The following is a 42,815-nucleotide window of genomic DNA, read 5'->3' on the forward strand; positions in this document are numbered from 1 at the left end:
GAGTTGCGGGAGGGCGAGTATCACTTCGAGACGCTGGTGGCCGCCCAGCCCGCCGAGCTCGACCCGGTGCCCCTCGCCCCCGGCGACGTCGCCATCTGGCGGTTCACCACCGGCAGCACCGGCGCGCCCAAAGCCTGCCTGATCCCGGCGCGCGCCCCGCTGCTCAGCTTCGAGTGGTTCGCCCGAGGGGTGATGGACATGGGCCCCGACGATCTGGTGCTGCCGGTGCCGAAGCTCTTCTTCGGCTACGCGAACAACATGACCGCCCTGTTTCCGCTCAGGGCCGGCGCGGCCGGGATCGTGTTCCCCGAGCGCAGCACGGCGGATCGGATCTTCGAGCTGATCGCGCGGCACCGGCCCACGATCCTGGTCAACGTGCCGACGATGATGGCGGCCATGGTCGCCCACCCGGCGGCGGCCGAACAGGACCTCAGCTCGATCCGGGTGTGCATCTCCTCGGGCGAGGCCCTCCCGCTGGAGCTGCACCGCCGGTGGCTGGACACCTTCGGCGTCGAGTTGATCGACGGGATCGGCTCCTCGGAGATGTTCCACGGCTACGTCTGCAACCGTCCTGGCCGGGTGCGCATGGGCAGCCTCGGCGAGGCGGTGCCGGGCTACCGGGTCCGGGTGGTGGACCGCGACGGGAACGAGGTGCCGGACGGCGAGGTCGGCCGTCTGGAGATCACCGGGGAGACCGCGGCGCTCGGATACTGGCGCGAGCCGGACAAGAGCGCCGCCACGTTCGTCGCCGAGCACACCGTCAGGTCGAGCGACCTGTTCAGCCGGGACGCCGACGGCTACTTCCACTACAAGGGCCGCGCCGACGACATGCTCAGGATCGGCGGCAGGTGGGTGGCGCCGGCGGAGGTCGAGAACTGCCTGCTGGCGCACCCGCGGGTGGTCGAGTGCGCCGTCTCCGGCCACGAGGACGGCGGCCTCACCGTCCTGCGCGCCTTCGTGGTGATCGGCGGCGAGGCGACCGGCGGCGAGGTGACGGCCGAGGAGTTGCGGGAGTTCGTCAAGGAGCGGCTCGCGCCGTACAAGTGCCCGCGGGAGTTCCGCTTCGTGACCGCGCTGCCGCAGACCTCGAACGGCAAGCTCGACCGCACGACCCTGCGGAATCTGTCCTGACGGCGCGCCGCCCGGCCGGCGGCTTCCCGCCGCCGGCCGGGCGGTCGTGTGCCCGGATGGTGCCCCGGATGGCGTCCCGGCCCGCGCCGGGACGGACGCCGGTCAGCCGCGCGGCTCCGCCAGGGACGACGCCTGCGCCTCGTCGCCGGACACGCCCTGCTGCGCGCCCTGGTCGCGGCCGCCCCGCGCGAGTACGGCGAGGGCGAGGACGGCGAGCGCTACGAAGATCACGGCGCCGGCGGCGGCGACCGTGTCAGGCCCGCGTCGAAGGCCGATCGGGCGGCGGCGAGAAGCTCGGCGGCGGCCTGTCCGGGCAGCCGGCCGGCCTCGACCACGGCGGCGGCGATGCCCTCCCGCGCCGCGCCGGCGGAGCCCCCGGGCAGGCCGGGCAGGTCGTCGGGCAGCCGCAGCCGGTAGACGAAGGCGCCGAGGCTGCCCATGATGGCGACGCCGAGCGCGACGCCGAGCTCGCCGCTGGTCTCCATGATCCCCGCGGCGGACCCGGCCTTCTCCGGCGGGGCGGAGCCCATGATCAGGTTGCCGGACAGCGTCATCGGGAGGGCGAGCCCGCCGGAGGTGAGCACGAGCCCGCAGGCCAGCACGTACGGCTCGCCGGACGTGCCCACCTGGGTGATCACGAGGAGCCCCGCCGCGGAGAGCAGCAGGCCCGCGGCCATCACGTACACGATGGGGAAGCGGCGGGTGAGCATGGGTGCGACGATGGAGCCGGCGACCATCGCCAGGTTGAAGGGGAGCAGCCACAGCCCGGCGGTGAACGGCTGGAGCCCGGCCACCATCTGCAGGTGCATCGAGGACAGCAGGGTGATGCCCGCCATGACGATGCCGCTGATCAGCATGATCGACAGCGAGACGCCGAACCTGCGGTCGCGGAACAGGAGCAGGTCGAGGAGCGGTTCCGCGAGGCCGCGCTGCCGGCGCGCGAAGAGCACGCCGACCACCACGCCGGCCAGGACGGCGACGGCGGGGACCGCGCCCCAGCCGCTCCTGGCCAGCTCCTTGACTCCGTAGGTGAACAGCAGGATCGCGCCGAGCGAGAGCGCGACGCTGGTGAGGTCCAGCCGGCCCGTGCCCGGGCTGTGGTGCTCGGGCAGCAGCAGGGGGCCGGCGACGAGGACCACGACCATGACGGGGACGCCCAGCAGGAAGACCGAGCCCCACCAGAACGAGTGCAGCAGGAGTCCGCCGATGAGCGGCCCGATCGCCATGCCGCCCATGAAGCAGCCGAACCAGATGCCCATGGCCCGACCCATCTCGTGGGGGTCGCGGAACATGGTGCGCAGCAGGGCCAGGGCCGAGGGCAGCAGCGTGGCCGCCGAGACCCCGATCAGCGCCCGGGCCGCGATGAGCGTGCCGGGATTCTGGGCGAACGCCGCGAACAGCGAGGCCACCCCGAACACGGCGGCGCCGACGAGCAGCAGGCGCCTGCGGCCGACGCGGTCCCCGAGGCCGCCCATCGTCACGAGGAAGCCGGCGGTCATGAACGAGTAGATGTCCATGATCCACAATTGCTGGGAGGCGCTCGCCCCGAGATCGGCGGTCAGCTCCGGCAGCGCGAGATAGAGCACGCTGATGTCGAGTGACAGCAGCAGGGTGGCCAGGGCCAGGACGGCGAGCCCGATCCACTCTCTCCGTCCGGCCCGGCTGCCGGCGCTGCCTTCGGCGGTCGTGTCCATGGGAACGCCCTTCCGCTAGCGGTATTCCGGGAGTGTTTTTCCGCCGCAGCATAGTGCCGAATGCGCCGGGACGTTTCTCGCAGAATGCCGAAATGTGGAAGGGGAGGTTTCGCTCCTCCTTATCGACGGTAGTGTGTTGTCCCTTTCAGACCGACATTTCCTGATTTGTTTCTTCGGCTCGCGCAGGTGAAACGGGCAGGGGCGGCAGCTCGTCGAGTTCGATGCCGAACCAGGCGCGGTAGGCCTGGCGCAGTTCCTCCTCCCCGTCGAGCACCGTCCGCACCCGCCGCCCGTTCTCCCGCAGGGTGAGGGTGTCCCCGCTCAGCGTGACCCTGCCGCCGGGGGTGGGCAGGGTGCAGTAGAGGTGGGTCATGTGCGGGGAGTCGGGGGCGTTGTAGTGCCACCAGCACATGGGGTGGAAGTCCTCCGCCGCCCGGGGCCGCGTCTCAAACCGGTACTGCAGGACGTCGTCGCGGAACAGGTCGAGGTCGCCGTACGGCGCCTCGGCGAGCCGGAACACGCCCTGCGGGTCCTGCTGCGTCCCGCGGGAGCCGAACCGCAGCGGGTGCCGGGCCCCCCGGCCGTAGCCGACGTCCGCCAGCCACTGACCGGGGGAGTCCGCGGTCGTCACCAAGAGCAGCATGTGGCCGAACACCGGGCCGAGCACGCCGCCGTCGGACACCCGGCCGGCGAGCATGGTGACCTCGTACCCCAGGGCCCGCAGCAGCGCGGCGAAGGCGCCGTTGAGCTCGTAGCAGATGCCGCCCCGCCGCCTGTGCACGATCTTGTCGATCGCCCGCCGGCCGGTGGCGTGCGGGCGGCGCAGGTGGACGTCGACGGTCTCGAACGGCACCGTCATCACGTGCCGTTCGTGCAGCTCGCGCAGGGCGGCGGCGGTCGGCCGCGCGGGGCGCGCCGCGCCGATACGCTGCAGGTACGCCGCCACGGTCGCGTCGTCGAGCTCGGGCTCCGGGAAGTCGGTCATGCCATGGCCTCCTTCGGTCGGCTGCGGGTCAGTTGCGCGCGGGCAGGTCGGCGGGCACGGCGGGGGGCGCCGGGCGGCGGCGCGGCGAGGCGAAGCGCCGCATGAGAGGCTGTTCCACCAGCGTGAACAGCGCCCAGGACAGCGCGAGCACGACGCCGAACAGCAGGACGAGCACGCCTGCCGCGACCGGGGTGGACCAGCTCTTGCCGGGGCCGAGCCACAGGTGGCCGTAGGTCAGCACCATCTGCTGCCACAGGTAGAAGGCGAACGAGATCTCCCCGAGGCGGATCCAGAGCCGACCGGACAGCCCCGTACGCCGGCCCGCCACGTCGGCGGCGGCGCCCGCGGCGACGAGGAGGCCGAGCGGCACCACCATGACGGCCGTCAGCGTGTAGGTCGTCGGGAACAGCGGCGCGACGGCGTACGCCGCGACCGCGAGAACGGCCGCGCCGCCGAGGCCGAGCGGAAGCCGCCGGCCGGTCATGACGATGCGGGCCAGGATGATCCCGAACACGAAGTCCAGCATCCGCACGGGCGGGAACTGGTAGATGATCCAGAAGTCGTACGCCGGGATCTCGACCATGGGCAGCACCGGTTGGCGGGGCAGCAGGCTCGACGCGACCGGGACCAGGAAGATCGCCACGGCCACCCCGGCGGCCCACGCCCACAGCCGCTCCGGCCTTATCCGGCTCAGCGGCCGCATCAGCAGCGGGAAGGCGAGGTAGAACAGCAGCTCGCACGACAGCGACCAGGTGACGCCGTTGAGGCTGCCGCGGATCTCGAGCTGCGGGAACCACGACTGCACCAGGAGCAGGTTGTACAGCGCGTGCCAGTGGTCGACCGCGACCTTCGACACCAGGGTCAGCAGGACGAACGCGACGACCATGGTGACCAGGTGGTTGGGGTAGATCTTGACGAGCCTGCGCCGCCAGAAGCGCCGCGCCGGCTGCCCGGGCCGGTACGACCAGGCGAGCACGAAGCCGCTGAGCACGAAGAAGAATCCGACCCCGGCCCAGCCGCCCTGGGTGAAGACGGCGCTGAACGTCTTCTGGGCCCCGGGCTCCGCGAAGAGCTGCTGCACGGTGGCATGGAAGAGGAAGACCAGCGCCGCGGCGATGAAGCGCATCCCCGTGAGCGTGGGCAGCCGGGAGGGCGGGGGCGCGGGCGCGGCGGGAGGACTGTTCGCGGGCTGAGCTGAGGATGTCATCGACAGGCTCCTTTACGTCATCGCGTCATCCCTGTAAGAATTCATCGAAAGCGGTGATGCCGCGCCCGTAATCGGCGACGGGCCGGATACGCATGCGTCATCCGCCGGATCGATGCCCGTACCGTGCCACCTTCCGGCGGGCGCGGCTTCTTTTCTCTTGCTGATTTTCCTCCGGCCGCCATATATCCGACGGCAATACAGGAGATGCGTCGCGTTCCGGCCGCGGGTGACCATACGACAAGTGATCGACACCATTCGTCAAACGTGTCGATAAACAACCCGGAAAAGCCAAGGCCGGAGGCCAGCCAAATGACGAGTAACAACTCCGCGGAGACCGGGGCCGGCGGGATCACGATCGAGGTGCCGACGTCCGACGACTGGGACGGCATCTACCGGATGTTCTCCGCGGCCATCAACATCGACGGGGACCCCATGTCCTCGGCGGCGGAGCGTGAGCTGTTCGAACCCGACCGCTCGCTCGTCGCCCGCCGCGACGGTGAGATCGTCGGCACACTGGGCTGCACCACCCGGAACATCGCGGTGCCAGGCGGTGTCGTCCCCGCCGCCCACGGCTGCCGCGGCGCGGTCTCGCCCACGGCCCGGCGGCAGGGCGTGCTGACCCGGATGATGCGCAGGCACTTCGAGGACGCCCGGGCCCTGGGCGAGCCGATCGCCCTGTGCTGGGCGAGCGAGGGGCGCATCTACCACCGCTACGGCTACGGCCTGGCCATCCGCAGGCTCGGGCTGAACATCGAGACCCGCGAGGTCGCCATCCCCCGCGGCGCCGCCAGGGGCAGACTGGTCGAGGCTTCCCCCGCGGACGTCAGGGACGACCTGGTGAAGCTGTACGACCAGGTCCAGGCCCAGCGTCCCGGGTGGTCGGAGCGCTCCGCCAAGCACTGGGACTACCTGCTGGCCGAACTGCCCGCCTTCCGCGCCGGGGCCACCGCATTGCGGGCCATCGTGCACGAGGGCGACCACGGCTTCGACGGCTACGCGCTGTGGCGGGCGACCGGCGCGTGGACCGAGTCCGGGCCGTGCGGCGAGGTGCGCGTCGTGGAGGTCGTGGCGACGACGCCGCAGGCATACACCGACCTGTGGACCTTCCTGCTCACCGTCGACCTCACCCGGTCGGCGCAGGTGTGGTCGTGCTCGGTGGACGAGCCGCTGTTCTACTGGGTCGGCGAGCCCCGCCGGATGTCCGCCCGGATGAACGACGGCATGTTCATCCGGATCGTGGACCTGCCCGCCGCGCTCGCGGCCCGCCGTTACGCGGCACCCGTCGACGTCGTGATCGAGGTCGAGGACGCGTTCATGCCGGTCAACGCCGGCCGCTGGCGCCTGACCGGATCGCCCGACTCGGCGTCCTGCGTCGCCACCACCGACGAACCCGACCTCGTCTGCGACATCCGGGCACTGGGCGCGGCCTACCTCGGCGGCGCGTCGCTGACGTCCCTCGCGGGAGCGGAGCTGGTCCGGGAGACGCGGCCCGGCGCCCTGGCGGCCGCGGACGTCGCCTTCCGGTGGCCGCAGGCTCCCTCCGCGTTCGAAATCTTCTGACCTCGTCCCAGCGCCACGGCCTCCGCCGTACCGGATCGGGGCGGAGGCCTTTCTCACAGCGGGGAACCGGAACCTGGAGGAAGAATTGACCGAGGCGAGTATCGCAGTGCGCGGTGCCTACACCAGCGTTCCCTCGCGCATCGCGTGGTGGGCGCAGGTGCAGCCGCAGCGGCCGGCCATCGTGCACGCCGGCACCGTCGTCACCTATGCCGAGCTCTACGACCGCGCTCGTCGCCTCGCGGCGGTCCTGCGCACCCGGGGGGTCACGCCCGGCACGTTCGTGGCCCTGGCCCTGGAACGCTCGCCCGACCTTGTCGTGGCCGCCCTGGGCGTGCTGCTCGCCGGCGGGGCCTACGTCGGGACCGACGTGGACGAGCCGGAGCCCCGGCTGAACGCCATCCTCGCCGACTCCGGCGCGTCCCTGGTGCTGACGCGGGCGGCCAGGGCGGACCGCTTCGCCGGCGGCCCGGTGCCCGCGCTCCCGGTGGAGGAGGCCCTCGCGGAGGAGGCGGTCGCCGACGAGGTCGCCGAGGCGCTGCCCTCCGACGCGTTCTACGTCGTCTACACCTCCGGTTCCACGGGCAGGCCGAAGGGCGTGGTGGTCGCGCACGAGGGCGTCTCCAACCTGGTCGCCTGGTACCACCAGGCGTTCGAGGTGCGCCCCAGCGACCGGATGACGCAGCTCGCCCGGCCCTCCTTCGACGCCTGGGCGCTGGAGGTGTGGCCGTGCCTGAGCGGCGGCGCCACGCTCTGCCTCGTCGAGACCAGGCTGCCGGAGTCGCCCCTGGACTTCGTCCGCTGGCTGGCCGCCGAGCAGATCACCGTCTGCTTCCTCACCACCGCGCTCGCCGTCGAGATGCTGGACCAGCCGTGGGCGAGCCACGGCGCCGCACTGCGGGTGATGCTCACGGGCGGCGAGAAGCTGCACCGTCACCCCCCGAGGGGGCTGCCGTTCCGGCTCTACAACCTCTACGGGCCGACCGAGACGACCGTCGTGGCCACCTGGACCGAGGTGCCGCCCCGCGCGTCCGGCGACGACCAGGCCCCGCCGATCGGCCGTCCGCTGCCGGGGCTGCACGCGTACGTCCTGGACGCCGAGCGCCGTCCCGTGCCGCCGGGCACGGTCGGCGAACTGTATGTCGGCGGGGTCGGCGTGGCGCGGGGCTACCTGAACCGCCCCGAGCTCACGGCCGAGCGCTTCCTGCCCGACCCGTTCGTCCCCGAGGCCGACGCGCGCATGTACGCCACCGGCGACCTGGTGCGCGAGCTGCCCGACGGCGCGCTCGACTTCGTCGGCCGCGCCGACGACCAGGTGAAGCTGCGCGGCTTCCGCATCGAGCTGGGCGAGGTCGAGACGGCGCTGAACCGGCTCGCGGGGGTGCGCGAGGCCGTCGTCGTCCTGCACGAGCGGGGCGACCGGCTCGTCGGGTACGTCGTGCCCGAGGATCCGGGCAACCCGCCGGAAGCCGGGGAGCTGCGCCGCGAGCTGGGCCTGCAGGTGCCGGACTACATGGTGCCGCACACCGTGACGCTGCTGGAGGCGCTGCCGCTGACGCCGCACGGCAAGGCGGACCGCAAGGCGCTGGCCGGGCGCCCGCTGCCGGTCGGCCGGGGCACCGACGGCGACCAGCAGTTCCGGACCGACACCGAGCGGGTGCTCGCCGAGCTGTGGTGCGAGGTGCTGGAGGTCAGCTCGGTGGGCCGCGAGGACAGCTTCTTCGAGCTGGGCGGCGACTCGCTGCACGCCATGCGCCTGGCCAACCGGGCCAGGGAACGCGGGATCCGCCTGGGCGCCGACGACCTGTTCGAGTTCGATGTGCTGCACGAGCTGGCCGCGTCGATGAACGCGGCGGCGGACGGGTGAGGGGGCGGCGGCGATGAAAGTGGTGCTGCTGGAGCTGTCGGCCTACCCCAACACCCTGCCGCTGGCCTCGGGCTACCTGCAGGCGTACGCGCAGCAGGACGAGCGCGTGGCGGAGAACTGGGACTTCACGATCCACGCGGTCGCGGCGAACACCCCGACGCGGGAGATCGTGGCCGCGCTCGCCGGCATGGAAGCCGACGCGTACGGGCTGAGCTGCTACCTGTGGAACATGCGCCGGATGAAGGAGGTGCTCGACGAGCTGGTCCGCCTCCGCCCCGGCGCCCACTTCATCCTCGGCGGGCCGCAGGTGATGAACCATGCCACCGAGTACGTGCCCCGCGAGTGGGAGCACGTGCTGGTGTGCAACAGCGAGGGCGAGCAGCCGTTCACCGCGTTCCTGCGGGAGCTGAGCGACCACGGCGGCGACGGGCCGGACTTCCGCCGCGTCCCCGGCGTGAGCTTCTGGTCCGCGGGCGAGCTGGTGACGACGGACAAGCCGCCCCGCATCAAGGACCTGGACGAGATCCCCTCGCCGTTCGCCGCCGGGATCTTCGACGGCGGCGAGTACACCTTCGCCGTCGTCGAGACCAACCGGGGCTGCCCCTTCCGCTGCTCGTACTGCTACTGGGGTGCGGCGACCAACGACAAGGTGCACCGCTGGGAGCTGGACCGGGTCAAGGCGGACCTGACCTGGATCAGCGAGCACGGCATCGAGAGCATCTTCCTCGCCGACGCCAACTGGGGCGCGCTGCCCCGGGACGTGGAGCTGACCCGGCACATCGTCGAGTGCAAGGAGCGCAACGGCTACCCGCTGATGGTCGCCATCCAGGCGGCGAAGAACCGGCCGGACCGGGTCACCGAGATCACCGAGATCCTGGTCGAGGGCGGCATGCTGACCAGCCAGCCGGTGTCGCTGCAGACGACCAGCCCTCAGGCGCTCGAGATGGTCCAGCGGTCCAACATCAAGGAGTCCACCTATGTGGAGCTCCAGCTCAAGCTGAAGGACAAGCAGATCAGCTCCTACACCGAGCTCATCTGGCCGCTGCCCGGCGAGACGCTGCAGTCGTTCCGGGAGGGCATCGGCAAGCTGTGCGCCACCGGCGCCGACGCGATCGTCGCCTACCCGCAGCTGCTCCTGCGCAACACCCCGATGTACGAGCGGCGCGAGGAGCTGGGCGTGGTCACCGTCCGGGTGGACGACCCGGTGGCCGAGGCGGACGTCGTGGTGGGCACCAACTGGGTCACCCGGGAGGAGTTCCAGGAGGGCGTCTGGTTCTACTACGCGGTGATCAGCCTCTACAACGCGCGCTCCGCCTTCTACGTCGCGCGTGAGCTGCACCGGTCCGGGGCCTGCTCCTACACCGAGTTCCTGACCAGGGCCGCGGATTACTACAAGCGTCGCACCGACACCGAGATCTGCCGCTTCTTCGCGGATTCGGTCGCCACCCTCGGCAACTACGACATCAACAACATCGGCAAGGTGCTGCACTACGTGTTGCACTCGCATCGGGGCGAGATGGACCGGCTGCTGGAGGGGTTCCTCGACGAGCAGGGCTGGCTGGCCGACCCCCGGGTGCGGCTGGCCTTCGAGCTCGACCTGCTGGCCCGCCCGTACGTCTACCGCGAGGCGGTGGCCGAGCCCGTCGTGGAGCTGCGGCACCTGCGCCTGCTGTCGCGCGAGCGCTTCCGCCTCACGGCGGAGCTGCCCGCGGAGGCGGCCGAGCTGCTCGCGTCGTACGAGAACGTCGCCGGCCTGGACGGCGCGGGGGCCGGCATCGGGCCGGTACGCATGCGGATCGACCACCTGGGCCGGCGCAAGATGCCCTATCCCAAGCAGCGCAGCATCGACCACAACGCCGCCTACTGCCAGGCGATGATGAACCGGCTGAAGGACATCCTTCCGTCGTGGACGCCGGTGGTGCCCGACGCGGTCGCCGGAGTCCCCTGATGCGGCGCGAGGTGTTCACCGCCGAGCACGACGCCTTCCGCGACCTCGTCCGGACGTTCGTGAGCAAGGAGATCCTCCCCTCGTACGCCCGATGGGAGGAGCAGGGAAGCGTCGACCGGTCGGTGTGGCGCAGGGCCGGGGAGCACGGCCTGCTCGGCATGGACGTCGACGCCGAGTACGGCGGCGGCGGCGACCCGGACTACCGCCACCACGTCATCGTGGCGGAGGAGCTGGCCCGCGCCGGGGTGTACGCCCCGGCGCTGTCGCTGCACAACGAGATCGGGGGCCTCTACCTGCGCACCCTCGCCACCGAGGAGCAGCGGCGGCGCTGGCTGCCCGGGTTCTGCTCGGGGGAGCTGGTGACGGCCATCGCGATCACCGAGCCCGACGCGGGCAGCGACGTGCAGCGCATGCGCACCAGGGCGGAGCGCCGCGGCGACCGGTATGTGCTCAACGGCCAGAAGACCTTCATCTCCAACGGGGCGACCGCCGATCTCGTCCTGGTGGTGGCCAGGACCCCGGGCGGGCGGGGCGCGCCGGGCGCCAGCGTGCTCGTCGTGGAGCCCGGCATGGCCGGTTTCTCCCGCGGCCGCAAGCTTGACAAGATCGGCATGCGGGCGATGGACACGGTCGAGCTGTTCTTCGACGACGTGGAGGTCCCCGCCGAGAACCTGCTCGGCCGTGAGGGCAGGGCGTTCGCGTACATGATGCGCACGCTCCGCCAGGAGCGAATGATGATCGCGGTGGGGGCGCTGGCCGCCGCGGAGCGGATCTTCGAGGAGACGCTGGACTACTGCCGCCGGCGCGAGGTGTTCGGCCGGCCCGTCGGGCGTCACCAGTACAACCGCTTCGTGCTGGCGGAGCTGGCCACCGCGCTGGCCGTCGCCCGCGCCTTCACCGATCGGTGCGTTGCCGGGCATGCCGCCGGCGAACTGGGCGCCGAGGAGGCGGCGATGGCCAAGTGGTGGAACACCGAGCTGTGCCAGAAGGTGGTGGACCGCTGCCTCCAGATGCACGGGGGCTACGGGGTGATCAGGGAGTTCCCGGTGGCCAGGGCGTTCGTCGACACCCGGGTGCAGACCATCTACGGCGGCACCACCGAGGTCATGAAGGAGATGATCGGCCACTCGCTGATCTGAGCAGCCGAAGGCGGCGATGGTGAACCGTTCCTCGTGGTATCTGGCATTCGAACCCCGGCCGCGGGCGCGGGCGCGCCTGTACTGCCTGCCCTGCGCGGGCGGCGGCGCGTCCATGTTCCGCCTGTGGCCCAGGCACCTGCCGCCCTGGGTGGAGGTGCGGGCGGTGACCCTGCCCGGCCGCCAGGCCCGTCGCCGCAGCCGGCGTTCACCGACTGCGACGAGGCCGCCCGGTGGCTGGCGGAATCGCTGGCCGAGACCCTGGCCGAGGAGGCCGCGCAGACGCCGGGCGGGCCGCTGCCGTACGCCCTGTTCGGGCACAGCATGGGCGGGATGCTCGGCTACCGCCTGACCCGGCTGCTTCTGGCGGAGGGCGGGGCGCCGCCGCCCGCCCTGCTCGCCGTCGCCTCCTGGCCGGTCCGCGGCGCGACGGCGGCGGGTCTGCCCGACCCGGACGACTCCGACGACGGCTTCCTCGCCGCGCTCGGGGCTCTCGGCGGGCTGCCGCCCGAGGTGGCGGACGACCCGGCGATGCTGGCGCTGACCCTCCCCGTCGCCCGGGCCGACTTCACCCTGTGCCGGTCGTACGCGTACCGGGACGAGCCGCCCCTGCCGGTGCCCGTCGCCGTCTTCGGCGGCACGGAGGACCTGGTGGCGCCGCCCGTGAGCCTGGAGGAGTGGCGCGACCACACCGAGGACTTCCTCGGCACCCGGCTGTACGAGGGCGGCCACTTCTTCCTGCGCGAGCATCTGGCGCCGCTGGCCGCGTCCCTGACGGCCGCCCTGACCGGAGTCCTCGGCCGCGGCGTCCCCGCGGGCTCCGCACGGTGGGAGATGCCGTGGACGGCGTCGCGGTCGCAGGCTTGTGTGGCCGATTGACCGTATTGACCGTGACGACCGAGCGGTGCCCGTACGGCCACCGCTCCTGGAGGTGCGACCGTGACCGATGCGATGGAAGGCCTGGCGGGCCTGACGGCCGCCGACCTCTTCGGCGGGGCCCGCGCCGGCCGCCTGCCGGCGACCGTCATCACCCCCGAGGACCCGCGTTATGAGAGCATGCTGCGGGGCATGAACCACCGCTTCGTCGCACGGCCCGACTACGTACGGGTGACGAGCACGACCGAGCAGGTCGTGGCGGCGGTGGGCGAGGCCGTCGCGGCGGGCAAGCGCGTCACGGTACGCAGCGGCGGGCACTGCTTCGAGGACTTCACCGCCTCGCCGGACGTCGAGGTCCTGCTGGACATGTCCGAGATGACCGACGTCTACTTCGACGAGGAGCGGCGCGCGTTCGCGATCGAGCCGGGCGCCACGCTGGGTCACGTCTACCGGGCGCTCTTCAAGGGCTGGGGGGTCACCATCCCGGCCGGGGAGTGCACCGAGGTCGGCGTCGGCGGTCACCTCGCCGGCGGCGGGTACGGACCGCTGTCGCGCAGGTACGGCTCCATCGTCGACTACCTCCACGCCGTCGAGGTCGTGGTCGTCGATGAGGACGGCACCGCGCGGGCCGTGGTCGCGACCGGCGATCCCGGCGACCCGAACCGGGACCTGTGGTGGGCGCACACCGGCGGCGGGGGCGGCAACTTCGGCGTGGTCACCCGCTACTGGCTGCGCACGCCGGGCGTCACGTCGGACGACCCCGCGCTGCTGCTGCCCCGGGCGCCCGGCCGCTGGCGGGTCGGCTTCATGATGTGGACCTGGGACGGGATGACCGAGGAGGCGTTCGCGAAGATCCTGCGCAACTTCGGCACCTGGTACGAGCGCAACAGCGCCCCCGGCTCCGCGGAGGCGAACCTGTTCGGGTTCTTCGAGGGACTGGGCCGCACCGGGCACGTGATGGTGGGCGCGTCGGTGGACGACGACGTGCCGGGCGCCGAGGAACTGGTGACCGGCTACCTCGACGCCATCGCCGAGGGGGTGGGCCTGGAGCCTGCGCACCGCGGCCAGCAGGTGCAGCCGTGGCTGTACTCCGCCTCCTATCCGGGCCACGGCGACCCCGGCAACGAGCACACCCGGCGTCTCAAGATCAAGGCCGGCTATCTGCGCAAGGGGTACACCGACCGGCAGATCTCGGTCATCTACCGCTACCTCAGCACCCAGGACTACGTGCCCGCCGTCATCGTGGTCGGGTACGGCGGCCAGGTGAACACCGTCGCGCCGCACGAGACGGCCGTCGCCCAGCGCGACTCCATCCTCAAGGCCGTCTACCTGTCGGTGTGGGGCAACGAGGCCGAGGACGAGGCGCAGATCGCCCGCCTCCGCGAGTTCTACCGCGAGGTCTACGCCGACACCGGCGGCGTGCCGGTGCCCGGAGAGGTCAGCGACGGCTCCTACATCAACTACCCGGACGCCGACCTGGCCGACCCCGAGTGGAACACCTCCGGCGTGCCCTGGCACACCCTGTACTACAAGGACAACTATCCCCGGCTGCAGGCCGTCAAGAAGCGCTACGACCCGCTGAACGTCTTCCGCCACGCCCTGTCGGTGCGACCGGCCGACTGAGCCGTACGGAACCGGCCCCGAAGACCCGCCCCGGCGGGAAAGCGCGACCGGCGTTTTTCCCCTTCCGCGCCTGATTCCCGCTTTCCGCGTGGGCGTTTTTCGGCAATCGAGAAGATGCGGGGGGTCGGGGCCGGGATCAAGCTGGGTGAAGTCGTTCATACCAGAAGGAAGGGCCATGGCAACAGATATCGCCAGCGGATCCAGTGCGGACGCGCGGGGTTCCGCGCCCGCGCCTTCCCGAGTCAAGCGCCAATACTTCGCCGAGCTCCAGGGAATTCGCGCGCTCGCCGTGCTCGCGGTCATCACCATTCACAGCGCTTTCACCGCGGGCCAGATCGGTTTCATGGGCAAGCCCGGCAACGGCTTTTTCGCCATCATCCTGGAGAGGGTCACCCGGGAGTCCCTGCCGATCCTCTTCGCGCTGTCCGGGTTCCTGCTCTACCGCCCGTTCGTCCTGGCGTCCATGGCGGGGGCCCCCAAGCCCGACCTGAAGTCGTACGCCTGGCGGCGCGTGCTGCGCATCGGCCCCGCCTACTGGCTGCTGGCCGTCGTCATGCTGCTGACCCTCGGCCGCGAGCAGGTCACCGGCGTGTGGTACGTCGTGCGGGTGCTGGTCATGCAGCACGTCTACCAGGCCGGCGCGATCCCGACCGGCATGGAGTCGACGTGGAGCATGGCCACGGAGACCTTGTTCTACGCGCTCCTGCCGATCTTCGCCTGGCTGTTCGCCCGCTTCGCGCGCGGCGCGTCCGGCCCGGCCGGGCAGGCCCGCCGCCTCCTCGTGGGGGTCGCCCTCATCGCGCTCGTCGCGTACGCCTTCAGCGCCTACAGCCACCTGCCGTCCCTCGGTCCCTGGCCGGTCCAGGGCAACTGGCCCATCGGCTGGTTCGGCTACCTGGCGGTCGGCATGGCGCTGGCGGTGCTGTCCGCCGCGGCGGAGACGTCGCCGGACGGGATGCTCGCGCCGTACCGCCTGATCGCCAGGCACCAGGGGGCCACCTGGGCCGTGGCGGCGGTCGTGATCCTGCTGTTCTGCTTCTCGCCGGTGGGCGGCCAGGGCACCTCCGACTACCCGACCCTGGCGCAGGTGATGTTCGACCAGCCGATCGACCTGCTGATCGTCTTCCTGCTCCTGGCCCCGCTGACCGTGCCGGGGGAGCGCTCGAAGTTCATCGCGGCCACGATGACCTGGCGGCCCCTGCAGTTCATCGGGAAGGTCTCGTACGGCATGTTCCTCTGGCACATCCCGATGATCTACTTCTACAACGGCAGCATGGTCGGCGGGTCGAACTTCCCGCGCACGCTGCTGGTCGTCGTCGCGGGCAGCTTCCTGGCCGCGGTGGTGAGCTACTACCTCGTGGAGCGGCCGGCGCTGAACCTGCGCAACCGGTTCGGCAAGGCCTCGCGCGAGCCGAGCACGCCGGTTCTGGTGCGCTGAGCGCGCCGTTCGAGCGGGCCTTCGACGCCTGAATGACGGCCCGGGCCCGGCGGATTCCGCGCCGGGTCCGGCCGTACGCGCACAGATGGGATGAGTTCTCCGAGCACGAGTACGAACAGGGAGGCGAAGGGTGAAGATCGGACTGGAGATCGGGGAGTTCGCCTGGGAGGGCGGTCCGGCCGCGATGGGGCGGATCCTCGCGGACGTGGCGAGCACCGCGGACGAGGCGGGCGTCGCGCTGATCGGGGTCGGCGACCACCTGTGGCAGGGCCCGCACGCGGGCGGCCCGGAGCAGCCGGAGCTGGAGTGTTTCACCACGCTCGCGTTCCTCGCCGCGCACACCCGGCGGTGCCGGCTCGGGCCGGTGGTCGCCGGGGTCCACTTCCGGCAGCCGGGCCTGCTCGCCAAGACCGTGACGAGCCTGGACGTGCTGTCCGGGGGACGGGCCATGCTGGGCATCGGCGTGGGCTGGTACGAGGACGAGGCCCGCGGCATGGGTGTGCCCTTCCCGCCGCTCGCCGAGCGGTTCGGCATGCTGGAGGAGACTGTCCAGGTGTGCCTGCGCATGTGGGAGGGCGAGCGGGGTGACGAGCGGCCGTTCGACGGCGCGCACTACCGGCTGGAGCGGCCGCTCAACGCGCCGCAGAGCCTGTCCCGGCCGCACCCGCCGATCATGATCGGCGGCGGCGGCGAGAAGCGCACGCTGCGCCTGGTGGCCCGGTACGCGGACGCCTGCAACCTCTATCCCGGGCCGGACCTGCCCGCCAAGCTCGACGTGCTGCGCGGCCACTGCGAGGCGGAGGGACGGGACTACGACGCCATCGAGAAGACCTGCATCCTCCCCCTCACCCTGGGCCCGGACGGCTCGGGAACCGACGAACTGCTCGGCGCGCTGCGCGGCATCGCCGCCGCGGGCGTGGACACCGTGATCGGCATCCTGTCCGGTCCCGACCCCCGCCGGCAGGTGGACGTCGTGGCCGGGAAGGTCATCCCCGAGGTGGCCGGCCTGTGACGGTCCCCTGAGCCCCTCGCGACGAAGGGCGCACGACGACGAGGTGCCCGTGAGCCGTCCGGCTCACGGGCACCTGGCGTGTTACGGGATCAGCGCGCCTCGGCGCCGACGGGAACCGGGGCCTCCACCACGGGCGCGGGCTCGAGGATGACCGGCAGGCTGCGGTGCCCGTTCATGATGAACGTGGGCAGGGGCACCAGCTCCTCCACCGGGACCGCGAGCTTCATGTCGGGGAAGCGGGCGAACAGCGTCGACAGGCTGATCGTGCCGATGAGCCGGGCGACACCCGCCCCCAGGCAGTAGTGCGGGCCGTGGCCGAAGGAGATGTGCTCCTTGTCCTCCCGGGTGATGTCGAACCGGCATGCTCCCTCGCCGTGCAGGGCCGGGTCGCGGCCGAGGGCGGCGTAGTTGACCAGGATGGGGTCGCCCTGGGGGATGGTCACGCCGTCGATCTCGATGTCCTCCACGGCGTAGCGCAGGGGGAGCTGCGCGAGGGGGGACTGCACGCGGAGCGTCTCCTCGATCACCTGCTCCCACGTGGCCCGGCCCGAGGTGACGAGCTCGCGCTGCTCGGGGTGGGTGAGCAGCAGCGTGATCGCGTTGTCGATGAAGTTGATCGTCGTCTCGGAGCCCGCGCCGAGGATCGCGAAGATCGTGTCGGTGAGCTCGGACTCGCTGAGGCGGGAGCCGTCCTCGTCCTGGGCCGCGATCAGATCGCTGGTGATGTCGTCCCCGGGGTTCTCGCGCTTGGACGCGATCAGGTCCACCATCGCGCCGCGCCAGCCCTGGAGGATGCCCTGGGCGACCTCGGGGGTGACCGTCGTGTCGACCATCATGTCGATGACCTTGGCGGTCTCCTGGCGGGCCGCCTCCGGCATGCCGATGAGGTCGGCGACGAGGCGGGCGGGCAGGGGGTTGGCGAACCGGGTCTTGAGATCCGCCGCCTCACCCGCCGGGGTGGTGGCGAGCCCCTCGATGAGCTCGTCGACGAGCTCGACCACGCGCGGGCGGAGCGCCTCGACGCGCCGGGGGGTGAAGGCCTTGCCGACCAGCCGGCGCAGGCGCAGGTGGTCCTTGCCCGCGGCGGTCGCGATGTTGTCCATGGCGACCCAGCTGATCATCTCCCAGTCGGGCCGGATCTCGCCGTTGCGGAAGGCCGGCCAGTGTTTGCGCGCGCTCTTGGTGACCCGGGGGTCGGTGAGCAGCCGCTTGGCGACGTCGTACCTGTTGACCGACCACGCGGTGACGCGGCCGGGAAGTTCCACCAGGGTGGCGGGGCCGAGCGCGCGAAGCCGGTCGGCCTCCGCGTGGATGTCTCGGCCGGTCGGATCGAGGGCGATGGGACAGCGGTTCTCCATCGATTTCTCCCGCATCGTAGAACTGGTCGGACTGCCGGGAACGAAAGACGGTCTGCGACGCGATTCCATGGCAGATAAGCGGCCGCAGGGTCATCCAATATTCGGAATATACGGCGTGGCAGGCCTTGGACAAAGAAGAGAAAAGCGCTCCCGGTCAATTCGGCAATCTGGGAGACGGCCGCCCTCGGAACGTTCGGGGAAAGGTGTGCCAGGCGCTGGGCGGCATTCTCGGAGATGCGGGGACGGCGCCGCCGACGTGACCATGTGCTGGTGAGGATCGCGTATATCCCGGAGGGCGCCGGATCAACAGCCGGCACCGGTGCGCCGCCGGCGGTATTCGCGGGGAATTCATTTCCCGCGCGTTCTCCCGATCCACGACGTCGAGCCGCCCGGGACGCGCCCCGCACGAGGCCCCGGGAGACAGGGGAACCGGAGTGACCAAAGCGTTTCCGGAACCCGCGCGGCCGGGCACGAGGCGGGCAGTGACCTCCTGCGCCCAGGACGAGCTGTGGTTCCGGCAGACACTCGTGCCCGACTCGCCCGCACACACGCTGTGCCGGGCCTACCACGTCCGCGGCGACCTCGACGTCGCCGCGCTGCGCTCGGCCTGGCGGGCGGTCGTACGCCGGCACGACATCCTGCGGACGACCCTCGTCATGGTCGACGGCCTGCCGGTGCAGTCGATCGCCCCGGACGGCGCGGCGCCCGAGGCCTTCTCGGACCTCGGGGCGATCGCCCTCCTCGACGCCGCGCCGCACGCCGCCGAGGCCGCCGTCGCGGGCCTGGGCGCCGAGCTGGCCGGCCGCCCGATGGACCTCGCCGCGGGCCCGCTCGCCCGCCTCGCCGTGGCCCGCCTGGCCCCCGGGGAGCACGCCGTGCTGCTGCTCGCGCACGAGGCCGTCGCCGACGACCGGTCGATGGCGATCCTGGCGAACGAGCTGTCGGCGGCCTACGCCGCCGAGGCGGGCGGGCGGCCCGCGCACGAGGTGCTGCCGCCGGCGTCCGCGCAGTACGCCGACTACGCGCGCTGGCAGCACGACCGGCGGACCACCCCGGAGTTTCGCCGCCTGCTGGACTGGTGGACCGCCAGGCTGCGCCCGCTGCCGCCGCGGCTGAGCCTGCGGCCGACCGGGCCCGGCCGGCGGCCCGTGCTGGCGCGGCGGGATCGAGCCGTTCACCTGGACCGGAGAGGCGCCGGCGCTCGCCGCGCTGGCGGAGGCGGAGGGCACCACGCCCGACATCGTCGTGCTGGCCGCCTTCCTGTGCCTGCTGCACCGGCTCGGCGGGGAGCGGACGGTGGCGGTCGGCCTGCCCGTCTCCGCGCGCCCCCGGCAGTTCGCCGGTCTCGTCGGCCCGTTCCGCAACGACCTGGTGCTGTGCGCCGACCTGTCCGGCCGTCCGGGCTTCCGCGAGGTGCTCCGCCGGACGGCGCGGGCCGAGCGCGAGGCGTCCGCCCACGCTGAGCTGCCCTTCGACCAGCTCGCCCGGGCGCTGGAGATCGACCACGACCCGCGTACGACGCCGCTGTGCGACGTGATGTTCGTGCGCGGGGACGCGCCGGGGCGGCCGCTCGCGCTGCCGGGCCTCGCGGTCCGTGAGGTGCGGGTGCACAACGGCGCCGCCACGGCCGACCTCACGCTCACGGTCGGCACGGCCGCTCCCGCGGTCACGGGTTCCCTCGGCTACCGGGCGGACCTGTTCGAGCCGGCCTCCGTGCGGCTGCTGCTCGGCCAGCTGAGGACCCTGCTGGCCGCCGCGCTGCGCGACCCCGGCCTGCCCGTGGACGAGCTTCCCCTGGAGGACCCCGCCCGGATCCGCGCCGCGGTGCGGGCGGCGGACCTGACGGCGGACGCGTCCCACGTACGCGCGCCGGCGAACGAGCTGGTGCGCATGGCCGCCCGGCGGCACCCGGACAGGGTGGCGGTGGCCTGGACCGGCGGCGAGGTCACCTACCGCGAGCTGGAGGAGCGCGCGGCGCGGCTAACCGCGGCGTTGCGCCGCGGGCGGCGGCGTCGCCGGCCGGCCGGTGGCGGTGCGGATGCCGTCGGGGCCCGGGCAGGTCGCCGCAGTGCTCGCGGTCCTCGACGCGGGCGGGCACCTGGTCTGCCTCGGCACCGGCGACGCGGGCGAGCGCGGCCGCATGATGCTGGCCGAGATCCGGCCCGCCTGTCTCGTGCTGGACGGCGACGACGGCGGCGACGACCTCGCCGTGTGGTTCGCCGAGGAGCTGGGCGGCCGCGTGTTGGATGCGGGAGCCGCGCTGAGCGGCCCCGGCGTGGGACCTGTGGCGCCGGTCCCGCCCGCCCGTCCGGACGAGCGGGCCTACGTCGCCTACACCTCCGGCTCGACCGGCAGGCCCAAGGGCATCGTCCAGTCGCACGGCAGCCTGGCGCAGTTCGCCGCCTGGTTCGGCGCAGAGTTCCGGCTCGGCCCCGGCCGCCGGGTGGCGCAGTGGGCCGCGCCGGGCTATGACGCCGCGCTGGTCGAGATCTTCGCGACGCTGGCGGCGGGCGCGACGCTGTGCGTCGCGCCCGACCGGATCAGGGCCAACCCCGAGAAGCTGGCCGCCTGGCTGGACTCCGAGCGGGTGACGTTCCTGCAGACCGTGCCGACCTTCGCCCGCGGTCTCCTCCAGGTGCTGCGCGGACGCGAGCCGGGGGAGCGCGCGCTCGCGCTGGACCACCTCCTGCTCGCGGGCGAGCCGCTGCCCGGCGGCCTCGCCAACGAGCTGCGCGCGGCGCTTCCCGGCGTGCGCCTGGTCAACCTGTACGGCGCCACCGAGTCGATCCTCGCGACCTGGCACGACATCACCGGCCCGGTGTCGGGCACGGCGCCGATCGGGGTGCCCATCCCCGGGCGGCAGGTCCTGGTGGTGGACGAGCGCGACCGGCCCTGCCCCGCCGGCGTCACCGGGGAGATCGTCGTGCGCAGCCCCTACGTCGCCCTCGGGTACGCGGGCGAGGCCGCCGCGGACGAGCGGGCCTTCCTGCCGGTGCCCGGCCTGGACGGCTCGGGCGACGCCGGGTGCAGGTTCTACCGCACGGGCGACCTGGGCCGCCGGCGCTGGGACGGCCTGCTGGAGTTCCGCGGACGCAGGGACTCCCGCATCAAGTTCAGCGGGATCCGGATGGAGCTGGCCGAGATCGAGTCGGCCCTCGCCGCGCACGAGGCGGTGGCCGAGTGCGCCCTCGTCGCGGTCGCCGGACCTGACGGGCTGGTGAGCCGCCTCGTGGCGTACGTCGTGCCGCGCGGCGCAGCCGCGGGCGAGGCGACGGTGTCCCCGTCCGAGCTGCGGGCCGGCCTGCGCCGCCGCTTCGGCAAGGCCACGCTGCCCGTCTCCGTCAAGTTCCTGGACAGCCTGCCGCGCAACGTCGGCGGCAAGGTCGACCGGCGGAGGCTGGCCGACCCCGGCGCGCCGGCGGCCGCCGCGCCCAGGACGCCGGGCACCCCGGCCGAGCGGGAGATGGCCGCCATCTGGGCGGAGCTGCTGGGCGCGGAGCCCGGCGGCGCCGACGACAGCTTCTTCGCGGCCGGAGGGCACCGCCTGCTGGTGCCGCGCCTGCTCGGCCGCGTCCGTGAATGGTTCGGCGTCGAGGTCTCCCTGTGGGACTTCTTCACCAACCCGACGCTGAGCGGTCTCGCCGCTCTCGTCGATTCGTCAGCCGTGTCCACCCAAGCCGTTACCCAACCTACAGCGGGGTGAGAGTTGTGACTCTGGTCGAGACCGAAACGTCGGTCGACTTCGATGGCGAGACCCTGGACATCCAGGGCGTGCGCCGCGTCGCCGAGGAACGGGCCGTGTGCGCCGTCGCGCCCGCCGCCCTCGCCAAGGCAGCGGCGAACCGGCGGCTGTTCGAGGACATCATCCAGCAGGGGATCCCCGTCTACGGCGTGACCACGGGTTACGGCGAGATGATCTACATGCTGGTGGACACCGACAAGGAGACCGAGCTGCAGACCAACCTGGTCCGCAGCCACAGCGCGGGCGTCGGCCCGATCTTCGCCGAGGACGAGGCGAGGGCCATCCTCGCGGCCCGCGTCAACGCGCTGGCCAAGGGCTACTCGGCCGTCAGGCCCGAGCTGATCGAGCGTCTGGCCCTCTACCTCAACCTGGGCGTCACCCCGGCCATCCCCGAGATCGGCTCCCTGGGCGCCAGCGGCGACCTCGCCCCGCTGTCGCACATCGCCGCCACGGTCATCGGCGAGGGCTACGTCCTGCGCGACGGCCGCCGCGTGCGGACCGGGCCGGTGCTGCGCGAGCTCGGCATCGAGCCGCTGCGGCTGCGCTTCAAGGAGGGGCTCGCGCTGATCAACGGCACCTCGGCGATGACCGGCCTCGGCTCCCTCGTCGTCGGCCGCGCCCTGGACCAGGTGCGGCAGGCGGAGATCGTCACCGCGCTGATCTGCGAGGTCCTGCAGAGCTCGACCAGCCCCTTCGGGGCGGACGGCCACGACGTGGCCCGGCCCCACCGCGGGCAGATCGACACCGCCGCCAACATGCGGACGCTGCTGCACGGCAGCCGCCTGGCCGTCGACCACGCCGACCTGCGCCGGGAGCTGAGCGCCGGCCGCGACGAGAACGGCGGCCGGGGCGTCCACCGCACCGAGGTCTACCTGCAGAAGGCGTACACCCTCCGGGCCATCCCGCAGGTCGTCGGCGCGGTCAGGGACGCCGCCTACCACGCCTCGAACACCCTGGAGATCGAGCTCAACTCCTCCAACGACAACCCTCTGGTGTTCGAGGGCAAGGAGGTCTTCCACGGGGCCAACTTCCACGGCCAGCCGGTCGCCTTCGTGATGGACTACCTGACCATCGCCCTCACGCAGCTCGGGGTGTTCTCCGAGCGGCGCACCAACCGGCTGCTCAACCGGCACCTCAGCAACGGCCTGCCCGAGTTCCTCGTCGCGGGCGACCCCGGGCTCAACAGCGGGTTCGCCGGCGCCCAGTACCCGGCGACCGCCCTGGTGGCCGAGAACCGGACGATCGGCCCCGCCAGCACCCAGAGCGTCCCGTCGAACGGCGACAACCAGGACGTGGTCAGCATGGGCCTGATCGCCGCCCGCAACGCCCGCCGCGTCCTGCAGAACAACACGCGGATCCTCGCGGTGGAGTACCTCGCCGCGGCGCAGGCGGTGGACCTGTCCGGCAGGTACGACGGGCTCAGCCCGGCCGGCCGGGCGGCGTACGACATGGTGCGCTCGCTCGTGCCGACGCTGGACCGCGACCGCTACATGGCCGACGACATCGAGCTGGTCGCCGCCGCGCTGTCCCGCAACGAGTTCGGCCGGGCCGTCGAGCGGGCCGGCGTCGAGCTGCGGTGAGGGGGACGCGGACACCATGAGCACGCTGGACAAGGTGCGGGTCCCGCTCTCCTTCAACCAGGAGTTCCTCTGCCTGTTCGACAAGGGGGACGAGGAGGGGCCGTTCGGGCCCAGATACAACATCGTGTGCGGGTGGCGGCTCGGCGGCGCGGTCGACGTCCCCACCCTGCGGGCGGCGCTCCACGACGTGGTGGAGCGGCACGAGGCGCTGCGCACGCGGTTGGTCCGCGACGAGGGAGACCGGCACCAGGAGATCCTGCCGGCCGAGCCGCCGCGGGTGGAGGTGCGCGACCTGCCGGGTGTGCCGGTGGACGAGCGCGACCGCCGCGCCGAGGAGCTGCTGATCGAGCTCGAAGGCGGCTCCTACGGCCTGGACGAGCTGCCGCTGATCCGCGCGGTGCTCGGCCGATTCGACGAGCGGGACTCGGTGCTGGCGCTCATCGCCCACCACTCCGCCGTGGACGAGTGGTCCATGAAGGTGGTGATCCAGGACCTGGCCAACCGGTACGCCGCCCGGCGCGGGTACGACGTGCCCGAGCTGCCCCCGGCGCACCAGTACCAGGAGTACGCCCTCTGGGACCGCGAGCGGGCGGCCTCGCCGGCGTTCGCCCGGGCCAAGGAGTACTGGCGCGAGACGCTGGCCGGCGGCCTGATCATCCCCACCCGGACGGACCGGCGGCGCTCGGAGAACCTGCCCAAGAGCACCGCGGCCTACCGCTTCCTGATCGGGGCCGAGGAGACGTCGGCCGCGCTGGCGCTGGCCAAGGCGACGCGCAGTTCGCCGTTCATGGTCCTGCTCGCCGCCTACGAGGTGTACCTCCACGAGGTCACCGGCCGGACCGACATCGCGGTGACGACGCTGGCGGCCGGGCGCACCCAGTCCCGCTTCCAGCAGACCGTCGGCTCGTTCTTCAACCTGCTGCCGCTGCGCAGCGACCTCTCGGGCTGTCGCGACTTCCGCGACGTCATCGCCCGCGTGCGCGCCGCCTGTATCGGGGCGTACGCGCACGACATCCCGTTCGGGCAGATCGTGGAACAGGCCCCCGAGGCGGCGGCGTCCTTCGAGGGCGACGACACCGCGGTGATCTCGTTCCAGGTCTTCCAGTTCCCGTTCTCCCTGGAGCGGGAGCGGATCGGCGACATCGAGTACACGGACATGCGGCGGCGGGTGCTGTCCCAGCCGGTCACCACAGACGTCCCCGACGGCGCCCTGTGGACGCTGGACATCCACCCCGAGGGGGACATCGTCGCGAGCCTGTGGTTCAACACCAACCTGTTCGTGGAGGAGACCATCCGCGACATGGTGTCGCGGTTCCTGCGAGTGCTGCGCACGGTGCTCGCCGATCCGGACGCGCCCCTGACGTGGGGCACGTCCGGCCGAGTACGGACCGATGCGGAAGAGAGGTGACACACGATGGCCGAACTGACAAGGGTGCGGCCCGACGCCGACCTTGACGACGTCGTCGCGATCATCGAACGGGACGGCGCGGTGATCGTCGAGAACTTCGTCGACGAGGAGACGCTGGCCGGGCTGTGGGCCGACCTCGGCCCGGCGCTGGACGTCGACACCTTCAGCGACAACTGGTACGACGGGTTCCGCACGCGGCGTGTGTCGTCGCTGTTCGCCCGTACGACCCGCCTCACGCCGGTGGTCACGCAGCGCCTGTACCTCGGCGCGGCCAGGGCCCTGATGCAGAAGCCGAAGACCATGTGGATCGGCCGGTCGCGGCAGGAGGTGACGCCGAGCATCCAGATCAGCACCACCCAGCTGATCCAGATCCACAAGGGGCAGGGCAAGCAGCCGCTGCACCGCGACGACGCCCTGCACCTGACCTCCCACCCGGGCAACACCACCCGGGTGCAGCTCATGCTCGCGATGAGCGACTTCACCGCCGAGAACGGCGGCACGCTGGTCATCCCCGGCAGCCACCACTGGGACGAGGAGCGCGCCCCCCAGGCCGAGGAGGCCGTTCCCACGGTCATGCCGGCCGGGTCCGGCCTGATCTGGGTGGGCGGCGTCTACCACGGCGGTGGCCGGAACGTCACCGACGTGCCGCGCACGGGCATGACCATCGCGCTGGACCTGGGCAACCTCCGCCAGGAGGAGAACCAGTACCTCGCGGTGCCGAGGGAGAAGGTGCTCGCCTACCCGGAGGAGGTGCGGCGCCTCCTCGGCTACGACCGCTGCCCGCCGGGCCTGGGCTGGGTGGAGATGCACGACCCGGACATCGTGCTGCAGCCGGCCGAGGTCCGGCGCGCGGCCGGTCTCCAGGAGGAGTGGCCGGCCGAGCCCGCCCACGCCGTCTGACCCGGTTCGATATCGCACCCGACGCGACGGGCGCGGCCGATCCCGGCCGCGCCCGTCGCTTATTTCATGCGCGCGGCCACGGGCGAGAACGGAAAGCCGGAGGCGGGGGCGGACAGCCGGACACGGAGCCGGGAAACGGACGCGCGCCGGGGCTGACACCCCGGCGGCGCGTCGCCTGCCGGCAGAGGCCGCGTCCCGCGGGCCGCGGGGGAAGGACCCTACAGTTCGCCGATCCGCCGCAGCTCGTCGAAGGACGACAGGTCCGGCACCGTCCACCCGTCCAGGTCGTACTCGCCGAGGCACTGGTCGACGAACGCCTTGTATCCGTCGAGCTGGCCGCTGGCGGTCTGCGCCGCCAGGAGCTCGATCCTGGTGGCCTCGTGGCTGCCGGCGTAGTTGCGCTCGTACAGCTCGTGCCGCCCGCCGAACTCGGTGCCGACCGCGTCCCACAGCAGTTTCATGACCTTGACCCGCTCGACCGCGTCCACGCCGTTGGAGCCGCGCACGTACTTGTCGAGGTACGGACGGATCTCGGGGTTCTTGAAGTCCTCGGCGCTGGAGTTGATGTAGATGAGGCCGCTGGCGATGTCCTGCTCGACGATCTCCTTGACCCGGGGGTAGCCGACCTGCATGAACCAGCGGTACGCCAGGCCGTACTGCGGGTTGGGCAGCACGGCGCCGTTGTTCCACGGCACGGGGTTGCGGGCGGCGGCGTCCGACAGCGCCCAGAAGAGGTTGCGCCACGCCAGCACCTCGCCGATACGGCTCTGCACGCCCCGGAAGTCCTTGGTGCCGGTGATCTCGACGGCCTTGGCCAGCAGGCCGGCGATGAACTCCAGCTTGACCGCGAGCCGGGTGCAGCCGTGGAAGGTGAAGCGCTCGGGGAACCCCGAGCGGCCGGTGAAGAGCTGCACCTTGCCGAGGTGGCCGTAGATGAACACGTTCTCCCAGGGGATGAGTACCTTGTCGAGCACGAGGATCGTGTCGTTCTCGTCCAGCCGGGAGGAGAGCGGGTAGTCGAACGGGCTGCCCATCACCGCCGCGGTCGCGGTGTAGGACGGGCGGCAGATGAGCTTCAGCCCGGGCGCGCCCATCGGGACGGTCGCCACCAGGGCGAATTTCCTGTCCTTGATCGGCAGGCCGTAGTGCGCGATGAAGTTGTAGTGGGTGAGCGCCGATCCGGTCGCCACGACCTTGGCGCCGCTGACCACCAGTCCGGCGTCGGTCTCCCGCTCCACGTGCACGAAGACGTCGGCCACCTCGTCCGGCGGCCGGTTACGGTCGACCGGGGGGTGCACGATCGCGTGGTTCCAGTACAGAACCTTCTCCTGCGACTCCCGGTACCAGCGGCGGGCGTTGTCGGAGAAGGGCTCGTAGAAGTCCGCGTTGGCGCCCAGCGTGCCGAGGAAGGCCGCCTTGTAGTCGGGGCTGCGCCCCATCCACCCGTACGTCATCCGCGCCCAGGCCGCGATGGCCTGCTGGTTCGCCACCAGGTCGGCCGCGCTGCGCGGGGTGGTGAAGAAACTGTGGGTGTACCCGTCGCTGCCGGTGTCGGTCGGCGTGGTCAGCACGTCACGCGTCTGCGGGTCGTGCAGGGCGTCGTACAGCCGGGCCGTCATCCGGATCGGGTTGTGGAACGCCGGATGCGTGGTGACGTCCCGGACCCGGTCGCCGTACAGGAAGATCTCCCGGTCGTCGCGGAGGCTCTCGATGTACTCGGCGCCGGTCATGGGGCGCGTCTTCGGCCGCGCGTCCTCCGTGACGGGCGCGTTGTCCAGAAGGTCCGTCATCGGCCCTCTCCCTTTCGTCCTCGTCGCCCGGCTTGTCCCCGCATCGAGGGCTTGAGGGAGCGCTCGCTGCACGGCATCGCCGGCGCGTGTCAACTGTGTCGGTCGCGCCCTATCCGATGCCGAACCGGGCCCGGGCCAGGTCGCGCTTGGCGAGGGTGGCGAGGAAGGTCGACACCCCGGCGTGGGTGTGGAACATCGACATGTCCCGCCACACGCGCTCGATGCGCTCGCCGTGGCGCACGGCGCTGGAGCCGGCGGTGGGGAACAGGTACCGCTCCACCGCGCGCCAGCAGAGCGTGACGGCCTCCCCGCAGATGGCCGCGATGCGCAGCTCCTGCTCCTTGGTCACGGCGGCGGGACCGAGGGCCGCGGTCTCCCGCCACTGCCGGACGGCGTCCAGGGTCGCCGCCTCTGCCGTGGCGATCATGCCGGCGGCCTTGCCGTACCGGAACTGGTAGTCGGGGTCCTCGGCGCGGACCACGATGGGCGGGAAGGACGTCGTCCGGGTGCGCATGAGGTCCTCGTAGGCGTCCAGGGCTCCCTTCGCCATGCCGACGGCGAGCGCCGCGTCCTCCAGCACCATGAAGCTGAGCTGGCCGCCTCCATACTCGGGGTTGCCGTGCAGGGCCCGGCCGGGCGTGCCGTCGGTGACGGTCAGCTGGCTCATGTGCGCGGCGATGGTGTGGTGGTCGGGCACACGCCCGCGCTCGACGCGGATGCTGTGCGAGCCGCTGCCGCGCAGGCCGAGGGCGTGCCCCCAGTCGTCCAGGCGGGTCCACTGCTCGCGCGGCACGACGAACAGCATCGGCGCGGGCTCCCGCCCGTCGCCGGCGGAGACCATGGTGTGGCCCATGAAGTGCGTGGCGTAGGGCGATCCTGAGCAGTAGCCCCAGGTGCCGTCGATCACCCAGCCGCCGTCCGGGTGCCGCTCCGCGGCGCCGCTGGGGACGACGGTGGCGGGGCAGATGAAGTCGCCGCCGGCGAACAGCTCGGCCTGCGCCCGCTCCTCGAAGAGCGAGGCCACCGCGAGCGCGTGTGACGCCCCGAGGCAGTACATCCAGCCGGTCGAGGGGCAGCCGCGGGCCAGCGCGATGACCACGCGCACGAACGTCTCCACGCCGAACTCGTAGCCGCCGTACCGGCGAGGGACCAGGATCCGGTAGAAGCCGGCCCGGGAGAACTCCTCGTGCGTGTCCTCGGCGTAGAAGGTGCGCCGCTCGGTTTCGGCCTGGCGCTCGACCAGGGACGGCGCGATGGCCTCGGCCCGCGCCACGACTTCCGAGGGGGTGAGGTCCGGCTCGGGCGGGCCGGGAACGCGGTGTCCGGAAAGGGTCGCGGCTACTCCCATCGTTGCGCCGTCCTCACGCTCTCGTCGTCGAATTCGGCATGAGGCCAGCGTCGCAAGCCGGGCCCGCGGACCGCATCTCCCGTATTGCGATTCACGGTCCGCCGCCCGCCGATAGGGGCGGCGGCGGTGAAACAAGCACGCGCAGAGATGCCGCGAATCAGGCGGCCACGGACGATGGATGGCGAATTGTCCGTGTCTGGCGGCCGCGCCGTCGCGAAGCTCGGGCCACCAGGCAAACCCTTCCGGTGAAAGAGGCCGACGTACATGAGCTCAGACACGATCGTCATCGACGCCTGGTTCTCGCATTATCCGTTCCCGGCTTTTCTGGAGACCGTGCGGAAAAGGGCCGAGGAATTCGAGCGCGCCCACCCGGAATATCGGATCGACATCACCACCTGCTGGTGGCAGAAGCTGCCCGAGGAGGTCGCCGAGGCCGCCGCGCAGGGCCGGCCGCCCACGATCGCGTCGTACTACACCGGCGCCACCCAGCACGCGCGCGACACGCGGGCGCGGGACGGCCGCCCGCTCTACACCTCTGTGGAGAAGGCCATCGGCGGCCGCACGGAGATCCTCGGCGAGCCGGTCGTGCTGGACGACCTCGTGGACGCGGTCCGCGGCTACTACACCCTGGAGGGGGACCTGTCGTCGATGCCGCTGACGCTGTCGACGATGCTCCTCTACACGAACATGACGGTGCTCAGGGCCGCCGGGATCGCCGAGCCCCCGCGCACCTGGGACGAGGTCGACGCCGCCTGTCAGGCGATCGCGAAGCTCGACGGGGGCCCCTCGCACGGGATGGCCTGGGTGATCGACGGCAAGTTCGTCCAGCACGCGCTGGCCCAGCAGGGCGCGATCTTCGCCGGGCACCGCAACGGCCGGTCCGGCCGCGCGACCACCGTCGACCTCGCCACTCCCGAGATGCTGGCGTACGTGGACTGGTGGAACCGGCTCTACCGGCGGGGCCACTTCCTCTACACCGGTGCGATGCAGGACTGGGAGGGCACGTTCAAGGCGTTCACCGACCAGCGCATCGCCTTCCGGCTGAGCTCCTCGTTCGACGCCAAGTACATGGTCGAGGGCGCCCGGCGGGAGGGCTTCGACATCGCGGTCAGCCCGGTGCCGCACAACGGCCGCGTGCCGTACGCCGGCAACTGGATCGGCGGCGACTCGCTGTGGCTGGCGGACGGCCTGGACGACGCCGTGCGGGACGGCGCGCTGGCGTTCATGCTCTACCTCAACAATCCCCGCAACGCCGCAGAGTGGCACAAGGTGTACGGCTCCGCGCCCGTCACCAAGCCGGCGCTCGCGCTGCTGGACGAGGAGGGCTGGTTCGCCGACCAGCCCTACTTCCGGGTCGCCAGCGAGCAGCTCGAGATGATGGACGGCGAGCCGACCCAGGCGGTGATCGGGGGCTACGCCCACATCCAGCGCCTGGTGATGCGTGCCGTGGAGGACGTGCTGGTGCGGGGCGCCGACCCGGAGGCCCGTCTCAAGGAGGCCACCGCCGACGCGCAGGCGCTGCTCGACGGCTACCACGCCCACTGCCGCGAGGGCGGCCCGCGCGGAGCCTACTGGCTCCACGTCGACAGCTGACCGGAGCATCGAGAAGGAGGGCCGGGTCGCCCGGCCCTCCTCTCACACCACAGACACGCACAACGCCGAGGGGGCCCCGATCTCGTGGATCGGGGCCCCCTCGCTGCCGGTGACAACCGCGTGAGGCGTCGTCTCCCGCCCGCCGGTCGGAGCGGGTCAGGACACGACAACCGTCCGCCTGGCCCGGGTCTTCGGGTCCGGCGGCACGTCCAGGGGACGACCCGCGGTCCGGTACAGCCACCACTGCACGAGCATGAGGTTGACCACCCAGCCGAACCAACGGGCCGCCTCGATGAGGTAGGGAAGCTGCACGTGGTTCGCGATGCCGATGTTGACGATCACCGGGCCCCACACGTTGTTCATGACGAGCGCGAAGCTGTAGAGCATGAAGCGCCGGTGCAGGACCCACTTGCCGCGCACGGCCGCGATGTACGCGACGATGGTGGTGACCAGCCACAGGACCGTCGCCATCGTGACGCCGATCTGGCCGGTGACCGGAGCGAAGCGCACGATGACCAGGCCGGCCACGCCGGTCACCAGCGTGGCGACGACGTAGATGCGGCCGGCCCACCGGTGCACCGCGGGGCGGCGGCGCCGCAGCCGCGGCCACAGCTGGAGCACGACGGTCACCATCGTGACCGACCCCATGATGATGTGGGTCAGCAGCAGGGGGTAGTACAGCGAGAAGCCGTCGTGCGGCGGGATGGGCGCCTTGGTCTCGTCCAGGCCGGCGCGTGCGAACGGCGAGGTCTGGTAGACCAGGAACGCCGCGACGACGATCGCCAGCGGGACGATCCAGGGGCGGCGCCACCAGCGCTGCTCCCCGTGCGGGCGCCCGTTCAGGTCGCCGGCCTTCGGGACCGGCTTCTCGATTTCTATGCGGGTCATCGTTCGTACTCTCCTGTCGGAGCGCCCTCGGTCACCGGGGGCTGATGATGGTGCTCGTGCCGGGGGGCTGCTCCCCGGCGAGCAGGGCGCCGAGCGCGGCCGCGGCCGCCTCCGGTCCCCGCTGCCGCCGCACGTCGAGCCACGTCGTCGTCGACTCGACGAAGCGCCGCTCGGACGCGGCGTACCGCGCGTAGTAGGCGTCCTCGCCCTCCTCGGCCGCGGTCTGCATCTCGATCGCCGGGGTGAAGAACACCTCCGGCTCGGGGCCGGCCAGGCCGGGCGGGGGCAGGACGGACGCGTTGGGGTGGGTGAACCCGACCAGCGCCGTGTGGCGGAGCTCCCCGGCGAAGCGCTCGCAGACGGTGGTGCGCCGGACCGGGTCGCCGGTGAGGTCGACGAAGACGGCCGGCGGCGTCGGCGACAGCGAGGAGATCGCGTCGTAGGAGACGACCTTGTCGTACAGGCCGAGCCCCTCCACGAAACCGACGTTGCGGGCGGAGGTCACGCCCACGGCGGACAGGCCCACCTGCCGGAAGGCCAGCTCCTCGGCCAGTCCGATCGCCACCTTGCTGGAGGCGCTGGTGATCAGCACCGACTGGGCGCCTTCCGCGGCCTGCCGCTGCAGGAGGTCGGCGAGGTTGAAGGACGCGGGGTAGACGGGGTGGAGCACGGCCCAGCGGTCGTCCAGGGGGCCGGGTTCCGCCACGCGCTCGAAGGTGAGGTACCAGGGGTGCAGGAAGCCACGCTGGGGCGTGGTGTCGACGAAGCCCCGCGCCGTCGGCTGGGCGGCGACGACGTGGTGCGTGGACATGGGCATGTAGCCGAAGTACCTGTCACCCACGGCGATCTCGGGGTGGCGGGACTCCTCGACCCGCGCGAACCCCCACACGGGCACCCGGCCGTACCCCTCGGGACCGGGGAACGCCTGCCAGAAGGCGATCACGACGTCGTCGCCGAAGCGGGCGTACGTCGCGTTGTTGGTGGTGAGGCCGAAGCTCTCGACCGCGAGCCGGACCTCTCCCTCGCCCAGCGGAGCGGGCGTGGCCTCCCGCACCTCGCTCACCGTGAGGTCGTCGCGCCTGAACAGCAGGTCCCATCCAGCCGAACCGGACATGTCGTCTCCTTGCCGTGGTGTCGCGTCAGGCCGCGTTGATCGGAGTGTTCTGGTAGGCGGTGAGCAGCCACCGGCCGTCCTGCTTGGACAGCACCCAGGTGGCGCGGACGGCCCGCTCGGGGGCGGGCTCGGTCTCGCCGGGGGCCAGGACGCCGCCGCGCGTCACGAGCACGGCCGCGTCGGCGCCGAGGAACTTGGCCACCACGGGCTCGCCGGTGACCCGGGTGCCCTTGTACGGCCCGGCGAAGGCGCCCGCCATGAAGGCGCGGATCTGCTCGCGCCCGGTGACGAAGACGCCGGGGAGGATCATCGTGGCGTCCTCGGTGAAGACCTCCGCGAACGCGTCGGCGTCGTTGCCGCTCCAGGCCTCGATGATGCGGCCGGGCACCTCGCGGATGGCCGTCGCGTCGTCCACGACGGTGGGGGAAGAGCTGACGGGTGACATGGTTCGGTCCCTTTCACGATCGCTGGAAGGGGCGGGGACGGCGGATTCGGGCCGGATCGAGGATCCGCCCGGGGCCGTCCCCGCATTCGGAGTGTGGTCGCCGGTTCTCCCGGCACGCATCTTGCGGCGTGCGCTCTGCGCCGGCTCGTGCCGGGACGCGGCACGAGCCCTGCGGCGCGCCTCCTACACGGTCTGCCGCTGGCGCCGGACGACGCCGCGCGGCGGCAGCGTCTTCGGCCCGCGCAGCGACTGCAGCAGGATCCGCAGGAGCATCGCCGGGCGCTGCAGCGTCTCGGGACGCTCCACCTGGCCGGCCGCCCGCATGTACGCGGCGGTGACCTTGCCGTCCCTGGTGGCGGCGATGATCGTCCGCTTGGCCATCGCCTGCGCCAGGCGCACCTTGAACGTCCGCTTGCCCTCCACACCGGGGAAGCTGAGGTCCACGGTGTTGGTCATCTCCCACTGCGGGTCGATCACGGTCCTGGCCAGGTCGCGGAAGTACTCAAGCGGCCGGGGCGCGGCACCGGTGTGCAGGTGGTCGCGGATGACCAGCGCGGACTTCGCCGCGACCGTCATCCCGCCCGCGTACACGGGGTTGAAGCAGGTCACGGCGTCGCCGGTGACCAGCAGGCCCTGGGGGAAGCGGGGCATGTCCTCGTAGCGGCGCCGCATCGTGGTCGGGAAGCGGAACGCCACCGGCTCGGTGAGGGGCTCGGCGTCGCGCAGCGCCTCGGTGTACTCCGGGATGCCGAGCGAGTCGATCCAGGCGTACAGGCCGGCCTGGTCGGTCGGCGGGTGGTCGCCCAGGATGCCGTAGGTCGTCATCTCGACGCGGTCGCCCTCGGTCTTGGCGAAGATGCAGCCGCGGGGCAGGCCCGGGTGCGCGACCACGTTGATCGACAGGTCGCCCTGGTAGGGGTCGGAGTTCAGCCGGTAGTACTGCGTCACGTAGCCCAGGCCGATCTTCTTGCGGTCCTCGGGCACCGGCGGGTAGCCGAGCTCCTCCAGCCAGACCGGGGTGCGCGAGCCGCGCCCGGTGGCGTCGACGACGAGGTCGGCGTCGAGGACCTCCACGTCCTGGCCCTGGCGCTGCACGCGCACGCCGGTGATCCGGCTGCGGTCCGGCGTGGCCTCCAGGCCGAGGATGTCGGTCTGCTCCACGAGCCTGACGTTGGGCAGGGCCTGCGTGCGCTCACGGACGTGGTACTCCAGCTTCGGGCGGCTGGCGCCCACACACAGCATGTCCGCCGTCTGCTGCTGCAGCCGCTTGCCCAGCATGTACCAGCGGACCGTCCCGCCGAGGTCGCCCTTCGGCACGCCGTCGGCGAACAGCTCCTCGGTGATGCCCGGGTACATCTGCTCGATTGCCCGCTGGCCACCGGTCAGCAGGCCGTTGATGTGCTTGCCCTGCGGGCAGCCGCGGCGGGGCTCCTGGACCCCGGCCAGCAGGTCCCGGTCCACGACGAGCACTTCGTCGTACGCGTCGGAGAGCACCCTGGCCGCGAACAGGCCGGCGAGACTGCCTCCGAGAACCACGGCGCGAGTCTTGATCCCGTCGCCCATCCCGTTACCTCCTACGACTTTCTGGATTGATCTGTTGACCGGAGGCGGATCGTCGTCCACGTACGCGGACCGGCTGCCGGTCGGGGCGTTGAGCGGGGAACCCTCAGGCGGGCCGGAGGGAGTTCAGTTGGGGATGGAGCCGACCAGGCCGCCGTCGACGACGATCTCCTGGCCGGTGATGTACGAGGAGCGGGGCGACAGCAGGAAGAGCACCGTCTCCGCGATCTCCTCGGGGTCGCCGATGCGGCCCAGCGCCACCTGGCCGCGGAAGAACTCCCGCACCTGCTCCTGGTTGCCGGTGACGACGTCCAGCATCGGCGTCTGGACGTGGCCGGGGGTGACGGCGTTCACCCGGATGCCGCGCTCGGCCAGGTCCGGGGCGAGCGTGCTCGCCAGGCTCAGCACCGCCGCCTTGCTGGCGGCGTACAGCGCTCCCATGGCCGCGCCGCGGTGTGCGAGCCAGGACCCGTTCAGGACCACCGATCCGCCGTCGCGCAGCAGCGGCAGGGCCTTCTGCACGGTGAAGAGGGTGCCCTTGAAGTTGGTCCCGACCACCAGGTCGTAGTCCGCCTCGGTGATGTCCGCGGCCCGCGAGGCGAACGGCACGCCCGCGTTCGCGAAGACCCCGCCGAGGCCGCCGAACCGTTCCCCCACCCGGTCCATGAGCCGGTCCAGGTCGTCGCAACGGGACACGTCGGCCGGCACGGTGAGGAGCCGCTCGCCGTGCCCGAGCTCCCGGGCGGCGGCCTCCAGCCGGTCCTCGTCACGCCCGGCCAGCGCGACGCGCGCACCGGCCTTCAGCAGACTCCGGGCGGTGGCCAGGCCGATGCCGCTGCCGCCGCCGGTAATGAGTACGGCGATATCCGCGAATTCGCTCATGCTGTCACTTCACACCGCCGCCGCGCGGTTCCGCATCTCATGGAATGCTCATGCGCGGCCATTCATATGTGGCCTGGTGGCCGCCGGAAAGTGTCCAGCACACTGGGAGAAGACCCGTAAGGCCACCGGTGCGATGATTTCCGCGGACGTTTCGCGATCGCGGGTCTATTCGAGTTCAACACGTGGTTGCCGGTCCACGCGGAATATGGCCGATCCATGCCTTCGAGCATTTATGGAAAGGATTCGCCGATGAGCGTTGCCACGATTACCCCCGCCGTGGCCGACCTCCTGGACTCGTTCGAGAACGCCGCCCCCGACCGGCTCGACGCCGAGTTCCAGCGGCTGACCGGGGCCCTGTGGTCGGAGGGCGCGCCGACAGCCCTCGCCGAGTCCACCGTGCCCGCTCTGATCGCGCTGCTGGACCGCGCCGGCGACGACCGCCGGGGGCTGCTGGCCGTGCTTCTCGGCCTGCTCGCCGAGACCGACCTCCAGGACGGCGGCGGCGAGGTGGCCGCCGCGGTCCGCGAGGGCCTCGACCGCTACCTCGACCTGCTGCGCGGCGGCGACTCGCGGTCCCCGCTGACGCTCGCCCTCCTCTACCTGCTGTCGCACTTCCCCGCCGACCGCGACCGGATCCTCGCCGCCGCGGGGGGAGGCCGCGCTCGACGAGGAGGACCTGACGAGGCTGGAGCGGACGCTGCGGCTCCTGGACCCCGCCGACCCGGACCTCGGCCGGTGCTGGCCCGCGCCGTCGGTGTGGTCCCTGGACGAGACGGAGCGCAAGTTCGACCAGCGGTGGATCCGCGAGCTCACCCCCGAGCAGGTCAGGGCCAACTGGGACTACGACACCCAGACGGTGCTGGCCTACTCCGGCGCGAAGGCCTACTGGGCGGCCCGCAACGGGACCCCCGCCCCTTCGAAGGCGCGGCCGATCGACGACAGGCTGCGGACGAGCCCGTCCCCCGTGGCGCCGACATCTTCCGGCGGCACGCCGGGGCGCTGCGCTGCCCGGGCTGCGGCGGCGCCTTCGAGCTGAGGGACACCGGCGCCCGGTGCGACCGGTGCGCCACCTCCTACCCCATCGCGCACGGCATCCTCGACCTGTCCGCGGGCGTGCGGGACGCGGCGGACGTCGCCGACGACGTCACCGCCGACCTGCTGCAGAAGCTCGCCGAGATGCCCAGCATGGGCCTGTACTACGAGTCGGTGCTCCGCCCGGCCTTCCTCCGGGTGGCGGGCTCCAACTGGGGCGACGAGGTCACGTGGGACGACGAGGACGCCTACATCGCGGAGCACGTGCGGCCCGTGGACGGGCCCGTGCTCGACCTCGCCGCCGGCGCGGGCAGGTGGACCGAGGTCCTGGCGCGGACCGTCGGCGCCGAGCGGGTGATCGCCCTCGACGCCGGGCTGCCCATGCTGAACGTGCTGCGGCGCAGGCTCGCCGACGTGCCGGCCGTCCTCGGCGACGCGCTGGCCCTGCCCTTCGCCGACGCCAGCCTCGGGGCGGTGCAGTGCTGGAACGCGCTGCAGGCGTTCCCCGAGGACGCCGAGCGGGTGATCGGCGAGGTGGGACGGTGCCTGCGGCCCGGCGGCACCTTCACGATGATGACGTTCCGGTTCTCGGACGACCCGGTGGAGCGGCACTTCCAGGAGTCCCACCACTTCCCGAGCCGCCCGGAGGGCATGCTGCTGTTCGACATCGGCCGGATCGGCGAATGGCTGGACGGCGCCGGGATGACCGTCCAGGACCTGTCCGGTCCCGGCACGTTCGTCTTCGTCACCGCGGTACGGCGGTGAGCGGCGCAGCGGCGACCCGGGCCGCCGGGCGGGACCCGGGCGTCACGCCGCCGGGGACGGCGGAGTACGAGGCCGCGACCGCGGTCTTCAACCTGCACGCGCCGGTGCGGCCGGCCGCGGCGGTCACCGCGCGGACCGTGGACCAGGTCCGCGCGGCCGTCCGGTACGCCCGCGAGAACGGCCTGGGTGTGCGGGCGCACACGACCGGGCACCAGTCCGCCGCCGCCCGTCCCATGGGCCGCGCCCTTCTGGTGCGCACGCTGCTGGACGGACCGGTCGAGGTCGACGCGGCGCGGCGCAGGGCGCGGATCCCGGCGGGCACCCGCTGGGGCGCCGTGGTGGAGGCGGCCGCCGCCCACGGCCTGACCGCCGCGCACGGCTCGTCGCCGACCGTCGGCGTCGTCGGCTACCTGCTGAGAGGCGGTCTGAGCTTCTACGGCAGGAAGGTGGGTCTCGCCGTCAACACCGTGCGCGCGGTCGAGCTGGTCACCGCGGACGGCGAGGTCCGCCGGGTGGACGACGCGTCGGACCCGGAGCTGTTCTGGGCGTTGCGCGGCGGGGGAGGGGGATTCGGCGTCGTCACCGCCATCGAGATCGACCTGTTCCCCGCGGCCCGGGTCGTCACCGGGGCGGCCTTCTGGCCCGCGGCCCACGCCGCCCGGCTGCTGTCGGCGTGGCGCAGGTGGACCTTGGACGCGCCGCCGGAGGCGTCCACCTCCCTCCGCATGATGAACCTCCCGCGAGTGCCGGAGGTGCCGGACGTGCTGTCGCGGGGCACGATGCTGTGCGTCGACGGCGCGGTGCTGTGCGAGTCGGAGGACGACGTGGCGACGGCGCGCCGGCACGCGGAGGACCTCCTCGGGCCGCTGCGCGCCGTCGCGGAGCCGGTGCTGGACACCTGGCACCTCACCACGCCGGCCGCGGTGCTCGAGACGCACATGGATCCGGCGGACCCCGTCCCCATCCTCGGCGACCACCTGCTCCTGCGGGAGATCGACGAGGAGGGCGAGCGGGCGTTCCTGCGGGTGACGGGGGAGGGCTCGGGCTCGCCTCTGATCCTGGCCGGCCTGCGCCAGCTCGGCGGGGCGATCTCCCGCCCGGTCCCGGGCGCGGGCGCGCTCGGGCACCGTCGACGCCCGCTACGCCGTACTCGGGGGCGGGGGGCGGCCGGACGGCCCGGCCGCCGAGGAGACGATCAGGCGGCACTGCGCGAAGGTGCGGGCGGCGCTCCAGCCGTGGGACACCGGCCGCACGGCCCCCACCTTCGTGGAGACCTTCGACCAGCCGCAGGGGCATCTCGGCGCCGAGCAGGTGGCGGCCGCCGACCGCGTCCGCGCGCGGGTCGATCCGGCCGGGCTGTTCCTCGGCGACGCCATGGCGAACACGTCCGCCCTGCTGTGACACACCCTCGAACTGCTGGCGCAGCCGCTCAGGGCACGGCCGTACCCCGATCGGCAGGTACGGCCCGGCGCTCGCGTCCACCACCGTGCGGCCGGGTCAGCCGGCCGCGGCGCGCAGCCGCCCGAGCCGGTGCTCCCAGCCGGCGCGGTGGTTGCCGATGTGGGCCGACGGCAGGTCGCGGTGCGTGAGTACGACCATCGTGTCGTCGCCGTCAGGGGTCAGCACGACCTCGACGGTCGATCCGCCGGGCGGCAGTGCGTCGCTGCCGGGGATGCCCCAGCTGAACACGACGCGGTACGGCGGCTCGACGGTGATGTAGACACCGCGGGCGACGACCTCGCCCATGTCGAGCGAGAACACGCCGCCGGGCCGCGGGTCGAGCTCGGCCCGGTCGCCGATCCACTTGACGATGAGCGCGGGGTCGGTGAAGTACGGGAAGACCACCTCGGGCGGTGCCTTGATGTGCTCGGTCGCGACGATGACGTCTGTCGGGCCAGAACTCGGAGAGCAGCTCGCGCACCGGCTCGAGCGACTCGTGGCGCAGCGCGTAGAGGCGGCGGGTCCCCTCGCGGCGCTCGGTGAGGAGGCCGGCCTGTTTGAGCACGCCGATGTGCTGGCTGACCGCCTGCTGGGTGAGAGTGAAGCTCGCCGCGATCTGGCCCGCGGGCAGCTCGGCGTGCTGGACGAGGCGCAGGATCTGTCGACGGTGCGGGTCGGCGAGCGCCCGCAGCACCGCATCGGGTGCGGCGGACGTCGGCTGCTTCTGCTCGGCCATCGGACTAGGATCTCAGGCCCCGAACGGGGTGCCGGTGCCGGTCTTGGCGAAGGTCTCGATGCTCGCCATGAAGTACGTCCAGGCGGCGACGCAGGAGTCCCAGCACTCGAGCTGCGTGGTCAGGCCGGCGTGCCGGAAGCGGAGCTCAGTGCCGGCGCCGGCGGGGACGATGTCGAACTCCATCGTCGTGCCGAGCCACTCCTGGGTGTGTCCGGTGGGTGTGGTTCCGTCGGGCGTGATGGACTCCCAGACCACGCGGGTGGGCCCGGCTTCGAGGACGCGCATCGCGTTGACGCCGTGGTCGCCGAAGCTGGTGACGAGCGTGCCGCCGACCGTTCCATCGCCCTCGGTCGGGCCCCACCAGCGGCTGACGCCGGCGGCGGAGGTGAAGAGCGCCGACACGGTCTCGGGGCTGGAGGGGAGGTTCAGGACCGCGGTGAAGTCCTCGGCCCGCGTGCTGGTGGTGCTGGTCATCCCGGTCTCCTCTCGGATGTACAAGCAATTTCTTGTACAAGCTAATGCTTGTAAAAGCAGGCAGACCTCTGCCGCGTGTCAAGGGCCGCAAAGCACCTCGTGTCGGACGGGACGGGCCGCCGGCCCGGGTCGTCTCCCCGGCCGGCGGCCCTTTGCCGTCGTGCCCCTGGCTACACCTGGCCGGCCGCGGCCTTCTCCGCGCTGCCGTCGGCCGTGTCTCCGGCCGTGCCCGCGGCGTCCGGCCCGGCGGCCTCGGGCTGCGCGCCCAGCGGGGGGGTGTGCCTGAGCCGGACCAGCGCCACGACCGTGACGACGGCCATGACGGCCGCGCTGACGGCGGCGACGCTGTTGAGCGAGGTGGTGAACGCGTCCCTGGCCGCGGCGAGCAGCTGCTCGCCCAGCTCGGCGGGCACCCGGCCGGCCGCCGCGACGGCGCCGTCGATGTTCTCCCGGGCGGCGGTGGCGGCGGCGGGGGGCACCGCGCCGGGCACCTCGATCTGGGCGCGGTAGACGGCGACGCCGAGCGTGCCGACCGTCGCGATGCCCAGGGAGTAGCCGAACTCGCTGCTGACCTGGGTCAGCGACGACGCCGAGCCGGCCTTCTCCGGCGGCGCGGCGCCGACGATCAGGTGCGTGCCCAGGGCCAGGAGCGGGCCGCCGCCGAGGCACCACACCGCGAACCCGGTCACCAGGGGGGCCGACCCCGAGGCGGCGTCCGCCTGGGTGAGGATCAGCAGCCCGGCCACCACGACGGCGAGACCGCCCGCGATGAGGTGACCCGGGCGGAACCGGCGCGCGAGGATCGGGGCGACGAGCATGCTCACCGTGCTGACCGCCATGCCGGGGATCAGGCCCAGCGCCGACTGCAGCGGCGAGAGCCCGTCGACCGACTGGAAGTACTGCGTGACGAACACCAGCGTCGTGCCCGTGAGCATCGTGTAGAGCAGCGCGGCGACGAGTGTGACGGTGAGGGTGGGGTTGGCGAAGAGGCGGAGGTCGAGCAGCGGATCGGCCAGCCGGCGCTGGCGGCGTACGAAGACGGCGCCGAAGGCGAGGCCGACCACGAGGGCGACCAGCGGCAGCGGCCGCCAGCCGTATCTGACCAGCTCCTTGATCCCGTAGACGGCGGGCAGCACGGCGGCCAGGGACAGGGCCACGCTCGCCAGGTCGAGTCGGCCGGCGTCGGGGTTGCGCGACTCCGGCACCACGAACGGGACCACCAGCAGGAGCAGCGCCATGGCCGGCACGGCCAGCAGGAACACCGAGCCCCACCAGAAGCTCTCCAGCAGCACGGCGCCCGCCACCGGGCCGATGATCGCACCCGCCGTGAAGCAGCCCGCCCATATGCCGATGGCCAGCGCCCGCTGCCGGTCGTCGCCGAACATCGTGCTGATCAGCGCCAGGGTGGACGGTGCCAGCGTCGCGCCCGCGACGCCGAGCAGGGCGCGCGCCGCGATGAGCATGACGGGGTCGGTGGCGTACGCCGACAGCACGGACGCGATGCCGAACCCGGCCGCCCCGATCAGCAGCAGCCTGCGGCGGCCGATGCGGTCTCCCAGGGAGCCCGCCGTGATCAGGAAGCCTCCGACCATGAATCCGTAGATGTCGACGATCCACAACTGCTGGGTGGCGCCGGCGCCCAGGCTCGTGCTCAGGTGCGGCAGCGCCAGAAGCAGGACGAAGACGTCGAAGGAGACGGCCAGGGTGGCCAGGGCGAGCGCGCCGAGGCCGATCCACTCGCGCGGGCCGGCTTTGCGCGGTGTGTCGTCTGCAGTCACGTTCTCGAACCTTTCGCGATCGTGGGGCCTCTGGTCCGGGCGGCGGACGGATGGTCTGCACCGCCCGGCGCTCATGGTGACGGCATTCCACGGTTACACGCGATGGGAGCCGCGAAATGCTGCACGGCCGGAGAAAATCGATACGTTTCCGGGGTGAGCACGATGGAAGAAGACGCTCGGCATCGGGGCCGGGCAGGCTATAACTTCAAACTGTGCCTGAGGGCCCGGCTGAGGAAAGGCAATGGCCCGGTCCTCGCGGCCTATTCCGGACAGCCGCGACAATTCGGAGAAATCCCACATGACTCACACAACATCGGCGGACGGCACCACCATCGCGTTCGATCGGTCGGGCGAGGGACCGGCGGTGATCTTCGTGCAGGGCGGCTTCACCGATCGGAGCCACCCGACCTGGAGTGGTCTCGCCGCCGCCCTGTCGCCGCACTTCACGGTCTACAACTACGACCGGCGCGGTCGCGGGGGCAGCGGCGACCACGAGCACTACGCCGTCGAGCGCGAGATCGAGGACCTCGCCGCCCTCATCAAGGACGCCGGCGGTGAGGCCTTCGTCTTCGGCGGCTCCTCGGGCGGCGCGCTCGCGCTGGAGGCGGCGGCCCGCGGGCTTGCCATCACGAAGCTGGCGGTCTACGAGCCTCCGTACATCGTCGGCGACAGCCGCGCCCCGCTCCCGGACGACTTCCAGGAGCAGCTCAGCGCCCTGATCGAGGAGGGACGCCGCGGCGACGCGGTCGAGCTCTTCATGGTCCAGGCGTCGGAGGTGCCCGCCGAGATGGTCGCCGGGATGCGTACCCAGCCGTTCTGGCCTGACGTCGAGGCCGTGGCCCACACCCTTCCGTACGAGGCCGCCGTCGTGGGCAGGGGCAACAGGCTGCCCGCCGAGCGGCTGGCCGGGATCACGATTCCCACCCTGGCCCTGGCCGGCGAGAACAGCCCCGAGTGGCTGCGCCAGGGGGCCAAGGCCGTGTCCGAGACCGTCCGCGACGCCGAGTACCGGGTTCTGGAGGGCCAGGCCCACGACGTCAGCCCGGAGGCGCTCACCCCCGTGCTGAAGGACTTCTTCAACGGCTGAGCGTCCGCTCACCGATCTCCGCATCCCCTCGCCGCGATCTTCGCGCGGCGGGGGGATGTCGCGTTCACGGGGGCTCTGCGATGGCAGGAACCGGAATCCGCTGTCACCTTGCTGCCGCCGTCCCCACCTGGTCGCGCCGCCGTGACGGTACGACGATCGCCGGTGAACGGGTCCCCGGCCGGAAGGCGGCGGTGTCGCGCCGCCCGGCCGGGGCCCGCGCCTTCCCCGCCGGCCGTGCCCCCGAAGGGCACCTCGACAAGGGATGATCAATGTCTGCTTCACTCCGCCGCGTCCTCGTGCTCGGCTGCGGCCTGATCGGCACCTCCGTGGCGCTCGCCCTGCGGGCCGCCGGCGTCCACGTCCGCCTGGCCGACCGGGACCTGCGCGCCGTGCAGCACGCGGAGCGGTTGGGCGCGGGACT

Annotated in this window: 34 protein-coding genes and 4 pseudogenes; 21 read left to right on the forward strand and 17 right to left on the reverse strand. The window is 72.2% G+C overall.

Annotated features, from left to right (window positions below; all coding sequences use genetic code 11):
* Nucleotides 1-1,131: AMP-binding protein (locus tag B1L11_RS31265; protein WP_143737675.1), on the forward strand; the 1,131-nt coding region annotated here is incomplete at its 5' end.
* A gap of 102 nt (nucleotides 1,132-1,233) precedes the next feature.
* On the opposite strand, the gene B1L11_RS52415 is transcribed toward B1L11_RS31265, so the two are convergent.
* The 4 genes from B1L11_RS52415 to B1L11_RS31280 form a co-directional block, all read right to left on the reverse strand.
* The gene (locus tag B1L11_RS52415; protein WP_256863047.1) at nucleotides 1,234-1,362 is read right to left on the reverse strand and encodes a hypothetical protein; all 129 of its coding nucleotides are present in this window, start codon (nucleotides 1,360-1,362) and stop codon (nucleotides 1,234-1,236) included.
* A complete protein-coding gene (locus B1L11_RS31270; protein ID WP_143737676.1) occupies nucleotides 1,359-2,825 on the reverse strand; it encodes an MFS transporter in 1,467 nt (488 codons plus the stop codon). Before B1L11_RS31270 ends, B1L11_RS52415 begins: the two co-directional genes overlap by 4 nt.
* A 145-nt stretch (nucleotides 2,826-2,970) precedes the next feature.
* Complete coding sequence (locus tag B1L11_RS31275) at nucleotides 2,971-3,810, reverse strand: arylamine N-acetyltransferase (protein WP_079318991.1); 840 nt, start codon at nucleotides 3,808-3,810, stop codon at nucleotides 2,971-2,973.
* 28 nt (nucleotides 3,811-3,838) lie between these two features.
* Complete coding sequence (locus tag B1L11_RS31280; protein WP_079318992.1) at nucleotides 3,839-5,017, reverse strand: acyltransferase; 1,179 nt, start codon at nucleotides 5,015-5,017, stop codon at nucleotides 3,839-3,841.
* A gap of 309 nt (nucleotides 5,018-5,326) precedes the next feature.
* Here B1L11_RS31280 and B1L11_RS31285 point away from each other — a divergent pair, with 309 nt between their 5' ends.
* From B1L11_RS31285 to B1L11_RS31320, 9 genes and pseudogenes are all read left to right on the forward strand, one after another.
* Nucleotides 5,327-6,577, forward strand: a complete 1,251-nt coding sequence (locus B1L11_RS31285) for a GNAT family N-acetyltransferase (RefSeq protein ID WP_143737677.1) — start codon at nucleotides 5,327-5,329, stop codon at nucleotides 6,575-6,577.
* Between the two features lie 85 nt (nucleotides 6,578-6,662).
* Nucleotides 6,663-8,441, forward strand: a complete 1,779-nt coding sequence (locus B1L11_RS31290) for a non-ribosomal peptide synthetase (RefSeq protein WP_079318994.1) — start codon at nucleotides 6,663-6,665, stop codon at nucleotides 8,439-8,441.
* Nucleotides 8,442-8,454: 13 nt separating this feature from the next.
* Complete coding sequence (locus B1L11_RS31295) at nucleotides 8,455-10,389, forward strand: B12-binding domain-containing radical SAM protein (RefSeq protein WP_079318995.1); 1,935 nt, start codon at nucleotides 8,455-8,457, stop codon at nucleotides 10,387-10,389.
* Nucleotides 10,389-11,528, forward strand: coding sequence for an acyl-CoA dehydrogenase family protein (locus tag B1L11_RS31300; protein WP_079318996.1), 1,140 nt, complete (start codon nucleotides 10,389-10,391; stop codon nucleotides 11,526-11,528). The genes B1L11_RS31295 and B1L11_RS31300 overlap by 1 nt, the downstream gene beginning before the upstream one ends.
* A gap of 16 nt (nucleotides 11,529-11,544) precedes the next feature.
* Nucleotides 11,545-11,667 (forward strand): annotated as a pseudogene (locus B1L11_RS55335) (thioesterase); the annotation flags it as partial.
* A complete protein-coding gene (locus B1L11_RS31305; protein WP_372974750.1) occupies nucleotides 11,619-12,404 on the forward strand; it encodes a thioesterase II family protein in 786 nt (261 codons plus the stop codon). The pseudogene B1L11_RS55335 and the gene B1L11_RS31305, both read left to right, overlap by 49 nt.
* A 60-nt stretch (nucleotides 12,405-12,464) precedes the next feature.
* Complete coding sequence (locus tag B1L11_RS31310; protein ID WP_256863049.1) at nucleotides 12,465-14,024, forward strand: FAD-dependent oxidoreductase; 1,560 nt, start codon at nucleotides 12,465-12,467, stop codon at nucleotides 14,022-14,024.
* 175 nt (nucleotides 14,025-14,199) lie between these two features.
* Nucleotides 14,200-15,462, forward strand: a complete 1,263-nt coding sequence (locus B1L11_RS31315; RefSeq protein ID WP_079318999.1) for an acyltransferase — start codon at nucleotides 14,200-14,202, stop codon at nucleotides 15,460-15,462.
* Nucleotides 15,463-15,592: 130 nt separating this feature from the next.
* On the forward strand, nucleotides 15,593-16,474 hold the full coding sequence (locus tag B1L11_RS31320; RefSeq protein WP_079319000.1) for an LLM class F420-dependent oxidoreductase: 882 nt from the start codon (nucleotides 15,593-15,595) through the stop codon (nucleotides 16,472-16,474).
* Nucleotides 16,475-16,563: 89 nt separating this feature from the next.
* Here the strand turns inward: B1L11_RS31320 and B1L11_RS31325 are convergent, their stop codons facing one another.
* On the reverse strand, nucleotides 16,564-17,847 hold the full coding sequence (locus B1L11_RS31325; protein WP_256863050.1) for a cytochrome P450: 1,284 nt from the start codon (nucleotides 17,845-17,847) through the stop codon (nucleotides 16,564-16,566).
* A 467-nt stretch (nucleotides 17,848-18,314) separates the two neighbouring features.
* Between B1L11_RS31325 and B1L11_RS55340 the strand changes: the two are divergent.
* Together B1L11_RS55340 and B1L11_RS55345 are read left to right on the forward strand one after the other, a co-directional pair.
* Nucleotides 18,315-18,941 (forward strand): annotated as a pseudogene (locus B1L11_RS55340) (condensation domain-containing protein); the annotation flags it as partial.
* A gap of 136 nt (nucleotides 18,942-19,077) precedes the next feature.
* A pseudogene (locus B1L11_RS55345) lies at nucleotides 19,078-19,569 on the forward strand (condensation domain-containing protein); the annotation flags it as partial.
* Here B1L11_RS55345 and B1L11_RS48825 read toward each other — a convergent pair.
* Complete coding sequence (locus B1L11_RS48825) at nucleotides 19,515-19,781, reverse strand: hypothetical protein (RefSeq protein WP_218671430.1); 267 nt, start codon at nucleotides 19,779-19,781, stop codon at nucleotides 19,515-19,517. The pseudogene B1L11_RS55345 and the gene B1L11_RS48825 sit on opposite strands and share 55 nt — an antisense overlap.
* A 77-nt stretch (nucleotides 19,782-19,858) precedes the next feature.
* Between B1L11_RS48825 and B1L11_RS48830 the strand changes: the two genes are divergently transcribed.
* The 4 genes from B1L11_RS48830 to B1L11_RS31345 are packed head-to-tail and all read left to right on the forward strand — an operon-like array spanning nucleotide 19,859 to nucleotide 25,462.
* Entirely contained in the window at nucleotides 19,859-21,535 is a 1,677-nt protein-coding gene (locus tag B1L11_RS48830; protein WP_306291728.1) for a non-ribosomal peptide synthetase, read from the forward strand.
* Nucleotides 21,532-23,154 (forward strand): tyrosine 2,3-aminomutase, encoded by a 1,623-nt coding sequence (gene cmdF, locus B1L11_RS31335; RefSeq protein ID WP_204052639.1) that lies wholly within the window; start codon nucleotides 21,532-21,534, stop codon nucleotides 23,152-23,154. Before B1L11_RS48830 ends, cmdF begins: the two co-directional genes overlap by 4 nt.
* Nucleotides 23,155-23,170: 16 nt before the next feature.
* On the forward strand, nucleotides 23,171-24,562 hold the full coding sequence (locus tag B1L11_RS31340) for a condensation domain-containing protein (protein WP_079319003.1): 1,392 nt from the start codon (nucleotides 23,171-23,173) through the stop codon (nucleotides 24,560-24,562).
* 6 nt (nucleotides 24,563-24,568) lie between these two features.
* The gene (locus B1L11_RS31345) at nucleotides 24,569-25,462 is read left to right on the forward strand and encodes a phytanoyl-CoA dioxygenase family protein (RefSeq protein ID WP_079319004.1); all 894 of its coding nucleotides are present in this window, start codon (nucleotides 24,569-24,571) and stop codon (nucleotides 25,460-25,462) included.
* Nucleotides 25,463-25,680: 218 nt separating this feature from the next.
* Here B1L11_RS31345 and B1L11_RS31350 read toward each other — a convergent pair whose 3' ends face one another.
* Together B1L11_RS31350 and B1L11_RS31355 are read right to left on the reverse strand one after the other, a co-directional pair.
* Complete coding sequence (locus B1L11_RS31350; RefSeq protein ID WP_079319005.1) at nucleotides 25,681-27,252, reverse strand: 4-hydroxyphenylacetate 3-hydroxylase family protein; 1,572 nt, start codon at nucleotides 27,250-27,252, stop codon at nucleotides 25,681-25,683.
* Nucleotides 27,253-27,361: 109 nt separating this feature from the next.
* Nucleotides 27,362-28,600, reverse strand: a complete 1,239-nt coding sequence (locus B1L11_RS31355; RefSeq protein ID WP_079319006.1) for an acyl-CoA dehydrogenase family protein — start codon at nucleotides 28,598-28,600, stop codon at nucleotides 27,362-27,364.
* Nucleotides 28,601-28,864: 264 nt separating this feature from the next.
* On the opposite strand from B1L11_RS31355, the gene B1L11_RS31360 reads away from it, so the two are divergent.
* Nucleotides 28,865-30,193, forward strand: coding sequence for an extracellular solute-binding protein (locus tag B1L11_RS31360; protein WP_079319007.1), 1,329 nt, complete (start codon nucleotides 28,865-28,867; stop codon nucleotides 30,191-30,193).
* A 156-nt stretch (nucleotides 30,194-30,349) separates the two neighbouring features.
* Here the strand turns inward: B1L11_RS31360 and B1L11_RS31365 are convergent, their stop codons facing one another.
* The 5 genes from B1L11_RS31365 to B1L11_RS31385 form a co-directional block, all read right to left on the reverse strand.
* Nucleotides 30,350-31,081, reverse strand: a complete 732-nt coding sequence (locus B1L11_RS31365) for a DUF2306 domain-containing protein (RefSeq protein WP_218671432.1) — start codon at nucleotides 31,079-31,081, stop codon at nucleotides 30,350-30,352.
* A gap of 31 nt (nucleotides 31,082-31,112) precedes the next feature.
* Complete coding sequence (locus B1L11_RS31370) at nucleotides 31,113-32,195, reverse strand: DUF2855 family protein (RefSeq protein ID WP_079319008.1); 1,083 nt, start codon at nucleotides 32,193-32,195, stop codon at nucleotides 31,113-31,115.
* Between the two features lie 25 nt (nucleotides 32,196-32,220).
* Nucleotides 32,221-32,640 (reverse strand): SgcJ/EcaC family oxidoreductase, encoded by a 420-nt coding sequence (locus tag B1L11_RS31375; RefSeq protein WP_079319009.1) that lies wholly within the window; start codon nucleotides 32,638-32,640, stop codon nucleotides 32,221-32,223.
* Between the two features lie 183 nt (nucleotides 32,641-32,823).
* On the reverse strand, nucleotides 32,824-34,203 hold the full coding sequence (locus B1L11_RS31380; RefSeq protein WP_204052631.1) for an NAD(P)/FAD-dependent oxidoreductase: 1,380 nt from the start codon (nucleotides 34,201-34,203) through the stop codon (nucleotides 32,824-32,826).
* A gap of 123 nt (nucleotides 34,204-34,326) precedes the next feature.
* Complete coding sequence (locus tag B1L11_RS31385) at nucleotides 34,327-35,082, reverse strand: SDR family NAD(P)-dependent oxidoreductase (RefSeq protein WP_079319010.1); 756 nt, start codon at nucleotides 35,080-35,082, stop codon at nucleotides 34,327-34,329.
* A gap of 249 nt (nucleotides 35,083-35,331) precedes the next feature.
* Between B1L11_RS31385 and B1L11_RS31390 the strand changes: the two genes are divergently transcribed.
* Nucleotides 35,332-36,879 carry a class I SAM-dependent methyltransferase gene (locus B1L11_RS31390; RefSeq protein WP_218671433.1) on the forward strand — a complete coding sequence of 516 codons (1,548 nt, stop codon included), beginning with the start codon at nucleotides 35,332-35,334 and terminating at the stop codon, nucleotides 36,877-36,879.
* The gene (locus tag B1L11_RS31395) at nucleotides 36,876-38,468 is read left to right on the forward strand and encodes an FAD-dependent oxidoreductase (RefSeq protein ID WP_256863051.1); all 1,593 of its coding nucleotides are present in this window, start codon (nucleotides 36,876-36,878) and stop codon (nucleotides 38,466-38,468) included. Before B1L11_RS31390 ends, B1L11_RS31395 begins: the two co-directional genes overlap by 4 nt.
* Here B1L11_RS31395 and B1L11_RS47285 read toward each other — a convergent pair.
* The 4 genes and pseudogenes from B1L11_RS47285 to B1L11_RS31415 all read right to left on the reverse strand — a co-directional run bounded on the left by B1L11_RS47285 (nucleotide 38,377) and on the right by B1L11_RS31415 (nucleotide 41,307).
* A complete protein-coding gene (locus tag B1L11_RS47285) occupies nucleotides 38,377-38,724 on the reverse strand; it encodes an SRPBCC family protein (protein WP_179155408.1) in 348 nt (115 codons plus the stop codon). The two genes, B1L11_RS31395 and B1L11_RS47285, sit on opposite strands and share 92 nt — an antisense overlap.
* 91 nt (nucleotides 38,725-38,815) lie before the next feature.
* Nucleotides 38,816-39,055 (reverse strand): annotated as a pseudogene (locus B1L11_RS55350) (ArsR/SmtB family transcription factor); the annotation flags it as partial.
* A 12-nt stretch (nucleotides 39,056-39,067) separates the two neighbouring features.
* A complete protein-coding gene (locus B1L11_RS31410) occupies nucleotides 39,068-39,529 on the reverse strand; it encodes an SRPBCC domain-containing protein (protein WP_079319011.1) in 462 nt (153 codons plus the stop codon).
* A 170-nt stretch (nucleotides 39,530-39,699) separates the two neighbouring features.
* Nucleotides 39,700-41,307 carry an MFS transporter gene (locus B1L11_RS31415; protein WP_079319012.1) on the reverse strand — a complete coding sequence of 536 codons (1,608 nt, stop codon included), beginning with the start codon at nucleotides 41,305-41,307 and terminating at the stop codon, nucleotides 39,700-39,702.
* 298 nt (nucleotides 41,308-41,605) lie between these two features.
* On the opposite strand from B1L11_RS31415, the gene B1L11_RS31420 reads away from it, so the two are divergent.
* Both B1L11_RS31420 and B1L11_RS45795 read left to right on the forward strand, forming a co-directional pair.
* Entirely contained in the window at nucleotides 41,606-42,394 is a 789-nt protein-coding gene (locus B1L11_RS31420; RefSeq protein ID WP_079319013.1) for an alpha/beta fold hydrolase, read from the forward strand.
* Nucleotides 42,395-42,663: 269 nt separating this feature from the next.
* On the forward strand, nucleotides 42,664-42,815 hold a 152-nt coding region (locus B1L11_RS45795), incomplete at its 3' end, for a 3-hydroxyacyl-CoA dehydrogenase NAD-binding domain-containing protein (protein WP_256863052.1).

Origin of the sequence: Microbispora sp. GKU 823 (genome assembly GCF_002027145.1) — a bacterium.
GTDB classification, from domain to species: Bacteria; Actinomycetota; Actinomycetes; order Streptosporangiales; family Streptosporangiaceae; genus Microbispora; species Microbispora siamensis.

What these genes read in the sequence shown, in the direction of transcription:
- B1L11_RS31270 (WP_143737676.1), bottom strand. Translation starts at nt 2,825, where the DNA reads ATGGACACGACCGCCGAAGGCAGCGCCGGCAGCCGGGCCGGACGGAGA.
- B1L11_RS31275 (WP_079318991.1), bottom strand. Translation starts at nt 3,810, where the DNA reads ATGACCGACTTCCCGGAGCCCGAGCTCGACGACGCGACCGTGGCGGCG.
- B1L11_RS31280 (WP_079318992.1), bottom strand. Translation starts at nt 5,017, where the DNA reads ATGACATCCTCAGCTCAGCCCGCGAACAGTCCTCCCGCCGCGCCCGCG.
- B1L11_RS31285 (WP_143737677.1), top strand. Translation starts at nt 5,327, where the DNA reads ATGACGAGTAACAACTCCGCGGAGACCGGGGCCGGCGGGATCACGATC.
- B1L11_RS31295 (WP_079318995.1), top strand. Translation starts at nt 8,455, where the DNA reads ATGAAAGTGGTGCTGCTGGAGCTGTCGGCCTACCCCAACACCCTGCCG.
- B1L11_RS31300 (WP_079318996.1), top strand. Translation starts at nt 10,389, where the DNA reads ATGCGGCGCGAGGTGTTCACCGCCGAGCACGACGCCTTCCGCGACCTC.
- B1L11_RS31315 (WP_079318999.1), top strand. Translation starts at nt 14,200, where the DNA reads ATGGCAACAGATATCGCCAGCGGATCCAGTGCGGACGCGCGGGGTTCC.
- B1L11_RS31325 (WP_256863050.1), bottom strand. Translation starts at nt 17,847, where the DNA reads ATGCGGGAGAAATCGATGGAGAACCGCTGTCCCATCGCCCTCGATCCG.
- B1L11_RS31340 (WP_079319003.1), top strand. Translation starts at nt 23,171, where the DNA reads ATGAGCACGCTGGACAAGGTGCGGGTCCCGCTCTCCTTCAACCAGGAG.
- B1L11_RS31345 (WP_079319004.1), top strand. Translation starts at nt 24,569, where the DNA reads ATGGCCGAACTGACAAGGGTGCGGCCCGACGCCGACCTTGACGACGTC.
- B1L11_RS31350 (WP_079319005.1), bottom strand. Translation starts at nt 27,252, where the DNA reads ATGACGGACCTTCTGGACAACGCGCCCGTCACGGAGGACGCGCGGCCG.
- B1L11_RS31355 (WP_079319006.1), bottom strand. Translation starts at nt 28,600, where the DNA reads ATGGGAGTAGCCGCGACCCTTTCCGGACACCGCGTTCCCGGCCCGCCC.
- B1L11_RS31360 (WP_079319007.1), top strand. Translation starts at nt 28,865, where the DNA reads ATGAGCTCAGACACGATCGTCATCGACGCCTGGTTCTCGCATTATCCG.
- B1L11_RS31365 (WP_218671432.1), bottom strand. Translation starts at nt 31,081, where the DNA reads ATGACCCGCATAGAAATCGAGAAGCCGGTCCCGAAGGCCGGCGACCTG.
- B1L11_RS31370 (WP_079319008.1), bottom strand. Translation starts at nt 32,195, where the DNA reads ATGTCCGGTTCGGCTGGATGGGACCTGCTGTTCAGGCGCGACGACCTC.
- B1L11_RS31375 (WP_079319009.1), bottom strand. Translation starts at nt 32,640, where the DNA reads ATGTCACCCGTCAGCTCTTCCCCCACCGTCGTGGACGACGCGACGGCC.
- B1L11_RS31380 (WP_204052631.1), bottom strand. Translation starts at nt 34,203, where the DNA reads ATGGGCGACGGGATCAAGACTCGCGCCGTGGTTCTCGGAGGCAGTCTC.
- B1L11_RS31385 (WP_079319010.1), bottom strand. Translation starts at nt 35,082, where the DNA reads ATGAGCGAATTCGCGGATATCGCCGTACTCATTACCGGCGGCGGCAGC.
- B1L11_RS31390 (WP_218671433.1), top strand. Translation starts at nt 35,332, where the DNA reads ATGAGCGTTGCCACGATTACCCCCGCCGTGGCCGACCTCCTGGACTCG.
- B1L11_RS31410 (WP_079319011.1), bottom strand. Translation starts at nt 39,529, where the DNA reads ATGACCAGCACCACCAGCACGCGGGCCGAGGACTTCACCGCGGTCCTG.
- B1L11_RS31420 (WP_079319013.1), top strand. Translation starts at nt 41,606, where the DNA reads ATGACTCACACAACATCGGCGGACGGCACCACCATCGCGTTCGATCGG.